The following is a 57,160-nucleotide window of genomic DNA, read 5'->3' as shown; positions in this document are numbered from 1 at the left end:
CTAGGAATGTCGATTGTACTGAGGCCTGTTGTTCAAGGTGTTTCAAGCTTACGTTCAACAGCTGATGTGTCGGCACTCATGGGACCTACCTTATCCAGTTACTGACTATCGTCTGTCGCCTTCTCCCCATGAGAAAGGCTGTACACATACGCCGCCAGCAAATGAACCTTGTCATTGCCCTGCAACTGTTCCTGCGCCGGCATCTGGCCCTGGCGGCCGTAGCGGATGGTCTGTTGCAGCTGGGCGAAGCTTGAGCCGTAGATGAAGGCGCCGGGGTGAGTCAGGTCGGGGGCGCCCATGGCAACGGTGCCTTTGCCCTCCGGCCCATGACAGGCGACGCAGTTGGCGGCGAAGATCTTCTGCCCGGCGGCCGGGTCGGCTTTCGCCTCCGCTGGCAGCTGGCGGCCGTCCAGCTGGGTCAGGACGAAGGCCGACACGTCGCGCACGCCTTGATCGCCAACGACGTCGCCCCAGGCGGGCATTACCGCATGGCGGCCGCCCATGATGGTGGTCTTGATGGTTTCCGGCTCGCCGCCCCAGCGCCAGTCGGCGTCGGTCAGATTGGGGAAGCCGTACGCGCCTTTGGCGTCGGAGCCGTGGCACACCGAGCAGTTGGAGGCAAACAGCCGGCCGCCCATTTTCAGCGCTTGCGGGTCCCGGGCGACGTCTTCGATGGGCATGGCAGCGAATTTGGCGAAAATCGGGCCGAAGCGGGCGTCCGAACGGGCCATTTCCTTTTCCCATTCATGCACGCCGGTCCAGCCTTGTTCGCCGTTGGAGAACTGCACCTGTTTGTCGTTATCGACGTAATCGTAGCCCGGCAGCAGCCCTTTCCAGTTGCCCAGGCCCGGGTACAACACCAGATAGCCCAGGGCGAAGACGATGGTGCCGACGAACAGCATGAACCACCATTTGGGCAGCGGGTTGTCGTACTCCTCGATGCCGTCGAACGAATGGCCGACCGTTTCATCGGTGGTGTCGGCACGCTGGCCCTTGCGAGTGGCAAACAACAACCAGCTCAGGCAGAAAATCGTGCCCAGGGTGAGGACGGTGACGTACAGGCTCCAGAACGTGCTCATGGCTTGTTGCTCCTGGCCGCCTTTGCCTGCTCCAGTTGTTTGATGGCCTCGGGGTCATCGGCAAACGGCAACAGGGTCGCGTCGTCGAATTCAGCTTTGCGGCGCGGGCTGAAGACCCACAACGCCAGGCCGATGAATGCCACCATTACCACCAATGTGCCGAGCCCTCGAATGGTTCCGATATCCATCGCCATCACCGTTTGCTCCTGATGAGCGTGCCCAGGCCCTGCAGGTAGGCCACCAGCGCATCCATCTCGGTTTTGCCACTGACCGCCGCTGTCGCACCGGCGATGTCTTCATCGCTGTACGGCACGCCCAGGGCCCGCAGGACTTCCATTTTCTTCGGCGTTTCCTTGCCGTCGAGGCGGTTCTCCACCAGGAACGGATACGCCGGCATTTTTGATTCCGGTACCACGTTGCGCGGGTTGTACAGGTGCGCCCGGTGCCAGTCATCGGAGTAGCGGCCGCCGACCCGCGCCAGGTCCGGGCCGGTGCGTTTGGAGCCCCAGAGAAAGGGGTGATCCCAGACGCTTTCGCCCGCCACCGAGTAGTGCCCGTAGCGTTCGGTTTCAGCGCGGAACGGCCGGATCATCTGCGAATGGCAACTCACGCAGCCGTTGGCGATGAACACGTCGCGGCCTTCGAGCTCCAGCGCAGGGCGGGGCTTCATGCCCTCGACCGGCTTATTGGTCACGTCCTGGAAGAACAGCGGCACGATCTGCGTCAACCCGCCCACCGCCACCGCGATGACCATGAAGATCGACAGCAATCCGATGTTCTTCTCAAGGGTTTCGTGTCTGATCATCAGTGCGCCCCCACGACGGCGATCTGCGCGGCGGCTTCGGCTTCTTCAGGGTCGGAGGCGTGCACCGTCCGGAACACGTTGTAGGCCATGAACAGCATGCCGCTGGCAAAGAACGCCCCGCCCAGGGCGCGGACGATGTAACCCGGATGGCTGGCTTGCAGGGCTTCGACGAAGGAATAAGTGAGGGTGCCGTCGTCGTTGATCGCCCGCCACATCAGGCCCTGCGTGATGCCGTTGACCCACATCGAAGCGATGTACAGCACGGTGCCGATGGTCGCCAGCCAGAAGTGGGTGTTGATCAGGCCGATGCTGTGCATCTGCGGCCGGCCGAAGACTTTGGGGATCATGTGATACAGCGCACCGATGGAAATCATCGCCACCCAGCCCAATGCGCCGGCGTGGACGTGTCCGATGGTCCAGTCGGTGTAGTGGGAAAGGGAGTTGACGGTCTTGATCGCCATCATCGGCCCTTCGAACGTCGACATGCCGTAGAACGCCAGGGACACGACAAGGAAGCGCAGGATCGGGTCGGTGCGCAATTTATGCCATGCGCCGGAAAGCGTCATCATGCCGTTGATCATCCCGCCCCAGCTGGGTGCCAGCAGGACGATGGACATGGCCATGCCCAGCGACTGCGCCCAGTCCGGCAGCGCGGTGTAGTGCAGATGGTGCGGGCCGGCCCAGATGTACAGGGTGATCAGCGCCCAGAAATGGACGATGGACAGGCGATAGGAATAGATCGGGCGTTCGGCCTGTTTCGGCACGAAGTAATACATCATCCCGAGAAAGCCGGTGGTCAGGAAAAAACCCACCGCGTTGTGCCCGTACCACCACTGAATCATGGCGTCGGTGGCGCCCGAGTAGGCGGAATAGGATTTGAAGAAGCTGACCGGCAGCGAGATGTGGTTGACGATGTGCAGCATGGCTGTCACGACAATGAAGGCGCCGTAGAACCAGTTACCCACGTAGATGTGCTTGGTCTTGCGCTTGACGATGGTGCCGAAGAACACCGCCCCATAGGTGATCCACACCACTGCCAGCAGGATCGCGATCGGCCATTCCAGCTCGGCGTATTCCTTGGTGGTGGTGTAGCCCAGCGGCAGGGTGACGATGGCGGCGAGGATGACGGCTTGCCAGCCCCAGAAGTGGAAGGCGGCCATGCCGTCGGAAATGAGCCGCGTCTGGCAGGTGCGCTGCACCACGTAATAGGAGGTGGCGAACAGTGCGCAGCCGCCGAACGCGAAGATCACGAGGTTGGTGTGCAGCGGTCGCAACCGTCCGAATGTGGTCCACGGCAGACCGAAATTCAAATCAGGCCATACCAGTTGGCAGGCGATGAAGACGCCGAGCCCCATGCCCAGAATCCCCCAGACCACCGTCATGATGGCGAACTGGCGGACCACTTTATAGTTATAAGCAGTCGGACTGATTGCTGTGCTCATTTCTACGGTTCCACGGTTTGGCTATTTATTATGGGTAAACCACGGGATGCAGTACCCGTAAAGCGTAGACGCTTTGCAACGCAATGAGCGCTGGGCGACGTGTTGCCGACGGTGTGCATGTGCGCCCGGAAACAGTCCTGACGTCGCAATGCGTTCCAGTCAAGCAAGTGAATGGGGGCAAATTAAACCGGATTGTGGATACAAGATTCGCCTGATTCGGCTACATACCGGGTCTGTAAGCATCCAGACAAAGTCCCCAAATCACCAGCTCATCGCATCCGCAGGCACCCGCTGCCCGATCGGTGGCGGGGGCCAGCTTAGCGTTGAATGGCGGGCATGGGAAGTCATCTGCAGCTGACTGCGACACGAGGTCGCGCTGCACATCAACAGCGTTGTGCCCCATTGCGAGGCACAGTGTTCGATGGTTCCAGACGTGGCTGAAACGTTACTCCTCCCAGTTTCGTTGAGCGCTGGGAGGAGGTTTGTATTAGCGTTTGTATACAAAAGACGTTACGCATTGCACTTTATCACTGCCCAAAAAATCTGGCCTGAGCAGGCAAATGATCCTGGCGACCGTAACGAAGAGTCGGCGGCGGCGGAGCAAACGTCTTGAAAATGGAACCGCCCGGTTGCATGCGGGTTGGGGCGCCCATGGCTTCAGTGCTTTATCCGAAGTGCCAGGCCAGCGTACGCCGGTGCAGCTGAACCGAGGCTGTCGAGCCGCGCGCACGATGCGGCATACTCGCGCACAGGCGCATCCAACAGCATCAACAGCGAGGCATATGTGAGCAAAACGTTAGATACCAGCAGCGATACTGACCCATTGGCCGACCTGGCGACGCAACGCGGTTGGCTGTGGAACCCGCCCCGCAACGTCCGCGACGGCGCGCTGGCGACATTGATCCTTGCCCATGGCGCAGGCGCCCCCATGGACAGCGAGTTCATGAACGACATGGCCGGGCGCCTCGCCGAGCAGGGTGTGGGCGTCTTGCGGTTTGAATTCCCCCACATGGCTCAACGCCGGATCGACGGCCGCAAACGCCCGCCGAATCCGCAGCCCAAGCTACTGGAATGCTGGCGCGACGTGGTACACACGGTGCGGCCCACGCTGAAGGGTCGCCTGGCGATCGGCGGCAAATCCATGGGCGGACGGATGGCCAGTCTGGTGGCCGACGAGCTTCAGGCGCACACCTTGGTGTGCCTCGGCTACCCGTTCTACGCCGCGGCCAAGCCGGAGAAGCCCAGGGTGGCGCATCTGGCCGATTTGAAAACCCCGACCCTGATCGTCCAGGGCGAAAAGGACGCCTTGGGTAATCGGCAAGCGGTGGAAGGTTACGCGCTGTCCAGCGCAATCGATGTGTTGTGGCTGCCCACCGCCAATCATGATCTCAAGCCGCTGAAATCATCCGGGGTCACTTACGACAGCTGCCTGCAGGATGTCGCGCAGCAGATCGCCGCGCGTTTGTTGGCGTGACTGGAGAGTTGGCTCATGCGTGCGCCGAGCACGCATGAGCCGGTTGCCTAGCGAATCGCGACACCATTGCTGGCGTTGATGTGCAGCAACTTGAAGTTGCCGCCGGACACCATGTTTTTCACGTAGTACCACTTGGCGCCCAATAGATCCTTGGCCACCGTGGACGACCAATAGGTGCTGTTGCCCATGGGCCAGCGGCTGCCGTAGGCGTTATAGACCTCGACCAATTCGTGGATGCTCGGAACCCGTCCGCCGATCCGCGAAGCGGCATTGGCCATTTGCGTGTAATTGCCCTGGCCGACGCCATGACACTCCACCACGCCGTTGACCGTGACGCTGTAGCTTTTACTGTCACCCCCCGCATCGCTGGCCGTGATGGTCGCCACGCCATTGCTGCGCACCGAGGTCAGACCGTTCGCGTCTACCTGCGCCACTTTCGGGTCGCTGCTGCTGTAGGTATACGGCGGTCGTCCACCGCTGGCGACCCGCGTGACGGTGGTGCCGGTGGGGAAGGCGGGGAGCAAATCCGGGTGGGCGGGCAGGAGGTAGATTTTGCCGGGGAGGACCACTGGCGATGTATCAAACTCCAATGCCGATGTCACCGTCAGCGCCAGCTGCTCCGACTCACGCTCCACGCCGTCACGATTCACGCTGTACAGCACAGATGCCGTGCCGCCTTCGGTGGCGGTGATCAGCGCCTTGGGCAACGTAAACAGCAGCTGTGTTTCGCTCCCTGCCGTCTGCGATGGCAGGTCCTCGGACGACGCGCCGCTCCAGCGCACCACGATCGTGTCCCCGGCCTGCATGCCGCGATACCCGACCCGCACGATGGCGCCCGACTCTGGAATCAGTGATGGCCTCAGCACACCGTCGGCGCCCACCGTATCCATCGTCGGCGCCGGTAATTCCAGGGCTGCGCTTTGAATCTTCAACGCAAAGACCTCCGACTCCTGAACAGTGCCGCTGGCGCGAGTGACGCTGTACGAGACGTCCACGGTCTGCCCATCGTTGATGCTGACCAACGCGGCGGCGAAGACCACCTCCACGGGTTTGCCAGCTTGTTCGGCGCTGATGACGGTTTCGCGGGTATCACTGCCCTTGGGGCCGTTCCAGTGGGCGGTGATTTTTTCGCCTTCGCGCAGATCGGCGTCTGCGGCGATGATCAGCGTTGCGCCGTCAGGGGCCAATGCGGGATCGAGGCTTCCGGCAACGGCTTCTTTGATGGCGGGTGTCGGAAGGGTCGGGTAAACAATGTTGCCGACGGAGAAACTTAGTTGCTCAGACAAAAAACGTTGATTGCTCCTGGCCACCTCGTACCAGACATCCACGGTGCTGTTGGTATTCGCGTCGACGTAACCTTTGCCGACCCTGAAGATCACCTCTTTGCCGACGGTCCCGCCGTTGATAACGGTTGAATCGGTATACGTCCCGCTGGAGCCTTGTCCGTCCCAATGGAGCGTCACGGTGTCACCCAGTTGCAGGGCATCAGGTGCTACCCGGACGATGGCTTCCAGCACGATGAGTTCGGGGTCCAGCACTCCGTCACTCCCAACCCCGTCGACTGTCGGGGCGGGCAGTGCGACGCTGCTGTCGTCCCCGACCGGCAGTTGCAACACCGGAGATTTGAAGAACGCCCGGGCGAACGTCGTCACGGTGTAATAAACCTCGAGTGTGCCGCCCGCCAGCGCGCTGACTTTATTGTCCGGGATCAGGAAGTTGACGGGGTTGCCAATGTCACTGCTGTTGAGGTTTTTCAGTTCCTCATGCATGACATTGGCGCCGGTCGCGGATTTGCCCATCCAGACCATGTTCACGTCGTTACCGTCCGCCATGAAGTAATAAGGCGGCACTTCCACGAGCACGTTCGTGGCGGTGGGATCCAGCACGCCATTATTGTTTTCCGCGGCCCGAATCCGCGGCGCATCCAGCTCCATGGCGTTACCGATGACCTTCAACGGCAGGGTTTTGGAGCGCAGAAGGTCGCCGTTGGGTTTGCTCACGCTGTACTTGAGCCGGGCACGACCTTGGGCAATGGGCTGAAACTGCTCGTTAGGCACGAGAAAATCGACAAAGCTACCGACATTCTCAAGGGTGGTGGACGCGCTGTACGTCTCAAGATCCAGGCCTTCTGCCGTGCTGCGTTCAACCCGCAGCATGACCGTGTCGCCCACCTCGATTTCAGGTTGCGACAGCACCAGCACCTGGACCGCCGCGCCGGACAATGCATCCAGGTCCAGTTCCATGTTCGGGGCCTGGGGAACGACAGGCGCCGACAGCTTCGATTGCCCGGCTTCGACGTTGACGTAAGTGGCCAGCGACCAGCGCGACCAGTTGTTCACCACGTCGCGTACCTCGTAGCGCACCTCGATCATTTCCGAGTCGCCCGCCAGTTCGATGATTTCTTTCGGGACCGGTAGGGTCAGTGCTTGCCCGACTTCTTCAGGGAGTTTGATTTCCCTGCGCAGGAATTGGCCGTTCCAGGACAGCGTGACCGTGTCCCCGAGGCTCATGTTCAAGTAGGGCGCGATCTCGACGCTGACGCCGTCCGGCGAAGAGATGATCCCTTCTGGCGAAACACGAGGCAGAGCCAGTGCTTCGTTCTCCCACGGCGTGGCGGGATTGGTGTCGGTGCCTCCCGGCAGGCTGAGTTTGACCGGAACGACCGCCTGCAATGACGCATTCTGCAATCCGCCAATGGGCTCTGTGACGGTATAGAACAGGGTGATGTTTTCTGGCGTAATGAATGTTTGATCAAGGGGCAAGACGACAAAAGAGGGTGTTTCGGGTGTCAGGTCTTCCTGCCTTACTGTGTATTGGGTAACCAATGTGTCATTGCAATAAAGATCAATGAGGTCGCCCGCTGCAATGGTGACGTAGGGCCCGACTCTTACAAACAGTGGAACGTGAGGGTCCAATGTATCGGCGTATCCGATGCCGCTCGGGTCGTGCAGGTTTTGCATTGCAGGCGCAGGCAATAGCGCTCGATTTGTAGTTTCCATAATGAGATGTCCTTTTTTTGTTGGAAGCGGCGAGTCCTGAGACTCGCCTTGTATCAATCAGCAGCCTTCCCCAGGGATGGCCATGCGGATCAGTACCGGTGCTGTTCTGGAGTTCACCGGACCGTTAGGGCCTTCAACTTTGTAATAAGCCTCTGCACGGCCGGTGCAGATCAGGCGAAGTTGTTTATCCGTGATGCGGAAGTCGTAGCCCGAGACCATTTCGAACTCATCGAATACATGACTGTGCTCAACACTTGCACCCGGAACCGGTGTATTGCCGTTGGCGGCGTTGTAACCGTGGAACACCAGCGTGACGCGCGGATACTTTTCGATGTTCTCGTAAGGCGCGATATGAATCGGCGTACCGTCCGGGCTGAGAATCGGGCTGATGGCGTTGTTCTCGTTGGCGTTGGTGAAGATCGGCGCATCCAGGCCATCGACGCCCCCCGGCAGATCGCCTTTGGCACTCACCGCCACACCCTGTGCGGCAGAGCGGGAGGTGTTCGGGTTGCCGCTGTGGGTGACGGTGTAGAAGACCTTGATCTGGTCCCCCGAGCCTTCATTGATCATCAGTTGATTGGGAATGGTCAGGACCAGGTCGCTGTTCAGATCCGTCGACTTGATCGGAAACACCACCGGGGTTGCCTGCGATCCCCAGTACAGGCGGATGACGTCGCTGGTGACGAACTCATCCCTCCAGCCGATGATGGCTTTGGCCTCGAGGAGGAAGTCGTCTTCATCGATAACGTTGTCGTCGTTGTTGGGGTTACCGCTGGTGCCCTGGATGACCGGCAGCGCGAGGCTTTCGTTGTCCGGCGTCTCCGGGTCAGGATCCTGCGGGCCCGGCAGCTCAAGGTAGACGTCGACGTCCAGCGGCAGGGAGCTGCCGATCAACGTACCGCCGCGGCGCACTTCGTAGCGCAGCGTCACCGGCCCATCACCCGGCAGGGCAATGACCGGGTAACGCACGTTGATCCCGAAAATCGGGTTGTGCGTTTCGTCACCAGGCACCAGCGTGGCTTCCGGCATCGCCGTGTCGCCCCAGTACAGCATGACTTTGTCGCCGGGCTGCGCGTCCGGGTACTTGGGAATCTCCACCAGCACTGCAGCGCGGGCGTCGGCGTCGTCGATGACCGAATCGTCGGCTTGCGCACACAGCGGCGCCGGGAAGTCCCCAGGCACGGCGCGCAGGAACAGGCGGAAGCGTTTGGGCAGCGAGTGAATCGACTCATTGCCCGCGCGGTCCGTCACCACGTAATACACCGGATCGGTGACATCCCCCAGGCTTTCCAGAAAGGTCCGAGAGAACGACAGCATCACCCGGTTCATGCTCACTTCTTCCGGGATCACCGTATGCTCCGGCCCCGGCACCGAACCCCAGAACGAGCGGATCTGATCGCCCCAGGCGATGCCGGTATACCCCGGCACCTCAGCGACCAGGACGTTGCCCAGCGCTGTCAGCTCTTCGGAGGTGAGCATGCCGTCCTGCGTGACGGGTGGGAATACCAGCGCCGCGAGCAGGTCGCCACCGGGGGCGGTGTGGTCGATGATGATGGGGGTGGCTGGAGAGGGGTTTGCTACCCCACCCGAGGTGTCCCTTGCCAGGTACTGCGCATCGTGAGTGCCTTCGATCAACAGGGACGCAGGAACGTCCAGCGTCAACGGATCCCCTGGCAGGTCATCGTTGCCAATGATCTTGATTGGGTCGAGCGCGGTTCCATTCCAACTCAGCTGATAAGTATCGCCTGGCAGCGCTTCGTCCCAGACCGTCAGCGACATCGTGATGGGTTGCAGTAAGTCTTGCAGGGTCAACAGCCCATCAATGGGATCTGCCAGCGGAATAACCGGAATATTTAATGCATGTTTCTGCGAACGAACGCGGCTAATCAGTGAACGGTTTTTGCGTGAATTACACATGGTACTTCTCCATATTTTAAGCAGCCAGGGACGTCGTCCTTAAATGAATGGCCGCTGTATTGAACTTGCATGATGCACGCCAGTGTCGAGCGCAATTGTTGAATATTACGATCACTGACTTTCTTGATGAAAGCCTATTCTGTGATCGAGTTTTCAACTAATCGTACTGTCTGGTTCGTGTCAATGATTTGCGGTAAATAATTATTTTATTCGTGTTAGTTAGTTGGGTGAATCCTACATCAATTAAGAATTTTCCTACATTTGGCTCGTTTCTAACACGCATTGCGGTGCAGTTGGTCGGTAATCGACATAGGCATCTGCTTTTAATGAGTGCGCAACGCCATACGCGTTTTCGATGTTGTATCGGGCTTCGGCACGGCCAACCTGTATAGCGCTCAACAGTGCGGTCGGGATACTAAACATAATGCCCTGAAGTAAATCCGCCTCCGTTACCGTCTGTTGAAGTGCTGTTGCTGCGGCTTCGATGAGTTGTCCCCCTGCAAAGTCGTCGAAACCTGCGAATGAAATCCTGACCTGATCCCCCACCCGCATGTTTCTGTATGGCTTGATAATGAGCGAGGTGATGTCGGACTCAATGCTGGGCGTCAACGTATTGCTGTTATCCACCTCGGCAAATAGTGGAGCTGCAAGCACATCTTCTCCGCCTGGCAACTGCGCACGGCAGATCACTCGTACCGATTGGCTCGGTGAGTAAGCCGTGTTGGGGTTGCCGGGATGGGTCACGGTGTAGCGGACATTAATGGCCTTGCACACACCTTCATCGACGATCATGCGGTTTGGCACGCACATCACCACGTCCCGTGCAGCATCGAGGTCATTTTGATTGAGCACGTGAACGATGGGCACGGGGCAGGTGCCCCAGAACAGGTTGATCTGATCGCACGCTTTGAACGTCTCTTGCCAGGCAATCACCGCGTCGGCGTTGAGCAGGTAGTCGTCTTCATCCAGCAGGTTGTCTTCGCGATTGGGGTGGTCGCTTTTGCCTTTGATCACCGGGGTGGCGAGGGCTTCGTTAATCAACGTCTCGGGTGAAGCATCCTGGGGGCCGGGCAGGCGGATGTGCACCTTGACCTTTAGGTCCGGGGACGAGGCTTGCAACTGGCCGTCGCGGATCACTTGATAGTTGACCGTGAGGTCGCCGTCGCCGGCGCTGATCAGCGTGGCGTAGGGGACCGACACAATCATCATGGGCGTTTGCTGTGCTTGCTCGGCGGTCAGTGTGTACTCGCCCAAAACCTGATTTTCCCAGGACACCCTCACCGCATCGCCGGATTGAGCATGGGTATACGACGGAATCTGGACCTGCACGCCGCGCCGGGCGTCAGTATTGTCGATCAGCCCGTCCTGAGCCTGTGGCACCACGGGTGGCAACAGATCGCCCGGCTGGTTTTTGAGGTTCAGCTTGATCACGGCGGGTTGCGACACCACTGACACGTTCCCGGCGCGGTCGGTGACGGTGTAGGTGACCTTCACCTCACCGTCCGCCAACTGCTCAAGGAAGGTCTGATCGAAGCTCATGCTGATGTGGCCCGCAGGGAGTTCTTCGGCTTGCACCGTGTGCATTGGGCCTGGTTGCTCGTCCCAGTAGGTGCAGATCACATCGCCCCATTTGGCATCTAAATAGATGGGGAGTCTGGCGGTAAGCGTGCCGTCCATGTGGGCGATGGCTTGCTGACTCAGTGCATTGGCATGCTGAGGGAAGATCAAAGATTCCAAAAGAGGGCCGCCTGGGGCGGTGAGGTCGACGATGACAGGGGTGGCTGGCGAAAGGCTTCCTACGCCACCTATACTGTTCCCTGCCAAGTATTGCGCTTGGTGTATACCCTCTATTAATAGCGACGCGGGAATATCCAGAGTCAACGGACCACCCGGTATGCCATCGTTACCAATGATCTTGATGGGCTCGAGCGGGGTTCCGTTCCACATTAGCTGGTAAGTGTCGGGTGACAGTGCTTCGGCCCATGCTACCAAGTGCATTTTTAGCGGTTCGCCCAATCGTGAAACAGGCAACAGGCCGTCAATCGGGTCAGTCCCCGGAACTGTGGGCACCGCTAGTCCGATGCGCGGTTGCGGGCGATTTTCGGAGGTGTTTGAAGTTTTGTCGTCATGAGCCATGATAAGTGTCCTCGTAAAGTAACGGTTAGCAGACGCCCCGTGTTTCATCGGCATATCAAAATCCAATGAACTACGCGGTTTCCACCGTGATTTGGATGGGCGCTTCGCGCCCATCTGTCACCGAACTAATCGGGTAACTGTATCTCTGTCAAGTGTGCGGTAAATATTTATGGCGCATGAGACAGAGGCATTAGGCTTTTGCGGTTTTAATGTAGGAAAATTATTACCTAAAAACAGGAAAGCGCTTATTGCGTATGTCGCTGCTACACGCCCAGGTTAAAAAAAGACACTTCAAACTCTCATTGAATTAACGTGAATGGAGAGTCAAAGGTGAGCAGGCAGTACACACTGAAAAGCATAAGCACGCTAACCGCGCTGGGCATACTGTGCAGTATCACCTCGGTCGAACATGCGGTTGCAGAGGAAAAATCAAAATCTGGCACTCCGGAGCCTGTCATTGTAGAGCCAGGGGTCCCAACGAATGTGGATACATCAACGTGGCTTAAGTATGTACTACATCCCAACTCGGTACTGAACGTTAATGCAGCCTCGGTGAGAGCCATCGACGCCACTTTGGCGACGGTTAACATTAACGGTGGAGTGGTAGATGACGGCTTTATGCCGGTGCCAGTAGGCTCCGCAGCCCTTCTTCTGAACGGAAGCAGGTTGACCGCCAATAATGCTCGCATCATCAGCGCGAGTGGAATCGCTTTACGAGTATTGGGAATCGGCGGTGGCGGGACCGCCCTAGGATCAAATGCGACCATTATCAATAGCTTTATCTCCGGTGTAGGGTTCGGAGTGCAGGTGGGCGAAAGCACATTATCGTTGGCCCGTACTGAAGTCATCGGATCGCGCGGTTCCCAAGGCGATGGAACGGGCATTGACGCCAATGGGTCACGGATCACGATCAATGACAGCAGCTTGATCAAAGGCGATGACATTGGGATGAGGATCAAGGCAGCCTCCAGTTTGCCTGGGGAGGGCATCGTTCCAAACAACCCCAGCTACATTGATGTCGATCACTCCGTCATCCAGGGGCTCGCCGGTCCTGCCATCAAACTCGTCGGCTTGCGTGGCCAAGGCGCTATCGCCGACATCACCCTCAAAAACGACACATCGTTGCTCGCCGGCAACGGCAACCTGGTCGAGGTGTACGACAGCAGCAAGCTGGACCTCAAAGTGGATGACAGCCGCCTCACCGGCAATCTGTTCGCACAGGACGGGAGCACCCTGGATGTCGTGATGAGCAATGGCGCCGAGCTGACCGGCAACGTCTTCAATGTCAACACGATGGGGATCAATGCCGGTGCCCGGTGGCAGCTGATGGGCGACAGTGATGTGAACACCCTGACGCTGGAGCGAGGCCGGGTGAGTTTTGCGGGTGACGGATTTAATACCCTGTCGCTTAACGAACTGGCCGGCAATGGCACCTTCGACATGCGCATCAACCTGGACAACGGCACCGGCGACTTGTTGAACGTCAACGGTCAGGCATTCGGTCACCATCAACTCAACGTCCAGAACACCGGCACCGAAGCCGTCCCCGAGACGTTCGATGCCTTGCGCATCGTCCACACTGAAGGCGGTGACGCGGAGTTCGGGCTCGTGGGGGGCAAGGCTGACTTGGGCGTCTACTCCTACGGCCTGGAGCGTCAGGGTGATGACTGGTTCGTGGTCAGCGCCGGCAAGGTGATCAGCCCGTCCACTCAGTCGGCATTGGCGCTGTTCAACGCTGGCCCGACGATCTGGAACAGTGAGTTGACGACGTTGCGCAGTCGCATGGGCGAGATACGTGGGCAGGAGCAGGGCGGCGGCTGGATACGTGCTTATGGCAACCGCTTCAATGCGTCGCTGGATTCCGGTCTGGATTACCGGCAGAAGCAGCAGGGCATGTCGTTTGGCGCCGATGCGCCGGTGGCGGTGGGCGCGGGTCAGTTGTCGGTAGGTTTGATGGGCGGCTTCAGCAAGTCCGACCTGGACATGAGTCGTGGCACGTCGGGCGAAGTGAACAGCTACTACATCGGCGGCTACGGTACGTGGCTGTCGGATGAGGGTTATTACGTGGACGCCGCGTTGAAGCTCAACAAATTCCACAACGAATCCAAGGTGGCGATGAGTGACGGCGCCAGGGCCAAGGGTAATTACACCAATGGCGCTGTGGGCGGGACGCTGGAAGTCGGCAAGCACATCAAGCTGTCCGATGACTACTTCGTGGAACCTTACGCGCAACTGTCCAGCGTCTGGATTGCGGGTGACCGTTACACGCTGGATAACGGGCTGGAGGCGAAGACGGGTCGGACGCGCTCTGTACTGGGCAAGCTCGGCACCACGGCCGGTCGAAACTTCACCCTTGAAGATGGCAGCGTCCTGCAGCCTTACGTGCGGGTGGCCATGGCTCAGGAGTTCGCGCGCAGCAACGATGTCGAGGTCAACGAGACTCGCTTTGACAACAGTCTGTTCGGTTCGCGCACAGAACTGGGGGCGGGCGTTTCGGTGGCGCTGTCCAAGCGTCTTGAGTTGCACGCCGATTTTGATTACATGAAAGGCAAGCATGTCGAGCAGCCGTGGGGGGCAAACGTGGGGCTGAAAGTCGCGTTCTAACGTCCTCAGCCGTTCCTGAAGAATCCCGGTCATGTCATGTGGCCGGGATTTTTTCTTTCAGAAGCGGTTGCGTCGTACCGAACGGCGGCGCCGTCCAGGCCTTGGCCGGCCACCGGCTTGCAGATGGACGATCAGTCGCTCAGACACCCCCACCAGCCGGGATCGGCGGATGACCTCGTAATGAACCTGGACCTGTCCGTCCTGGTAATTGGCCAGTTGTTCACTGTTCAGGTATTGAACCAGGCGCGGCTCATTTCTTCGCCGGTCGGGCTCCAGCGTGGTGTAGAACGTGTTGTAGCCCCAAATCAACTTAATCCGGTCGCCTTTCCACAGTTTGCGTGAGCGGGGGATGTTGACGTACACGCCGTTGATAAGTTGCTCGGCCGTCACGTTATCAGCGTCGGCGCCTGTCAGGTACGGCGCGAGCAAGTTGGGTGTTTTCATATCAGTACGTTCATCGTGAGCCCACGGGAAGCCGCTGGCATGCCTGGAGGCCTGCTGGTCTTTTTCTGGTGGCTCCGCAGACGTGCATTTTTCTTGTTCGCTATTGTTATTTTCCATACGGGATGCATCGATGTCCGGCCTGATGTCAGGCTGCTGTTCGTCATCATTTCCCATACTGACTCCGTTGATTTTTATTGATGTAAGGCGTGTTCGGATTTCACCACCAGCGCCGTAGGAAGAGCACTTGGGAGGCCATGTTCAATTCGAAAATTGTTGCTGTCAACTTGATGGAAGGCGCAGGTTTATGGATGAATAGCGTGCCTTGGGCAAGATCGATGACCGGGAGCGCAAATGCCGGGGTGCGAGGTTGGGGCAGTGTTTACGGGCTTTCAGGGGGGGGATAGGGGTATATCAGGGAAAATATGTAAGATCGGTATTACAGATGTTTCCTAAGTTCTTGTGGGTTGACTGAGAAGTACGGGTGAGATTTCGTTTTTTAATTTCCCGGCCAGTGCCACACTTTATTTTTTATTGCTGCTGAATGAATATTATTTTATTAGCGTGATCACTCATTCGAATAGTTATTATTTATGGGGGCACGTGCTCGTTCAAGATGCAAAAGAGCGTCTTGATTAGCTCAATAAGTAAGCTCACACGCTCGCCGATAAACCCGAGGCATAAAAAAACCCCGGCAACACGATCTGCCGGGGCGTTTTTCAGGCTTTCAGGATCTACCGATTGAATCGCTCAACCAGCGAGTATTGGGTATTGGCCGTGGTGGTGAGTTCGGCGCTGAGGGTGGCGGAGCGGCGGGCTTCGTCTGAGGTCTGGTCGGCCAGTTGGGCGATGGTGGTGATGTTGCGGCTGACTTCCTCGGCCACCGAGCTTTGCTCCTCGGTGGCTGCGGCGATCTGGGTCGTCATGTCGGTAATGTTGGCCACCGCGTCGCTGATGCCCACCAACGCCTTGTCGGCTTCCAGCACGCGTTCCACACCTTCTTCCGCCTGGCGACGGCCGACGGTCATGGTCTGCACGGCGGCGTTGGCTGTCAGTTGCAGCTTGGCGATCAGGGTGTGGATTTGCGCGGTGGACGCGGTGGTGCGTTGCGCCAGTTGGCGAACCTCATCGGCGACGACCGCGAAGCCGCGGCCCATTTCACCGGCGCGAGCGGCTTCGATGGCGGCGTTTAGGGCCAGCAGGTTGGTCTGGTCGGCGATGCCTTTGATCACATCGACCACGCCACCGATTTCGTCGCTGTCCTTGGCCAGTTGCGTGACGGTTACGCCGGTTTCTCCGACGGATGTCGCCAGGCGTTGAATCGCTTCGCGGGTTTCGCTGGCGATGTCACGCCCCTGGCGGGTCAGCGTGTTGGCTTGCTGCGTGGCCTCGGCCGTGCGCTGCACGTGGCTGGCGACTTCCTGCGTGGTGGCCGCCATCTGGTTGATGGCGGTGGCCACCTGTTCGGTTTCGACGCGCTGACGTTCCAGACCGCTGGAGCTGGCCTGCGCCAGGCGGTCGGACTGCCTGGCCTGATCGGTCAGGTGTTCGGCGGTGTCCTGCAAGCGGGTCAGGCAGGTTTTCAGACGCGCTTCCTGACTGAGGATCGACATTTCGAGCCGTGCCTGCGGGCCTCGGCTGTCGGTGTACATCTGGGCGATCAGCGGGTCGGAGGTGGTTTGTTCGGCCAGCCGCAGCAGGCGTTTCAGCCCACGCTGCTGCCAGCTCAGGCCCAGCAGCCCCAAGGGCACCGACAGCACGGCCGCCACCAGGAAACCCCATGGAGAGTTGAGCCAGACGCCGATCAGGAAACTCAGCTGGCTGACCAGAATGAAGGGCAGCCAGTCCTGCAGGACCGGCAACCATTTGTCGCGGCCGGGTACCGCCGCCTTGCCGGCGTTCAGGCGTTTGTACAGCGCTTCGGCGCGTTTGATCTGCTCGGCCGTGGGCTTGATGCGAACCGATTCGAAACCCACCACCTGCCTGTTTTCAAAAACCGGCGTCACGTAGGCGTTTACCCAGTAGTGATCGCCATTCTTGCAACGGTTCTTGACGATGCCCATCCACGGTTGACCTGCTTTGAGGGTCATCCACATGTGCTCGAACACAGCCGACGGCACATCGGGATGGCGCACGGTATTGTGCGGCGCCTTGAGCAGCTCATCGTAGGCATAGCCGCTGATCTCGACGAACGCATCGTTGCAGTAAGTGATCACGCCGCGTGCGTCAGTGGTGGAGATCAGTCGTTGATCAGCGGGAAACGTGCGGTCGCGTTGAGTGACGGGCTGGTTATTGCGCATGAGCTATCTATCCGGGAAGGCTTTGACCGGGTATCGGCCCCGCGCGTGAAAAATTGAGTTTTTTGTGAACTGCATCACTAAATCCGAGGGCCGCGCTGGGACTTTCACCGGTCGAACATCGGGTAGGTAAACAGGCTGAAGTGCACCAGATTCAGGCCAAAATGAGTCAGCACAGCGGCGCTCAAACCGCCCAGCCGGTAGGCGATGCCGTAACCGATGCCGGCCAGTCCGGCCAGTAGCACCCATTGCCAGCCGGCACCCATATGGGCCAGGCCAAACGCGGCTGAGGCCAGTGCAACGGCCATCACGTCCTGGTACGGCAAGCGCTTGAACAGTCGGGTCAGGCCGCCCTGCATATAACCGCGAAAAAACAGCTCTTCGGTCAAGGTGACCAACAGCAGGTTGTTGAGCATCCAGAGGCCACTCAGCGCGGGCCATTTGGGTGTCCACGCGACCAGACCCAGTTCGACCGCAGTGGTCAGGCACACGGTGGCGGTCAGGATCAACGCGACGGCCGTCACTGTCGCCGAGCGGGCGACGGTCGCCCGATAGACCACCCACGGGCAGGCCAGCACCACCCAGATGCCGATCAGGGGCTTGTCGAGATGAAGAAACATGGAAAACGGTGCGGCTTCGGGGCTCAAGCGCACGGCGGCGATGGCGCGGGCGTTCAGAAAGCCCGGTAACCAGTGGCTGGCGAGCCCCAACGCCAGGGCGATGAACAACAGATGCCCGACGCTGTGTACCGCCCAGTGGTGAAAGTGACTGACGCAGATCCCGGCCATGATCAGCAGGCCGACGGTGACGACGGCCGGCACACTGAGTTGCCCGTAAGTGAATGCGACGGCGTAGCCAAGCGCAAGCAGCGCCAGCGTCGTCCAGCGTAACGCTGACATGGCAGCGTCCTTCAGCAGCTAAATGAGGCGGCGATTTTAGCGTTTAAAAGGGGCGCATGCCTGTCGGACGCTCATGTAGGTCGTCCGTAAATCGAGGTTGATATGTCCAGCTTCGACGTAGGGCATATCTGACACAGCGGGCTTGCCGGTAAAACAGTCCTCGCCCGGGGGACAGGCGAGGACCATGACTCAAGACGCGATCAGTTGGCGCAGCACGTAGTGCAGAATCCCGCCTGCCTTGAAGTATTCCACTTCATTCAGGGTATCGATCCGGCACAGCACATCGACACGTTCCGACGCCCCGTCTTCACGGGTGATGAGCAGGGTCAGGGTCATGCCCGGTTGCAGCGTCGCGCCGGTCAGGCCGGTGATGTCGAGGGTCTCGGTGCCGGTCAGCCCCAGCGTCTTGCGGCTTTGGCCGCCCTTGAACTGCAGGGGCAGAACGCCCATACCGACCAGATTGGAACGGTGAATGCGCTCGAAGCTTTCAGCGATCACCGCCTTGACCCCCAACAGGTTGGTGCCCTTGGCTGCCCAGTCACGGCTCGACCCGGTGCCGTATTCCTGCCCCGCGACCACCACCAGCGGCGTGCCTTCCTGCTGATAACGCATGGCCGCGTCGTAGATCGGCAGTTTTTCATCGGTGGGCACGTGCAGGGTGAAGCCGCCTTCTTCGTTGCCCAGCATTTCGTTGCGGATGCGGATGTTGGCGAAGGTGCCGCGCATCATCACTTCGTGGTTGCCACGCCGCGAGCCATAGGAGTTGAAGTCCTTGGGCTCGACCCCCTTGCTGCGCAGGTAGCGCCCGGCCGGGCTGTCGGCCTTGATGTTGCCGGCGGGGGAGATGTGGTCGGTGGTGACCGAGTCGCCCAGTATTGCCAGCACCCGCGCCTGACTGACATCGGCGATGACCGGCAGCGGGCCAGCGACGTCATCGAAGAACGGCGGATGCTGGATGTAGGTCGAATCCTCCTGCCACACGTACGTCGCGGCCTGTGGCACTTCAATGGCCTGCCATTTGGCGTCACCGGCGAACACTTCGGCGTATTCCTTGTGGAACATCGCGGTGTCGACTTTCTGCACCGCGTCGGCGATTTCCTGGCTGGTGGGCCAGATGTCGCGCAGGTAGACCGGCTGGCCGTCGCTGCCTTCGCCCAGGGGTTCGCTGCTCAAATCCGTGCGCACGGTGCCGGCCAGCGCGTAGGCCACCACCAGCGGCGGCGAGGCCAGCCAGTTGGTTTTCACCAGTGGATGAACCCGGCCTTCGAAGTTGCGGTTGCCGGACAGCACCGACGCCACGGTCAGGTCCGACTGCTGAATGGCTTTTTCGATGGGATCGCGCAGCGGGCCCGAGTTGCCGATGCAGGTCGTGCAGCCGTACCCGACCAGATCAAAGCCCAAAGCGTCGAGGTATTGCGTCAGCCCGGCGGCCTTGTAGTAATCGGTGACCACTTTGGAGCCCGGCGCGAGCGAACTCTTGACCCACGGCTTGCGCTGCAGACCTTTCTCCACCGCCTTCTTGGCCAGCAGACCCGCCGCCATCATCACGCTGGGGTTGGAGGTGTTGGTGCAGGACGTGATCGCGGCGATGACCACGGCACCGTTTTTCAGGCGGTATTTGGCGCCTTCGTACTCGTAGTCCGCTTCGCCGACCTGAGCCGCGTTACCCACCGCGACACCGCCGCCGCCCTCGCTCTCCAGACGACCTTCTTCGTGCTTGCTGGGCTTGAGTTGCAGGCCGAGGAAGTCATCGAACGCCTGGCCGACATCGGGCAGTGCGACGCGGTCCTGCGGGCGTTTCGGCCCGGCAAGGCTGGCGACCACGGTGCTCATGTCCAGCTCCAGGGCATCGGTGAACACCGGTTCCTGACCCGCCAGACGCCACAGGCCCTGCGCCTTGCAATAGGCTTCGACCAGCGCGACGGTTTCAGGTGGACGGCCCGACAGGCGCAGGTAATCCAGGGTCACGTCGTCCACCGGGAAGAAACCGCAGGTCGCGCCATATTCCGGGGCCATGTTGCCGATGGTGGCGCGGTCGGCCAAGGGCAGATCGGCCAGGCCATCGCCATAGAATTCGACGAATTTCCCGACCACGCCTTTCTTGCGCAGCATCTGGGTAACGGTCAGCACCAGGTCAGTGGCGGTGATGCCTTCGTTGAGCTTGCCCAGCAGTTTGAAGCCGATCACTTCGGGGATCAGCATCGACACCGGCTGGCCGAGCATGGCGGCTTCGGCCTCGATGCCGCCGACGCCCCAGCCCAGTACGCCCAGGCCGTTGATCATGGTGGTGTGGGAATCGGTACCGACCAGCGTGTCCGGAAAGGCGTAGGTGCGGCCGTCCTCTTCCCTGGTCCACACGGTGCGGCCCAGGTATTCCAGGTTGACCTGGTGACAGATCCCGGTGCCCGGCGGCACCACGCTGAAGTTGTCGAAGGCGCTCTGGCCCCAACGCAGGAAAGCATAGCGTTCGCCGTTGCGCTGCATTTCGATGTCGACGTTTTCACCAAACGCCTCGGCATCGCCGAACTTGTCGACCATCACCGAGTGGTCGATCACCAGGTCCACCGGCGACAACGGGTTGATACGCTGCGGATCGCCACCGGCCTTGGCCACCGCCGCGCGCATGGCGGCGAGGTCGACCACTGCCGGCACGCCGGTGAAGTCCTGCATCAGGACGCGGGCAGGTCGGTACTGGATTTCGCGATCGGATTTGCGCTCGGTCAGCCACGCGGCGATGGATTTCAGGTCTTCACCGGTGACGGTCTTGTTGTCTTCCCAGCGCAGCAGGTTTTCCAGCAGCACCTTGAGTGACATGGGCAGCTTGTCCAGGTAGCCGAGGGATTTGGCGGCGTCGGGCAAACTGAAGTAGTGGTAGGTCTTGTTGTTGACGTCGAGTGTTTTAAGGCTTTTCAGGCTATTGAGGGAGGGCATGAAGTAACTCCTTGACGAGTCCGCACGGCACGGACCTGGGGGAATCGGACAAACCAAAACAGGGGTGAACGATTGACACGAACGCTCTGGACGGCGGCTTGTGTAGTACTGGACCTGCAAGCCGAGCCAGTGGTTCCTGATTGGGCTATCATGCGCCGCTTTTGTGTCTCTGAGGTTTATCCTCACCTATAAGTCGCGCCAGACAGCGGTTTGGCCCGCGCAGAGGAGCTCCAATGAACACCCTGTTTATGCATTGCCGACCGGGCTTTGAAAGCGAAGTCTGCTCGGAAATCAGCGAGCACGCGGCGCGCCTGGACGTCGCCGGTTACGCCAAGGCCAAGACCAGTGCGGCGTACGCCGAGTTCGTCTGCACCGAAGAAGGCGGCGCCGAACGCCTGATGCACAGCGTGCGTTTCATGGACCTGATTTTCCCTCGGCAATGGGCGCGGGGCGTGTTTCTGGAGCTGCCGGAAACCGACCGCATCAGCGTCATTCTGGCGCACATGGCCGATTTCGCCACCTGCGGCAGTGTGTGGCTGGAAGTGGTGGACACCAATGATGGCAAGGAGCTGTCCACGTTTTGCCGCAAGTTCGAAGCGCCGCTGCGCAAGGCCCTGATGCAGGCGGGCAAGCTGGTGGACAACCCCGGCCTGCCGCGTCTGTTATTGACCTTCAAGAGCGGTCGCGAAGTGTTTCTCGGGCTGGCGGAGGCCGATAATTCGGCCATGTGGCCCATGGGCATTCCCCGCCTGAAGTTCCCCCGTGAAGCGCCGAGCCGCTCGACGCTGAAGCTGGAAGAAGCCTGGCATCATTTCATCCCGCGCGATCAGTGGGATGAACGTCTGTCGGGCGACATGACCGGCGTCGATCTGGGCGCAGCGCCCGGTGGCTGGACCTACCAACTGGTGCGGCGCGGGATGCTGGTGACCGCCATCGACAACGGTCCCATGGCCGAAAGCCTGATGGACACCGGTCTGGTCCAGCACTTGATGGCTGATGGCTTTACCTACAAGCCGCGTCAGCCGGTGGACTGGATGGTCTGCGACATTGTCGAGAAGCCGGCGCGCAACGCCGCCTTGCTGGAAACCTGGCTGGGCGAGGGCCTGTGCCGGGAAGCGGTGGTCAACCTCAAGTTGCCGATGAAGCAGCGTTACGCCGAAGTGCGCCGGCTGCTGGACCGCATCGAAGAAGGCTTCAAGGCGCGGGGCGTCAAGGTCGCCATCGGCTGCAAACAGCTGTACCACGACCGCGAAGAAGTGACCTGCCATTTGCGGCGGCTGGACATGAAGCGCAAGGCGTAGCGCGCAGATCGGGTTGATATGGGCGAACTCACTCGCAGGTTCTGACAGTGCACAAAGACAACCCCCCACGGCCACCGGTGTTGCAACACGTCAGCCTCAACGTTCGGCGTTTGCGTCGTGACGCGGGGCTCAGCCAGACCGCGCTGGCAGAAACGTCCGGGGTCAGCCGACGGATGCTGGTGGCCATTGAAGCGGGCGAGACCAACGTCAGCCTGGCGACCCTCGACCGGGTGGCCGACGCCCTGGCGGTGGCGTTCAGCGACCTGATTCAGGCGCCGGACCAGCGCGACGCCAGCCGAATCAACGAGCTCGCCTGGGCCGGCGCGCTGCCGGGGAGCAGGGCGGTGCTGCTGGCCAAGGCCACGGCGCGGCGCGAAGTCGAGCTGTGGGCATTCAGCCTGGCGCCCGGCGAAACCTACGCCTGCGAAGCCGACCCGGAAGGCTGGAGCGTGCAGCTTTACGTGATCGAAGGTGCCCTGACCGTGACCGTCGCCGATCAGGTTCAGCGGCTGGCGCCCGGGGATTTCCTGATGTTCGCCAGCGACCAGGCCCATGCGTTCAGCAACGAAGGGGATGTGCTCGTGCGGTTTGTCAGGAATGTGGTGATTTAGCCGGCGCCTGCCATGGGTGGGAGGGAGCTTGCTCGCGATGACACGGGTACAGGCGCAGGGCTTTTTGTTGAATGCACAGTTTTTCGCGAGCAAGCTCCCTCCCACAGGCTTCGTACGAACGGTGCGCAACTGTCTCCCCCGCAACACCCATTCAACACTCTGCTGAATTTTCCTGCCGACCCTCCCGCCATATCCCACCCAACACTGCACCAAATCCGGCATGCCCCGTGCACAGTCCTCACGACGAATGTTTGCTGCCTGAGCGGCGAAACGCTGTCTTGTCTGAAACCCGCTCCGCGCTCACCATACGCAACAGCCGCGCCACCTTAAAAAAGACCCCAAGGCGATACCCCATGACCTCTGACACCCCTCGACTGGCCGCTGACATCCTGATTGTGGGGGGTGGGCTGAGCGGTACGATGCTGGCGGTTCAACTGCTGCGCCTGCCGGGCCGGCGGCGGATCGTGATCATCGAGCCCCGCCGCGAAGTCGGCCGCGGCGAAGCCTACAGCGCCACCGAACTGGGCCACACCCTGAACGGCAACGCTGCGCGCATGAGCGTCGATCCGGACAACGCCAGCGACCTCACCCAGTGGCTGACCGGTTTCATTGCCGCGGGCGGTTGGCCGGAGTCCGATGAGCAGCACGTGCCGGTGGCCGAATTGTTCCCGCCCCGGGGCACTTTCGGCCTGTACGTGCAGCAACGTCTGGCCGAAGCGCAAGTGATCGGCGCGGCCCATGGCTCCACCGTCGAGCACGTGCGGGGCGAGGCCGTTGATCTGGTGACAGATGCGGGCGGCGTGGACATCACCCTGGCGGACGGCACACGGTTGCGCGGTGCCTTCGGCGTGCTGGCGACCGGCATGTTTGCCGCCGCCCGCACCCCGCAACGGGACGCCAACGAGCTCAATGCCGCTGCGGTCGACCCCTGGGACGTGAGCGCCATGCGCGGGCTCGATCCCCTGGGCCGTGTGCTGATCATTGGATCGGGCCTGACCATGGTCGACGCCGTGGTGTCCCTGGAACAAGCAGGGCATCGCGGCCCCATCGAGGTGTTCTCCCGCCACGGACTGCTGCCCCATGTGCGCCGGCAACCGCCGGCGTGGCCGGATTTCCTCGGCGCCGACCCTAGCCTGCGCAGTACGCGGCAACTGGTGCGGGCGTTGCGCGAGCAATGCGCGCTGGCCCTGGCTCAAGGCATCGACTGGCAGGCACCGCTGGACACGGTGCGAGTGCATATTCCCAGGCTGTGGAGTCAGGCGACTGACCGGCAACGCCGACAATTCGTACGCCATGTTCGGCCGTGGTGGGAGAGCCATCACCACCGTTCGCCGCCGCCCAGTGCGGCTTTGCTGGCCCGGTTGGTGGAGGAGGGGCGGCTGACGGTTCACGCTGCGTGCCTGCTGGGGCTCGAGCCTTCGGACGGCGCGTCAGTGGCGATTCGGGTGCGCCGCCGGGGCGAGTCGGCACCGACCCTGATTAAAGGCGAAGCGCTAATCAACTCCACGGGCATTCAATACGACTGGCGCCGCGTGGATCGGCCGCTGCCCCGGCAGTTGCTGGCCCGCGGACTGGTTCAGCCGGGCCCGTTGGCGCTGGGCATCGCCGCCGACCCGAGCGGCGCTGTGCGGGATGCTGACGGCAGGGTGTCCAAGCGATTGTTCGCCATGGGCCCGCCGCTGCGCGGCCAGTGGTGGGAAAGCACCGCCGTGACCGATGTGGCGCTGCAGGCCAAGGCGCTGGCGAGCACATTGGCTGGCCAAGGTAACTGCTGATCAGTCAGGACGGCCCTCTCGCGGGCGACCCATAAACCTGTTGGAGCGAGGCTTGCCCGCGAAGAGAGCACCGCAGTGCATCAGACAAACCGAGGTGTCAGCTTCGCGGGCAAGCCTCGCTCCAACCATTCAGCCCGCGTGTGAACGATCAGACCGATAAATGCAGCAGCCGATCACCCTGCTGCTGTTCGCCGGACCGGCGTTTGTTGACCGCCAGCTCCCCGATTTTGATCAGGCGCGCGCGGGTGACGTTGCGGCTCAGGCCCAGCAGCCCGGCGGTGTGCACCTGGTTGCAGTGGCTGAAGCGGTACGCGGCGCGCAGTAATGCGTCCTCAACCTTTTCGTGCAGCGCGCCGGCCTGTTCTTCGAACAATCGTTGAAACGCACGCTCGAGCAGGGCCTGGGTCGAGTCATCCACCGGCGCGGCCTCGTCCTGGCGTTCGATGCGCAGGTTCGACAGGCGCAAATCATCGCGCTCGATCACGCCGTCCCGGCAGATCAGCAGCGTGTGGTGAATGACGTTTTCCAGCTCGCGAATGTTGCCGGGCCAGCTGTAGGTCTTGAGCTTATGCTCGGCTTCGGCGGTTAAACGAATCGGCCCGTAGCCCATGCGCTGGCTGTAGACCTGAATGAAGTGACGCACCAGCGGCATGATGTCGCCGGGTCGTTCGCGCAGGGTGTGCAGTTCCAGATTGACCACGTTGAGCCGGTAATACAGGTCCTCGCGGAAATGCCCGGCGTTGATGGCGCGTTCCAGCTGCACGTTGGTGGCCGCCAGCACTCGCACGTCGATGGGCGTGCTCTTGCGTGAACCCAGGCGCACTACCTCGCGCTCCTGCAGTACGCGCAGCAGTTTGACCTGGATCGCCATGGGCAGATCGCCGATTTCATCGAGAAACAGGGTGCCGCCGTTGGCCTCTTCGAACCAGCCGGCCTTGGCGGTCAGGGCGCCGGTGAACGCGCCTTTTTCGTGACCGAACAGCTCGGCCTCCACCAGTGATTCAGAGAACGCCCCGCAGTTGACGGCCACGAACGGGCGATGGCGACGCGCGCTGAGGTTGTGGATATGCCGCGCGATCAACTCTTTGCCGGTGCCGGTTTCGCCGATGATCAACACGCTGGCTTCGCTGGGTGCCACCTGCTGCACGTGGGCCAGCAGTGCCTGTGATTTCGGGTCCTCGAACACCTGCGCCGTGGCACGGATTGAAGTCGCCAGCGCGGGCGAGGGCGGTAGGGTCAGTAGCTGCATGGGGGGATCACTTTTGAACTGAAGGTTGTGAGCTTCAGTCCCGTGGGAGCGGACCTGTCCGCGAATGCAGTAGTCCAGACGCCAAAACGGCGTCGGATGTACTGGCCTCTTCGCGGACAGGTCCGCTCCCACAGGGCTGGTCGGCTCCCGGCATTACTTGTGCGGCGGCAAGTCGTTGGCGATCATTTCGCCGAACGGGCCGGTCAGGTTGGTCAGGCCACCGCCCGCCAGGCTGCGGTACGGCTCGGGTAGCAGCGGGAACACCAGTTCGGCGAAGCGGTAGGCTTCTTCCAGGTGCGGATAGCCCGAGAAAATGAAGCTGTCGATGCCCAGGTCCGCGTATTCCTTGATCCGCGCGGCCACTTCTTCGGGATTGCCCACCAGCGCCGTGCCAGCCCCGCCACGCACCAGGCCGACGCCGGCCCACAGGTTGGGCGCGATCTCCAGATTGTCGCGGCGGCCGTCGTGCAGCGCGGCCATGCGGCGTTGACCTTCGGAGTCGAAACGGGAGAAGGATTTTTGCGCAGCAGCAATGGTCTCGTCGCTGATGTGCTCGATCAGGGTGCTCGCCGCTTTCCAGGCTTCTTCGCTGGTCTGGCGCACGATCACGTGCAAACGAATGCCGAACTTCACGGTGCGGCCCTTGCGCGCGGCACGTTCACGGATGTCCGCCAGCTTTTCGGCCACTGCGGCAGGCGGCTCGCCCCAGGTCAGGTACACGTCCACCTGGTCGGCCGCCAGCTCGTGGGCCGCTTCCGAGGATCCGCCGAAGTACAGCGGCGGATAGGGTTTCTGGATCGGCGGGTACAGCGCTTTGGCGTTCTGCACGCGCAGGTGTTTGCCCTCGAAATCCACCGCTTCGCCCTGAAGCACGCGACGCCAGATCTGCAGGAATTCATCGGTCACTTCGTAGCGTTCGGCGTGATCGAGAAAGCTGCCATCGCCGCGGTTTTCGTCCGGATCGCCGCCGGTCACGACGTTGATCAGCAAACGGCCGCCCGACAGACGATCCAGCGTGGCCGCCATGCGCGCCGAAACCGTCGGGGAAATGATCCCCGGACGAATCGCCACCAGATAGCGCAAGCGTTCGGTCAGCGGCACCAGGGCCGAGGCGATCACCCAGGAGTCTTCGCACGAGCGACCAGTCGGAATCAACACGCCGTGGTAACCGAGGCTGTCGGCGGCCTGGGCCACTTGCTTCAAGTAGTTCAGGGTCACCGGGCGCGCGCCCTTGGTGGTCCCCAGATAATGGCCGTCGCCGTGAGTCGGTAGAAACCAGAAAACATCCATGAGCGTTCCTTCAAGCGAAATCGATGGCTGTGTCTAAGGGGTGTATTTATAGAGCCTGAGATTTATTCCGCAAAAGAACCGAATTCCATATTTTTAGATCGTTTGGAGATATGGTGCGATATCGGGGGGGCATGCGCTCGGCTGAAGCTCCGGTGTTATTCTGCGGCGGACGCGATCCTGTAGGAGCGCGCTTGCCCGCGAACGCGGTGTGTCATTCACACCATTGGGTTCAGAAATAACGCTTTCGCGGGCAAGCGCGCTCCTACAAAGGGCGTTTTCATTCCCTACCAGACAGAACCCGCATGACCTCAAAGAAAGAAATCGCGCCGCTGCCCGAAGACCTGCGGGTGTTCCTGACCGTGATCCGCAAGGCCGGTTTCGCCGCTGCGGCCGATGAGCTGGGGCTGTCGCCGGCGTACGTCAGCAAACGCATCCAGATCCTCGAAAGCACCCTCGCCACGCGCCTGCTGCACCGCACCAGCCGCCGTGTAGCGCTGACCGAAGACGGCGAGCGGGTGCAGCGTTGGGCGGTGCGCATTCTTGAAGATTTCCAGCGGCTGCACGACGAACTGGCGGACGCCCATTCCGAGCCTCGCGGCCGTCTGCACCTGTGCAGCTCCTTCGGCTTCGGCCGCAATCAGGTGGCGCCGGCCGTCTCGCGGCTGGCCGAGCAGTACCCGGAGCTGGAGATACGCCTGGACCTGTTCGACCGGGTGGTGGACATCGTCAACGAAGGCTTCGATCTGGAGATTCGTGTGGGGGATGACATTCCCGGACAGCACATCGGCCGCCAGTTGGTCAGTAATCGCCGGGTGCTCTGTGCGGCGCCGTCCTACCTTGAGCGGCGCGGTGTCCCGCAGCAGTTGAGTGATCTGGAGCAGCACGATTGCTTGGTGATCAAGGAGCGCGACAACGCGTTCGGCATCTGGCACGTGGAGCGGGACGGCGTTCGGGAGAGCGTGCGGGTCAGCGGGCCGCTGTCGTCCAACAGCGGCGAGATCGTGCTGCAGTGGGGGCTTGATGGGCGTGGGGTGTTTCAGCGTTCGTTGTGGGACGTGAAACCGTTTCTGGACCAGGGCCGGCTGGTGCAAGTGCTGCCGGACTGCACCGAAAGCGCCAACGTCTGGGCGGTGTACCCGACGCGGCTGGCCAACTCAGGAAAATTGCGCGTGTGCGTGGAGTTTCTGCAGGCGCATTTTCGGGGGTTGTCGTTGTAGGGGGCGGCCACCGCCGCTGTTCTGATTCTGGCCGGAGGCCGTGGGAGTCCAGCTTGCTGACGATCTGCCGGGAACCGGCAGCAAATCCCTTCAACCCGTTGTGTCAGTCAAGTCGAGATAAGTGATTTTGCGACCGGTTCCCGGCCGATCGCTGGCAAGCCGAGCTCCCACGCCTTCGGCAGAAGCAGGCGTGCGCTATCAGATCACCCCAACCACGGATTGTCCGCCAGGTGCCGCAGCTCGAACGCGCGGATCTGTTCGCTGCGCTGCAAGGTGCTGCCGATCGCGTCCAGCCCCGACAGCAGGGCGTCCTTGCGCAAGGCATCGATCTGAAACGCCATCACCCGACCGTCCGCCAGGCGAATCTGTTGCTGCGGCAAATCCACCTCGATCTGCGCCGTGTCGGGCTGACTGACCACGCGCCCCAACGCCTGAATCTGCGCGTCGTCCAGGGTGATGATCAGCACCCCGTTGCGCTGGCAGTTGTCGTAGAAAATCCCGGCGAAACGGCTGCCGATCAGCGCGCGGATGCCCATCTGCTTGAGCCCCCACACCGCGTGTTCACGGCTGGAACCACAGCCAAAATTCGGCCCGACCACCAGGAAGACCGCGCCCTGCCAGGCCGGCTGGTTGAGGATGAAGGCCGGGTCAGGCTCGCCATCGGGCAGAAAGCGCAGGTCGAAAAACAGCCCTCGGTCCAGTCCGGCCCGGTCGATGCCTTTGAGAAACTGCTTGGGCATGATCACGTCGGTGTCGACGTTGGCGGCGAGCATCGGTGCGGCCTTGCCGCTGACGTGGGTGAATGGCTGCATGTCAGAGACTCCCTTGCAAAATGCGAACGTCGGTCAGATGCCCGGTGATGGCAGCGGCCGCCACCATCGCCGGGCTCATCAAATGGGTGCGTGCGCCGGCGCCTTGGCGGCCTTCGAAATTTCGGTTGGTGCTGGAGGCGCAGCGGTCGCCGGGGGCCATTACGTCGTCGTTCATCGCCAGGCACATCGAACAGCCGGACTGGCGCCATTCAAAGCCTGCGTCACGGAAGATCGTCGCCAGCCCTTCGGCTTCGGCCTGGTCCCGCACTGCGGTAGAACCCGGCACGATCATCGCCCGCACATGCCCGGCCACCTGCTTGCCGCGCACGACCTGGGCCGCGTCACGCAAATCCTCGATCCGCGCGTTGGTGCACGAGCCGATAAACGCGTGGCTGATGACGATGGCGCTGAGCGCCATGCCGGCCTCCAGGCCCATGTAGGTGAGGGCGCGGCGCATGTCCTGGCGCAGGATCGGATCGGCGATGGCGTCCGGGTCCGGCACGCGGGCGCCAATGGCGGCGGCCTGGTCCGGGCTGGTGCCCCAGGTCACCATCGGTTGCAGGTCCCGGGCATCCAGCCGGACTTCCCGGTCGAACACCGCGCCGGGGTCGCTGTGCAACTGCTGCCAGCTGGCCACGGCCCGGTTCCACAACTCGCCCTTGGGCGTTCGGGGTTTGTCTTTCAGATACGCGAACACTTTCTCGTCCGGGGCCATGAACGCACCGCGCGCGCCGGCTTCGACGGCCATGTTGCAGATGGTCATCCGCGCCTCGACGCTCAGCCCCGCAATGGTCGAACCGGTGAATTCGATGGCGTATCCGGTGGCGCCCGACGCACCGATCTTGCCGATCAGGGCCATGATCACGTCCTTGGAAGTGAGGCCTTTGGACAGGTCGCCGTCCACCGTCACCCGCATGCTTTTCAGGCGTTTGTAGACCAGCGTCTGGGAGGCCAGCAGGTGTTCAATTTCCGAGGTGCCGATGCCAAAACCGAACGCCCCCAGCGCGCCATAGGTGGTCGTATGGCTGTCCCCGGCGGCAATCACCATGCCCGGCAGAATGAAGCCCTGTTCAGGGGCAATGACGTGTTCGATGCCCTGGCGCTTGTCCAGCACGTCGAACAGCTCGATGCCGAATTTTTCGCAGTTCTGCGCCAGGTACGACACCTGCAGTGCGCCGCCGGCATCGGCCATGGCGGCCACGCGTTGCGGCGCGGTGGGGTTGACGTGATCGACCACGGCCAGCGCCGTCTCCGGCCGCCAGACATCCCGCCCGGCTTCGCGCAAACCGCTGAACGCTTGCGGGCTGGTGTATTCGTTGATGACCTGACGGTCGATGTACAACAGGACATGGCCCTGATCATCAAGAGTGCACACGGTGTGTGAGTCGATGTGTTTGTCGTAGAGGGTTCTTATTGGAGTCATGGGGGCGCTCACGGTAAAGACATCATGGCCAGGCAGGTGGCGCTGACATCTTCGAACGCAGGCGTCAGGCCATCAATGGCAGGACAGTGAAGGCTTGGGACATGGATCGTGTTGGATGGCGGTGGGAGCCGCTAGCTCACTCCCGACTCTTCCGAAACGCCCACCGCCCCGCAATAACCGTAAACGTCGCCACCAACGCCACCAGCACCCAGAACCCATGGGGATCGCTGGCCAGGGGGATGCCGCCGACGTTCATCCCGAAAAACCCCGCCACGATGTTGATCGGCAGGGCCAGGACGGTGACCACGGTCAGGGTGAAGAGGGTGCGGCTGCTCTGTTCGTTGAGGTTGGCGGCGATTTCTTCCTGCAGCAGCTTGATGCGTTCCCCCAGCGCTGTGAGGTCGCTGATCACCAGCGCCGACTCCTCGGTGGACTGGCGCAGCTCCTGCAAATCCTCTTCCAGCAACCAGTGTGGCGGCTTGTGCAAGAGGCGCATCAGCGAGCCCGGTTCCAGGGCCAGCAGCCGTTGCAGGCGCACCAGCACCCGACGCATGGCGCCCAGCTCCGAGCGGTTGTTGCTCAGGCGCTGGGACAGCAACTGGTCCTCGATCTTGTCCACGCTGATGCTGGTCTGGCGCATGAACTGCGACAGCACGTCGCTCTGGTCCCGCAGCAGATGGGCGAGCAATTCCAGGGGCGAGCGGAACAGTTCGCCGTGCTTGACCGAGGCGCGCAGCTTGTCCACCGACCGCAGCGGGTGATGGCGCGCGGTGATCAGCATTCCGCTGCGCACGCACACCCACAAGGTGGCGATGTCGGTGGAGACGCGGTTGAAATCGAACACCACATCGTTGACCACTGCCAGCAGCGCCGAATCCACGTGCTCGATGCGCGTTGAACGCGAGCCTTCGTGCAGGGCTTCGAAAAATTCATCGGGCAGATCAAGCCTGGTTTTCAGCCAGCGTTCGCAGCCGGCGTGGGCGAGGTTCAGGTGCAGCCATACGAATTCGTTGGGTTCGCCGGGCGTTTGCAGGCATGCCAGCGCCTCGGTGGACGCCACCTCGTGCCCCGGCTCTTCCGGGCGAAAGCGGAAGGCGTAAAGAAGGCCGAACAGGTCGGAGTCCTGATGGGGGGCGATGCGTGGGTTCATGGAGGCTCGCTGCGGGAGGGTGCCCAGAGAGGCAGGCACAGATCGACATCCGCATCATCGCAAGCGGTTTTGACAGTTTTGTGACGGTTGTTAGAGCGAGTACCACTGCCGACTGTAGGAGCGCGCTTGCCCGCGATGACGGCCTTCCTGAGAAAAACAGGTCCACTGACCCACCGCAATCGCGGGCAAGCGCGCTCCTACAAGGTCTGTGTCGGGCTTACACCATCGACAACCGCTGCTTGCGGTGCGGCGCGGGCCAGGCTTTGTCGATCAGCAGCTCGTCGTCGATGCTCAGTTCGATCCGCGCTGCATCGACATTGAGCGCAATGTGCTCGGGGCTCACGGCCTTGGGAATCGCGATCACGCCGTCCTGCCGCAGCACCCACGCCAGGCTGATCTGCGCCGGGGTGGCGTCGTGGCGTTCGGCGACTTCCAGCAGGGCAGGGTTTTTCAGCAGGTGGCCGGCCTGGCCAATCGGGCAGTACGCCATGAGCGGCATGTCGACGTTCTGCATCCACGGCAACAGGTCGTACTCGATGCCGCGCTCCTCGGGGTTGTACAGCACCTGATTGGTGGCGCAGGCCGAATTATCAAGCTCGAGCATGTCGGACACGTCGAAATTGGACACGCCCCAGCGGCCGATCTTGCCCGCGTCGCGCAGGCGCTCGAAGGCCTCCACGGTTTCTTCCAGCGGGTACTGGCCCGGCCAGTGCAGCAAATACAGGTCGATGTAGTCGGTGTTCATCCGTTTGAGGCTGCGTTCGCACGCTTGGGTAATGCCCAGGCGGCTGGCGTTGTGCGGGTAGACCTTGCTCACCAGCATGACCTTGTCCCGCTGACCGGCGATGGCCTGGCCGACCACCTCTTCCGCGCCGCCTTCGGCGTACATCTCGGCGGTGTCGATCAGCGTCAGGCCAAGCTCCATGCCGAGTTTGAGCGCTGACACTTCGGCCTCGCGTTCCTGCCTTTTTTCGCCCATGTGCCAGGTGCCCTGGCCGATGACGGGAACGGTTTTGCCTGCCAGTTCGAGGGTGCGCATGGTGGCTCCTGCAAATAAGGGGGTGATGAATGTCTGGCAGTGGATGGGCGGCGGGGTTCAATTGCATGAAGGCAGCTACGAGCTACGAGCTGCAAGCTACAAGTGAAAAGCTCGCGCCGGACACCAATCTTGTTGGAGCGAGGCTTGCCCGCGAAGTTGGCACCCCGGTTTGTCTGATGTACCGCGGCGTCCTCTTCGCGGGCAAGCCTCGCTCCAACAAAATCTGTTTCGGCGTTATTTTCTCGCTTGCTCGCCACTCCCTTCCCACCCCCCGCCCAGCGCCAGGAACAAGTCGATCTGCCCCATGGCCACTTGCGTGTTGGCGGCGGCCAGTTGGGCGCGGACGTCGGTGTAGGTGCGGGTCGCTTGCAGGTCGGCGAGGAAGGAGTCGCGTCCGGCCTGAAAGAAGCGGTGCGTCTGGTCCGCCGCCTGTTGCGCGGACTGTTCGGCATCGGCCAGGGCGTCGCGGCGTTCCAGCAGCGCGGTGTATTGCGACAGACCGGTCTGGGCTTCGCGAATGGCGTTCAGCACCACGCCGTCGAAACGGGCCAGTGCGGCCTGACTCGACGCTTCGGCAATATGAATCCGGGCGCGGGCGCCGTTGGACGGGATGGTCCAGTTGATCACCCCGCCAAAGCCCCAGCGGTTGGTGGACGGATCGCCCAGCTCGTCGAGAATCCCGACCGTGGCCACCGTCGCGCCAATGCTGATGTCCGGGTACAACTCACCGGTGGCGACACCGATGCCAGCGGTGGACATGGCCAACCGGCGTTCGGCCTGGCGCACATCGGGACGACGTTTGAGCAGCGCGGCGCCGTCGCCGACGGGCATCACCTGGGCAATGTGCGGCAGTTCAGCACACTCGGCCACGCCGGTGGGCAATTGATTCAGTGGTTTGGCCAGCAGCATCGACAGGCGATACAGCCCTGCCTGGCGCGCCGCCTGGTAGCGCGGCAGGTCAGCGCGCAGGGACCTGAACTGGGTTTGCGAGCGGGTGACCTGAGTCTCGTCGCCACGCCCGGCATCGCGCAGGCGCTGGGTCAGGGACAGGCTCTGCTGTTGCAGGTTGACCGATTCAAGGGCAATGCCGTGCTCTTCATTGGCGGCACACACCTGGGTGTACGCCCGCACCACGTCGGCGACCAAGGTGATGCGCGCGGTATCGGCGGCTGCCTGGGCGGCATCGGTATTGGCTTGGGCCGCTTCGATCCCCCGCTGCAGCACGCCGAATAAGTCAAATTGATACGACGTCGTCAGGCCCACATCGCCGACGTTGCTCACCGGCACTTTCTCCGGCAGCAAGTAGGCCTGCCCGGCTTCCTGAATCCGTTGAACGGCCACCTTGCCGGTGCTGGTGAACCCGCCGGCGGCATCGGCCTCGGCGGACTGGTAGCGCGCCCGCTGCAGGTTCGCGGCGGCCACCCGCAGGTCCGTGCTGGACACAAGCGCCTGGCGCACCAGCTCATTCAATTTCGGGTCCTGATACAGCTTCCACCAGTCTTCGGGGACGGGGGCCGAGACCACGTTCGCCGACTGGCCCGCCAGCTCGCCCTGCAAGTCCGGGCGATTGACCGCCGCGTCCTTGGGCAGCTGGTAATCCGGGCCCACCACCGTACACGCCGACAGCAACAAGCCCAGTCCGACCGTCAGCAGGCGCGCGCTGTGTTTCATTTGACGGCTCCTGTCTCGGTGACGGTCTTGTCGCCGCGGGTGGCCATGGCGGCATCGTCGAGGATCGACACCGTGGCGGTGCGCCCGGCGATCATGCGAAAGTCCGCCGGCACTTCGTCGAACGCGATGCGCACCGGAATCCGCTGCGCCAGCCGCACCCAGCTGAAGGCCGGGTTGACGTTGGGCAACAGGTTGGAGCCGCTGCTGCGGTCGCGGTCTTCGATGCCCGCCACGATGCTCACCACGTGACCGCGCAGCCGCGCGTTGTCACCGATCACGCGGATGTCGACCCCGGAGCCGATGTGGATGCCGTCCAGCTTGGTCTCTTCAAAGTAGCCGTCGATGTGAAACGAATTGCCGTCCACCACCGACAGCACGGCGCGGCCCGCGGTGACGAATTCGTGATCGCGAGGCGCGCGGTCGTTGAGGTAACCGTCCACCGGGCTGCGAATCACCGAGCGGTCCAGGTTCAGCTGCGCTGCATCCACCATCACCTGGGCTTCGTTCAGGGCCGACAACGCGCGAGCTTCCCTGGACTGGCTTTCTTCCAGTTGCTCGCGGGCGACCAGATTGCCCAGGCCACGGTTGCGCCGGTTCTCGCGCTGGGCCTGTTCCCAGGATTCCTTGCGTTCGGCAGCGGTGGCCTGGGCCTGACGCAACGCCAGACGGAAGCGGTCCTGGTCGATGGTGAACAGCACATCGCCCTTGCGCACCACCTGGTTGTCGGTGACCGAGACTTTCTGGATCAGCCCGGACACGTCGGGGGCGACCTGAATCACGTCGGCGCGGATATGCCCGTCGCGGGTCCACGGGGCGTACATGTAATACATCACCATCCGCCAGACGACGATGGCGGCGAACAGGATGACCAGCAGGGTCAGGACCACGCGGCCCAATGTGAGTAGGGGTTTTTTCATTTCATCAGGTATCGACTGAGTGTATCCACGGCGCCCAGCAGCAGGGCGTATAGACCGACGTTGAACAATGCCCGGTGCCAGACCAGGCGGTAGAAGTGGGTCCGTGACAACACGGCGTGCACCACCAGGAAAATCAGGTAAGCGATGCCCATCAGGGCCAGAAACGTGGGCAGGAAAATCCCGCCGACGTCCAGATCTCCGATCATAGAGGTGCTCCGTCGATGCCATACGGCGGTTGTTCTTCCTGCTCGGCGACGGCGTCCACGATCTCCACCCCCGGTAGCAACGCCAGGCGCAGGCCGCTCAAGGCGTGCAGCAATTGCAGGCGGGCCTGATCGTCGCCCAGGGCGTCAAAACTCAGGGCGCGGCGCGCGCGGTCCATGGTCATCAGCAGCCCTTTGGGCGCCGGCAGGCGCTCGCCGGCCTTGAGACAGGCGCGGAAGTAGCCGCCGACGTCGGTGGTCACCTGCCGCAGCAATTGACGCGGCGCGGCGTGCACCCGGGGCATGTACGCCAGCAGATCGAGCATGTTCAACGCGACGCGCAGTTCGCGCACCGCGATCCCGGTGTCCTGCGCGGTGATCGTCAGGCGCGGCAAGTGCTGCATCAACCGGTCGAGCATCCTCACGCCCATGCGTCGATGCTCGGCCAGGCTGGCTTGCTCACTGAGGGCGACAATGTCCCGCCAGCTGAAACGGGTCAGGCGCTTGGCCGCCAGTTCCGTGCCGAAGGGCCGCACGATCAGCGTCCAGACGAAGGCAAACGCCAGTCCGGCAGGCCCGGCCAGGTTGGAATTGATGAAGTTCAAGAAGTCCGCATCGTAGGCGCTCTGGATGCTGATGAACGACGAGGTGTTGACGATGGTCAGCAGCGTGCCGAGATAGAACCTGGGCTGGACGGTAAGTGTCCCGACGCAGATGAACGGCACGGCAAAGGCCAGCACCAGCATCGGGAAGTCGTGCAGGTTGGGCAGCACCACGAACAGGTACAGGCTGGCGAACACCACCGACAACAGCGTCCAGAAAAAGAACCGGTAGATCTGCGGCGCCGGGTCGTCCATGGCCGCGAAGAAACTGCAGGACACTGCGGCCAGGGCCACGGCGCTGGCACCATCCTGCCAGCCCAGCAGGATCCACAGCACCGACGCCACGATGATCGCGCTGACCGAGGTCAGGACCGAATACAGCATCATCCCCTTGTCGAGGAACGGTGACAGGCGACCCAGACGCCAGTGGCGGTAGACCGGTTTCCAGGCGGTGTGCTGGTCGGTGGCGATGGCGTGTTGCAGGCTGCGGCAGTCCTGCCACAGGTCGATGAATTCAACCAGTCGAAACAGCGCGTTGGACAGCAGCAACTGTCGCCGGTCATCGAGCTGCGCCGGGGTGGGCTGCAGGCGGTCGAGCTCGCGGTGCAGCACTTTCCAGTACGTGATCGGTGCGCCTTCCGACGTCTGTTCCAGCCAGTCGCGGGTTTCGATCAGCAACGGCGCCAGATCTGCCACCAGTTCCGGCGTACGCCGCTCCAGCGCCCAGAGCGCGTCGTCCAGCGCATCGATCACCGGCAGCAGGTGGATCATCCGCCCGCGCAGTTCCTTGGCGTTGCGCACCCGCTGTTTATGCGCGCCCTCGTGTGGCAGCTGGCCGATCATCAGCTCCAGGCTGTTGAAGGTGCCGACCATGGCGGTGCGCAACGTGCCGACGGCTTCCGGGGTGGAACTGCGCGACAGGAACAGATCGCTGTAGGCGGCGGCGTCGTTGAACCACTTGCCCAGGGAATCCACCAGCACCGGCGCCAGGCGTCGTGGCCAGAACATGCTGCCGACTACGGCGGCGCAGATGATGCCGAGGAAGATTTCTTCGGTACGGGACACCGCGATGTCGAACACCGCCTGCGGGTTGTCCACCACCGGAAACGAGATCAGCGGCATGGTGTAGCCGGCCAGCATCAGGGCATAACTGTTGGCGGTGCGCAGGTGCAGCGACAGAAACAGCAGGGTGCCGGTCCACAGCGCGATCACTACCGCCAGCAAAAACGGCGTCTGCACGAACATCGGCACCAGGATCACCGAAGCCGCGGCGCCCAGGAACGTCCCGGCGGCGCGGTACAGCGCCTTGGAACTGGTGGGCGCGACGAAGGGGCTGGAGACGATATACACCGTGGCCATCGCCCAATAAGGACGCGGCATTTCCATCAGCAGGGCGATGTACAGCGCCAGCATCGAGGCGCCGAAGGTGCGTACGCCGTAGAACCAGTCCCGGGCCGGGGGCACGCCCTTGAAAAAGTCGCTGCTGAAAAAGCCCTGGCCGTCGGCGGCCTTGTTGGCAGTGGTACTCAAGACGGCGTCACCGCCGAGCTGGGCGTGGCGTCGGAAAACGCCTTGATCACGCGCAGGGCGGCTTCCAGGTCGGCGGGGTCCAGATGGCCGAAAACCTCACGGCGCAGACGGATCAATTCGGCTTCGATCGACTGCGCCAGTGCGCTGCCTTGCTCGGTCAGGCTCAGGGATTTGGCGCGGCGGTCGGTGGGGTCTTCGGTGCGGCACACCAGATTGGCCGCGCCCAGTTGATCGAGCAAGCGCACCAGCGACGGGCTTTCCAGGCCGCAGGCCTGGGCAACAGTGACCTGACGCACGCCGGTGCCCAGCCGGGCAATCATCAGCAACGGCCCGGCACACGCCTCGGAAATGCCGTAGCTGCTCAGGGTGGTGTGGCACACCCGGCGCCACTGGCGCGAAGCCGCGACTACACCGCCGGTGATGTGCATCTGCAAGGTATCGATAGTCATAAAAGGTGCCACTGAATGCGTGTGTCGACAGGATTTGATAGGAGGTTAATGGTTAGTCTCAGTATTATTAGGCTGCTAACTATTAATATCCTGTAACAAAGCAGGTTCGTCAAATGAAAAGACGCTGAACGGTGGTGCGGCCGGTCGCCGCAGGAGCCCGGCTCTGTAGGGGCCAACTTGTTGGCGAAGCGGCTAATCCGGTATCTGTAAGGGCCTTTTCGCGAACAAGTTCGCTCCTACAGGGTAAATATCACGAACCGTTCGTCGGGCAGTTAAGTCCGCTGCGGAACTGATTTCAGATTTCCGTGTTGTCGATGTTCAAAAACTTGGCGGCGCCCAGCTGGGCGGACAGCCATACCCGCCGTCCGATCGTTCAAATAGGTACGCGAAGAGAACTGCTGTCGAGTGATATCGCAGTACTGGCACTTGAGCGAAGATGACCGCTTTTAGCCATGTTATTGACGTCAGTTGACCGGCGTTACTGGTCATCAAAAAAACGATTCAGCCGATAGCAAGGGCGACACGAACGGTGCGCAAAGCATTGTTCCAGACACATCCCTTTGCTGGTGCGCATGCCGCACCCACGAGCGCATCATGATCGACCTCGCCACCTGGAACCTGTCCGTGCCGGTCGGCACGCCGGCCACCATCATCAGTACGCCAGCCCTCGTGGCCGGTTATCAGGATGGTTACTTCCGCTCCGGAAGCACGCTGTTTTTCTGGGCGCCTGTCACGGGCTCAAAAACCGACAACGCGATTTACCCACGCACCGAACTGCGGGAAACCCAGGCCAGCGGGGCGGTGTACAACTGGGAGTATTCCCAGGCCGATAACTTTCTGCGCGCGGCGCTGGAAGTGGATCAGGTGCCGTCCACCGGCAAGATCGTGATCGGGCAGATTCACTGTTACGGCAGCACCGAGCCGCTGATCAAGCTGGAATACCAGTACAAGGAGAAACTGGGCAACGGCAACATCGTCGTTAAATTTCGCCGCACGCCGACCTCCGAAGTCGAGGTGATTCAGGTCGCCACCGGGGTGCTGCTCAACACCCGTTTCACCTACACCATCCATCTGACCCAGACCGGCAGCCTGACGGTGAACGCCGCCGAGATGCAGTGGACCGCCAAACTGGACAGCACCTGGAGCGGCAAGCAGTTGTATTTCAAGGCGGGCGTGTACACCCAGGACAACACCGGGTACGCCACCGAAGGCGGGGCGGCGACTTTTTACAAACTGGAGATTGCGCACACCAAGAAGGCGGGGTGACGTAGCTGGCTGTTGCGCACTCCTGTAGGAGCGCGCTTGCCCGCGATTGCGGTGGTACATCCAACGCATTTTTATCGTCTGCTCAACTTTATCGCGGGCAAGCGCGCTCCTACAGTCTGGTTCTTCAGGTCTTCGGAAACACCAACGCAAAACAGATCCGTCCCGGTCTTGGCTGCTTCACACTGACCGTCCCGCCGTGCAACTGCATGATCGCCGCCACGATCGCCAGGCCGAGTCCGTTGGAATCCGAGCTCTGGTGGCGGGAGGCGTCGCCCCGGTAGAAGCGGTCGAACAGCTTGCCCAGCGCCGCATCGGTCAGCACCGGGCCCTGGTTTTCCACTTCGATCCGGCACTCGCCAGGCGTACTGACCACCCGCATCAGGATGTCGCTGCCTGCGTCGGCATAACGAATCGCGTTGGCCACCAGATTGCTCAGCGCGCGGCGTAGCAGCAGCGGGTCGGCGTCGACGGTGGCGTCGCCCGAGGTGTGCAGCGCCAGTTGCCGCTCTTCGGCCAGGCCTTCGAAATACTCGCCAATGCGCTCCAGTTCGTCCCGCAGGCAGAGCGGCTGCCGCTCGGGCACCGCCTGCGCTTCATCGGCCCGGGCCAGAAACAGGATGCTCTCGACCATTCGCGAAATCCGCTCAAGCTCTTCCAGATTGGAGGCCAGCAACGCCTGATACTCATCGGCACTGCGGGCCTGGCGCAGGGCGACCTGGCAGTGCCCCATCAACGAGCCCACCGGGGTGCGGATCTCGTGGGCCAGATCGGCGGAAAACTGCATCAGCCGTTGATACCCGTTGGCCAGCCGATCCAGCATCGCGTTGTAGGCGTCGCTCAACTGCTGCAATTCCACCGGCGTGTCTTCGCTGTTCATCCGGCTGTCCAGGCGCGCCGGGGTGATGTCCGCGGCATGGGCAGCCATTCGCCGCAAAGGGCGCAACCCCCGGCGCAGCAGGGCGTAACCGAGCACTGCGCTGATCAGGAACGCCAGCAGCACGGCCAGATAAATACGCTGACGGAATTCACTGAGCATGGCCATTTCCTTGACCATGATGTGGGCGGCGGTGAGGTGCACGTTGCGTCCGTCGGAGGTGGTCTGCACCGTGGCCGCGCGCAGGGGCACGCCGGATGGCGACAAACCGCTGCGCAAGTCGCTTTCAGCCAGCGGCACACCTTGTTCGATGACCGGCAGCTCGGGCAGTGTCGCGTGCAGCGGGTTGACCATGATCACCGGCGCCTGACCCGGCTCGCCGATGATGAAAATGTCGTCTTCGCTGTCCAGCATGTTTTCGAAAATCTGCGGGCTGCCCTGCAGCTTGTCCAGGGTCACGTCGTAGTGCAGCAGTTTGCGGAAGTGGTCGAGTCGCGCCAGCACCGCATGGTCGCTGCGCTGCAAAACCTGGGCTTTCATCGACGCGTACAGATACAGCCCGGCGCCGGCCACGGCGAGCATCGCCACCAGGGAAAAGGCCAGGGTCGAGCGCAGGGTCAGGGAAGGTTGGCGTCGGGTCCGCATGGCCGCACCTCGCACACATAACCGATGCCGCGCACGGTGTGGATCAGCTTGACGGGGTAGGGCAGGTCGACCTTGCTGCGCAGGCGCTTGACCGCCACGTCCACCACGTTGGTGTCGCTGTCGAAGTTCATGTCCCAGACTTCCGAGGCGATTTGCGCGCGGGATAACACGTCGCCCTCCCGGCGCAGAAACAGATGCAGCAACGCGAACTCCTTGTTGGTCAGCACGATCACTTGTTGCTGGCGGGTGACGCGACGGCGCAGCAGGTCCAGCTCAAGGTCCGCCACGTGAAAGTGATCGGCTTCGCGGACCACGCCCCGGCGCAGGATGGTGCGAATGCGCAGCAGCAGTTCGGTGAAGGAAAACGGCTTGACCAGGTAATCGTCGGCGCCCAGCTCCAGCCCGCGGATCCGGTCCTGCAGCTGATCACGGGCGGTGAGGAATAGCACCGGCACGTCCTGCCGCGCCCGCAGCACTTCGATGATCTGAAAGCCGTCGATACCGGGCAGCATCACGTCCAGCACGATCAGGTCGTAGGTGAACTCCAGCGCCATGTGCAGGCCGTCGGCGCCGTGCTGGGTCCAGTCCACTTTGTAGCCGGATTCGCCGAGGCCCTTCTTCAGGTACTCCCCGGTCTTAGTGTCGTCTTCGATCAGCAGAATGTGCATCGTCTTGGGGGCGCTCGGTTCACGCAAGTGTGTGGCGGGGTCGCTGCACACCGCGTCGGGCTTGGAGTTTAACCAACCGGGCCGGCGGCGTCGGTTACATTTTTGTCATTGATGGGAGCGCTCCGGCGAATGACAAAAATGTAATCCGGCGGTCATTGTGTGGTCCCGGTTGCGGGTAGAGGATGGCTGCACACCAACCACAAGGAATCGTCACATGACTATGAAGACTGCCCTGTCCACCACGTTCGGCGTGCTGCTGCTCAGCGCCTCTGTCCTGGCCGCAGCCGCTGACATGCCGGTGGTCAAGCCACTGCGCGGCACGGTCGACAGCGTTGACAACAACACCCTGTTGTTCACTACCCGCTCCGGCGCGCACCAGACCATCGGCCTGACCGACAAGACCGGCATTCGTCTGGTCTCGAAAACCGACATCGATTCGATCAAGGCTGACAGCTTCATTGGTTCGGCGGCGATCCCGCAGGCTGACGGCTCGCTGAAAGCGCTGGAAGTGACCGTGTTCGAACCGAGCCTCAAGGGCAGCGGCGAAGGGCACTACGGTTGGGAAAACGCTGACGGCAGCACCGGCACCATGACCAACGGCACCGTGGGCAAACTGGCCAAGGCCAATGGCCGCACCCTGACCGTGGGCTACAAGGGCGGCGAGAAGCAGTTGATGGTGCCGACTGACGTGCCGATTGCTTACGTTGAGCCAGGCAAGACCGAGCAACTGGTCAAAGGCGCGAAAGTCGTGGTGTTCCCGGGTGAAGACGGCAAGACCGCACGCGGTGTAGCGGTGGGCAAAGACGGCTTCCAGCCGCCGATGTAATCAGCGTCACGCGACCCTTGTAGGAGCGCGCTTGCCCGCGATGGCGGCAGGTCTGACAACACAGCGTTGAATGACACACTGCCTTCGCGGGCCAGCGCGCTCCTACAGCTGCCCTCTGTCCCGTGGGATTTGAGTAAAAAAATGAAAACAAAACGCATCCATCCCTGGCCCGTCCGCCTCACCCATTGGCTCAACGCCATTGGCATGACCTGCATGTTCATGAGCGGTTGGGCGATTTATAACGCATCGCCCCTGTTTGCCTTTCGTTTCGCCCCGGTGCTGACCGTCGGCGGCTGGCTGGGCGGTGCGCTGGCCTGGCACTTCGCGTTCATGTGGCTGCTGTTTTTCAACGGCCTGCTGTACGTGCTCTACGGCCTGTTCAGCGGCCATTTCAAACGCGACCTGTTGCCCATCACTTCCCAGGCGGTGAAGCGGGATTTGAGCGAGGCGCTGCGGTTCAAACTGGTTCACCAGAAGGGCGTCTACAACGCCGTGCAGCGGCTGATGTACTGGCTGGTGCTGGCGGCGGGCGTGCTGATCGTGGTCTCGGGACTGGCGATCTGGAAGCCCATTCAATTGCAGGAACTGACGGCGCTGCTGGGCGGTTATGACGTCGCGCGCTACGTCCATTTTGCTGCGATGGCCGCGATTGGCGCGTTCGTCGTGGTGCACCTGGCGCTGGTGCTGCTGGTGCCCAAAACCCTGTTGCCGATGATCACAGGCGGCGTGCGGCCACTGCCCACCACCGGTGAAGAGCTGCGGAAGGTCAATCATGATTGAGCCAAAAAAACGCGCCATCCAGCGCATCAAGCTGGAACCCGCGCAAGAGATTCAGCTGGAGAGCATCCAGCGCCGCAACTTCCTGCGTGGCGGCCTGACGGTGGGCGCCATGGCCATGCTGACCGGCTGCAATTTGCAGGACGGCGATCAGGTGGACAAGGTGCTGTGGGCCATGTCGCGCTTCAACGACCGGGTTCAGGCCTGGCTGTTCAGCGGCCAGAAACTGGCGCCGACCTACACCAAGGCGCAGATGACTAATCCGTTTCCGTTCAACGCGTTCTACGCCCAGGACGATATACCGGAAGTGGACCTGTCCGATTACGCGCTGGAGGTGTCCGGCCTGGTGCGGGACAAGGCGCCGTGGACCCTGGACGGCTTGCGCAAACTGCCCCAGCGCACCGACATCACGCGGCTGATCTGCGTCGAGGGCTGGAGCGCCATCGGTCAGTGGGGCGGGGTGCCGCTACGCACCTTCCTGGAACACATCGGCGCTGACACCACGGCCAAATTCGTCGGCTTCAAGTGCGCGGACCGCTACTATTCCAGCCTCGACATGCCCACCGCGCTGCACCCGCAAACCCTGCTGGCGCTGGATTACGGCGAAGTCGCGCTGCCGCCTGAATATGGCTATCCCTTGCGGGTCCGGGTGCCGACCAAACTGGGCTTCAAGAACCCCAAGCACATCGTCGAGATCTTCGTCAGCAACGACTACCCGGGCGGGTATTGGGAAGATCAGGGGTATAACTGGTTCAGTGGCAGTTGAGTTCGAGCGCGAACTGCTTTTGATTCTGGCCGCAGGCCGTGGGAGCCTTGCTTGCAGGCGATCTGCCGGGCACCGGCAGCAGAACCGGGTCACTGGGTATTGCTGATACACCGCGTGAGGTGAATGTACGACCGGTTCCCGGCCGATCGTCAGCAAGCTGGACTCCCACGCCTCCGGCAGAAGCAGCACTGCGTTGCACCCACAAAAAAGCCCGCCTGCCGATCACTCGGCAGGCGGGCTTTTTGTGCAGCCGGGCTTAGTTCAGGCCGAGCTTGCCGCGCATTTGCGACAGGTCTTCAGCCAGGGTGTTGACCGGGCCGACCAGTGCTTTGCGGTCGTTTTCCTTCACTTTGTCGTAGGTCTCGTAGCCGCCATCCTTGGTTTTGTACTTGGCCAGGATCTTGTCCACGGCGGCGAAGTTCTTGTCGACCTTGGCCACGAACGCCTTGTCCGTCTTCTCCAGCTGCGGCTTGAACAGGTCGACGATCTTCTTGGAGCCGTCAACGTTGCCCTGGAAGTCATACAGGTCGGTGTGGCTGTAACGGTCTTCTTCACCGGACAGCTTGGTCGCGGCCACTTCTTCCATCAGCGCGGCAGCACCGCCCACGACTTTCTCCGGCGGGAAGGTCATGTCGGCGATACGGGCTTGCAGGTCTTTCACATCAGACATCAGCTTGTCAGCGAAGACGGCCTGATCCTTGGTGGTGTTCTGGGAGAACAGCGCGTATTCCAGACGGTGGAAGCCGGTAAAATCGTCGGCTTTCACGCCGTTTTCGTGGTCGTCTTCCCGGGAGTCGATGGAGGCATCGAGGTCGCTGAACAGCTCGGCGATCGGCTCGATGGCCTCGTAGGACATGCGGGTGGTCGGGAACAGCTTCTTGGCCGTCGCCACGTCGCCTTTCTTGACCGCGTCGGTGAACTTCTGCGTGTCGGCAGCCAGTTTGTCGACGTTTTCAGTGACGTAGATTTTGTAGTCGGAAACCGGGGTCACCAGGTCCAGCGGGGCGGTGGCGGCAAACGCTGACATCGAGGTCTGCAACACACCAACACTGAGCATCAACGCAATAGACGACTTTTTCATTTAACGCTTCCTTTAGATAAGAGTGGTCAGACAGTCTTTGTTGTTTGGGCAGAAGCATCGAGCAACGATCGACCGATAAAGTCCTGGTCATTGACCACGCCCGGCAAGGTAAAGAAGTAACCGCCGCCCACCGGCTTGAGGTATTCCTCAAGGGGCTCGCCGTTGAGGCGGGTCTGCACGGTGATGAAGCCTTTTTCCAGGTCCGACTGGTAGCAGATGAACAGCAGTCCCATGTCCAGCTGACCGTTCTTGTTCACGCCGTTGGAGTAGTTGAACGGCCGACGCAGGATCAGGTTGCGCTGGCTTTCGGCGGTGCGCGGGTTGGCCAGGCGGATGTGCGCATCGAGCTTGGTGACCTTGCCTTCCGGGTCCTTGTGGTAGTCCGGAACGTCGGTCTCGACCTTGCCATCCATGGGCGCGCCGGTGGCTTTCATGCGGCCGAAAATGTCCTGCTGCTCCTGCAGCGGAGTCCGGTCCCAGCGCTCGACGAAGTTGCGGATTATCCGCACCGCCTGGTAGCTGCCATTGGCGGCCCACGCCGGCTCATCGCTGCCCGGCTGGACCCACACCAGGGTGTCCATGGCCTTCTGGTCATTGGAATCGGGGTTGGCCGAACCGTCGCGAAAGCCCAGGAAGTTACGCGCGCTTTCGGCAGGCTGGCCGGGTTTGAGCGGCGCCTGCGCCGGCACGGTGCCTTCCTGTTTCCAGCGCACGAACAGCAAGTCCGGCAGGTTTTTCACGATGTCGCGCAGGGCGTGAATGTTGCTGTCGGGGGCGTTGGAGCAAAACTGAATGCTCAAGTCGCCGTGGCAGCACTCGGCTTCCAGAGCGTCATTGGGGAAACCGACCATGCGCTGCAGACGCTTGGGCTTGACCGGGGCCAGGCCGAAGCGCTCGTCGAACAGCGAGTCGCCGACCGAGACGGTGATGGTCAGGTTGTCCGGGGTCACCACCGGGCCGAGGATGCCAGAATCCAGCGGCGGCAGTTTCGGGTCGACCTGCGGCACCGCGCCGCCGGTCATCAGGAAGGCGATGCGCTCGTTGAGGGTGCGAAACAGCCGCTCCAGGTCTTCGCGGTCCTGGGCCAGCACGTCGAACGAGACCATCATGCCGGCGACCGGGCGCGGGTTGACGATGCCGCTCTGGTGCAGGCCGTGGTACGAATTGTGGTCTTGGGTCTTGTCGCTTTTCGGTGCTTCAGTCACCTGCGCAGGGGCGGGCGCTGCCAGCACATTGCCGCTCAGGCTGCTGCCGGCAAGGGCCGCACCGGCAGCGCCGAGGCCCATGAGCACACGGCGGCGTTGAACGGAAATCGGGTCGTTGGAGGAATCTGAATCTTTCATGTGATTAAAGTCTTCTCGCGGGTTTCAAAGGGCCAGGCGGGCGCATCGGCACCCGCCAGGGCACGCCTTACAGGCCGGTGAGGCCCAGGGCCGGATCGATTCCTTCGAGTGCGTCGGCCAGAGCCTTGGCCTTGTCTGCAATCTGCTTACGTTGTTCGGCGCTGACCTGGTCATACGGCGTGTAGCCGTTGTCGGTCTTGAGCAGCAGCAATTGGTCGTCCAGCGCCGTGATGGCGGCGTCGATCTTCTTGAGCACCTCGCCGGAGGTCTTGGTCAGCAGCGGCCGCAGCAGGTCGACCACTTTTTTGGTGCCGGTCAGGTTGGCCGCAAAACCGCTGGCATCCAGGTGGCTGTAGCGTTCTTCTTCACCGTTGCTGCGCACATCGGCCAGGCCGCGCATGTTGCGCACTACCATGCTTGCCAGTTGGTCCGGCGCAATGCTGTTGGCCAGCAGCGCTTGTTTGAGGCTGGTGATGTCGGTTTGCAGACGCTCGACCACCGGCGTCAGGCCTTCGACCGAATGCTGCTGGAACAGGCCGAACTCGATGCGGTGGAAACCGGTGAAGCCTGGGTCCTGCTCGCGTTTTTCGTAGTAATCGGCGCGGGCGTTGACGGCGTTGTCCAGTTCAGACAACCGCTGCGCCGCCGGGGCGATGCGCTGGTAGGCTTCGCGCGCCGGGACGTAGGCGTTCTGCGCCGCCGACAGGTCGCCGCTGGCGATGGCCTGCTGCAGATCGCCAACCGCGCGCAGCAAGGCGCTGCTCTGGGTGCTCAGGTACACGCGGTATTCGGACAGCGGACCAATGAACGCCACCATCGAGGGGCGCGCCTTGGCGGCGGCATCGGATTCGGCGGTCGGTGTGACGTGCAGCGTGCCGCGCGGATTGCTCAGCAGGCCGCAGGTGATCTCGTAATCGCCGGGCAGCAGGTTGGCGTTGATGACCTGATTCAGGCCGGGCACGATGTTTTCGCGCTCTTCCACCACCAGCACGCCGTCGAGGATTTCCCACTCCACGGCCCGATCCGACGCGTTGACGATGCGGAACGCGTTCTTGCCGGCCGGCACGGTGATGGTGTTGGGTTCGCAGTTTTTCGCGTGGATCGTGACCACGGTTTCGTCACCGCCGTTGGCGATGCGTTTTTTCTGCGCCGACTGCGAGGCGAAATAAAACAGGGCGCCGGCGGCGATCATCAGCAGCACAGAACCTGCAACGGCCAATTGCAGGCCGCGCGAAGGTCTGGCTTTCTGTGGCGGAAGGCCTTGGGGTGAGGAAGTCATGGTTGCCCTTACTTGTTCGGAACGGAGGAAGACCGGCCGTGTTCATGTGCCGGACGGGTGGGCAGACTCACCACCCGTGCCTGGGGTTTGAAGAACAGGACCAGCGCGAAGATCAGGTAGGCCAGATAGGCCGTCAGCACGCTGACAGTCGGCGCATCCTGATAGCCGAACATGCCCGCCAGCACGGTGCCGGTGGGGCCGTCCATCGGCAGGATCGGGCTGATGTCGAAGACCACATCCTGGAAGTGGTTCCATACGCCGGCTTCATGCAGCGAGCGCACCGAGTTGGCCAGAATGCCGGCGGCGACCACCAGAATGAACAGCCCGGTGTAGCGGAAAAACAGGCTGAGGTTCAGGCGCATGCTGCCTTTATAAATCGCCACGCCGATGCACACGGCGATGATCAGACCCAACAGCGCGCCCAGCGGACCGGACGCGCCGGCACTTTGCTGGAACACCGCCAGCAGGAAGAACACCGTTTCCAGGCTTTCCCGGGCGACGGCGAAAAACACCATGCCGATCAGGGCATAGGTCTGGTTTTTCGAGCCGGCCAGGGCCGCGTCCAGGGATTGATGCAGCTCGTGCTTGATCGAGCGCGACACCTTGCGCATCCAGACCACCATGGAACTGAGGATCACCACGGCCAGCAAGCCGACCAGGCCTTCGAACAGTTCCTGCTGCTTTTGCGGAAATTCAGCGCTGACCATTTCCAGACCGCCACCGACGAACAACGCCAGGGCCACCGCCAGGAACACGCCGATCCAGACAGCGGGCATCCATTCGCCACGGCCGGTCTGTTTCAGGTAGCTGGCAATGATGCCAACGATGAGCGCGGCTTCAATCCCTTCGCGCAGCATGATCAAAAAAGGAACGAGCATGAATCACCGGGTAAAGACTGATAGGGTGTGCAGCGTGAACGCGTGAGGTAGGCATTCGCATTCAGCCGTGCAACATAATGATACTCATTATTGAATGCGTGTACTTGTTTTTTTGCGTTATCGGGGATTTGTGCTTGTGTTCAGGTGGCGTTCAGCCATCGGTGGCGCAGCCGTTGAATCCGCTCCCTCTCATGGATTCAATAGCTCGGTAGCTGATCAGGGTTCATGTCTGCCGCGGCGGTGTCGCTGAGACCACAACCCGTGGGAGCGAACCTGTTCGCGAAGAGGCCGGTTAATTCGACATTTCTTCGTCGCCAGTGACAACCCCTTCGCGGACAGGTCCGCTCCCACGGTGGATTGCGTGATCTGAATCTAAACCATCCGCTTGACCGTATTGTCCTTGCGCACGAAGTGGTGCCAGACCGCCGCGACCACGTGCAGCCCGATCACGTAATAGAAAATCGTCCCCAATAAGACGTGGTAGTGCTCAAGGTCTTCGGCGGTGTCTTTGGCGATGGCGAAGGGTGAGGGGATGGCCCATGTCGTCAGTGGAATCGGCAACGCGCCCCGTTCCAGCAGCACGGTGAACAGACCCATCAAAGGCTGCGCGAACAGAAACGCATACAGCGCGTAATGCGAAACCGTCGCCGCCAGCCGCAAGGCGCCTTCCAGTGGCGGAGTGATGCCGGGCGGCGTGTGGCGGTGGCGTTCGGCAACGCGCACGAACGCCAGGATCAGCACAACAATCCCCACCCAGAAATGACTCTGCACCACCAGCGTGCGCACGTCGGTGCCTCGGCCAAACTGGCTTCGGCTCAGAATCAGGAGGTAAGCCAGCACGATCAGTGCAGCCATGACCCAGTGCAGCCAACGGGCTTTGTAGCTGTAGCGTTCAGCGCTAGAAGGTGTCGTCACGGTTGGATCTCCACTCGTTGATCTAAATTAATATATAAAGTTTATTGTTAGACGGATTGGTGATTAAAAAACCATTCAAGCCGGTTTGACAGGGATTCGCTCTCCTACCATCGTTAATTTTCCAAGACGACTCACAAGAACATGTTCGCTGATCTCCAGGGAGGTAATCATGCACCGAAAAAAACTGCTGATCGTCGGCGGCGGTAAGCTTTGCCTGCAAATTCTGCAGATACTGGGGCCGCGCAACGGCTTTCACTTTCATGTCGCCAGTCGAGACCTGGACACCGCCGTCCGGCTGTGCAATCTGGTACGCATGGGCGCGCTGCAACAGGACGTCGATGTCTCCATTCAGCCGTGGCACATGGATCTGGTCGAGGAAAACATCGGCAAGAATGCCGCGATACTGAATACGATCAAGCCGGACATCATTGTCAACTGCGCGTCGCTGCAGTCCTGGCGGATCATCACCCAACTGCCCGGCGCCCGCTACGAGGCCTTGAATCAGGCGCAATTGGGGCCGTGGCTGCCCATGCACCTGGCGCCGGCCTACGCGTTGATGAGGGCGGTCAAGCAATCGGGGGTGCGCTCGTTGACGGTCAATCTTGCCTACCCGGATGCGGTCAATACCGTATTGGACAAACTCGGCCTGGCGCCGGATGTGGGTGCCGGCAACGTCGCCAATCTGGTGCCGGCCACCCGTAGCGCGATAGCTCGCCTGGCAGGGTGCGGGCCGGAAGCGGTCCGGGTCAAGCTGATCGCCCATCGATATTTCAGCCATTACGTGCCCCGCGCCGGTTTGCCCGATGAGGCCAATTTCCACCTCTGCTACTGGGTCGACGGGGTGGAATGGACCGGCGAATTCCACCCTCGCCGGATCTTCGACCGGGTGGCCACCGACTTCAGGCGCCTGGGCGGCGTTGACGGTCAGTTCCTCGCCGCGACCTCGGCGGTCAGGGTGATCGAAGGCTTGTGCGCACCGGTAGAGACCGAAACCCATGCGCCGGGTCCCCACGGTCTGCCGGGCGGCTATCCGGTGCGCGTCGGCATGGGAAAAGTGCTGCTGTCATTGCCCTACGGCATTGGACGGGCCGAAGCCATCTCGGCCAATCAACTGGGCCAGCGTCAGGACGGCATCGACAAAATCGCTGCCGACGGCTGCGTGTCATTCGGCATGGAGCAGATGGCCGTGATGGAATCGCTGCTGGGGTTTTTCATGCCACAGATGAAGGTTTCCGACGTGTCTGGATGGGCTGCGGAGCTGGCCCGCAAATACAGCGTTTTCGCCAAAACGGGCGGGCAACAGGGAGTTCACGCTCATGCCACACCGTTATCTGCACGTCAGACCAGGACAGCCTCCTGACGCAAATTCCGATTATGCCCGGCAGTATGGCGAAGCCTTTGCAAGCCGCTGGGATGAACTGATCGACTGGGACAAACGCATTGCCGGGGAGGGCGGGTTCTTCACGGACCTGTTGCTGGGCGTGGGGGCCAGTTCAGTGCTGGACGTGGCCACCGGCAGCGGGTTCCACGCCGTGCAGCTGAAGAAGGCCGGTTTTCGGGTCAGCGCCTGCGACGGCAGCCAGGCCATGGTCGACCGGGCGAAGATCAATTTCGCCCGCCATGGCCTGAAGATCCCGCTGGCCCGCTGCGACTGGCTGGACCTTGACCCTGCCCAACTGGGCACCTTCGACGCGGTGTTGTGTCTGGGCAATTCGTTGTGTCACATGTTCGACGACCACGCGCGTCTGGCTGTGCTGCGACGATTCAGGTCCTTGTTGCGGCCGGGCGGTTTGCTGGTGGTGGATCAGCGTAATTTCCAGGCGATTCTGACGGGTGATTTCACGTCGTTCGGGCCCTTTTTCGAGGGCGGCGACACCGTGCGGATGACCCTGGGTGAGGTGAACGAGCGGCTCTGCGAATTCGTCTACACCTTCAGTGATGAGGCGACGTATCGCCTGCGGGTCGCGCCGCTGCGCCCTCAACAGGTGCGCCGAGAGATCCTGCAGAGCAGCTTTGTCAGCGTGCAATCCTTTGGCGATTTCAAATGGATCTATGACGCAATGCGCGTTGACTGCATCCTTCATGTGGCGCATAGGGCGTGAGTGGTAAGCCGTAAGCGGTAAGCGGTAAGCGGCAAGCGGCAAGCTGCAAGTAAAAGCGGGCGCGTGCAGGCTCTTGATCTAGCTTGAAGCTTGAAGCTTACAGCTCGCATTTAACCCAGGAATCAGTAGGCAGAAAGAACCATGACGCTCAGTCAAATCAAGATCAACGCCATCCGTCTGGTGGGTGGCCTGGCGGTGCTGGATTTTCTGAACACGTGCGACGGCCGTCGTCCCGGCACGACGTTGCCGGCGATGGTGGATCAGTTGTCGAGCCTGGAGGACGTCATTCATTGGTACCTGCACGCAGGGCTGATCACGTCGAGCGAGCACGAGCAGTTTTTCGACCTGACCCACAACGTCAGCGGGAAGCCTTTGGTTGTGTTCCAGCAAATCATCGGGTTTCGCGAGGCGCTGTATCGGTTGCTGATGCCGCTGGCGCTGGGGGATCGGCTGGATCCGTCGGCGCTGGCGGTGCTGAACGCGCATGTGGCGCAGACCGCCGCCGAACGGCTGCTGGTCCCGACAGGTTCAGGGGTGGTCTGGCGCTGGCGGACGTGTGAATCGCTGGAATCCATGACCGCCAGCCTCATCGGGCGGGTAGCGGTGCAGGCCGCCGCGCTGCTGTCCGGCCCCGATCTGGCCCGGCTGAAAGTGTGCGGTGCCCCCGACTGCGACCGGCTGTTCATCGATGTGTCCAAAAACGGCCGGCGTCGCTGGTGCCAGATGAACACCTGCGGCAGTCGGGAAAAGGCCCGGCGCTGGGTGGCCAGTGCCGGAACCGATCAGTGGCCTGAAAATACGCTGAACGCCCCCTGCGCGGCGGATTCAAACCTGTAGCGCGCTCCTCTTGCGCTCATACGAGGTGAGTCATGAAAAACAATCTGACCGAGCAACTTATTTCGCAAAACCCACTGTCTCAGAACACCGGCCCCGATTATGCCGATGACGACATGGTCACCCCGGGTTTCGATGATGACGGCGGCCCCGGCATCGGCCCCGATGAAGTCCCCCCAGGCGGACTCGACCCGGCCGACCCGCAAACCCTGCCCACCGATCCGGATCTGAAGGATGACAGCGTCCTTGACCGTCCGATTTAAGGGGCGGCCGGCACTGACGCAACAACACCGCACCACACCCATGGAACCTGCGTGATCGCCAGGCTTCTTATGTCCTGACATTCGTGCTTGAGCAGGCCCGCCGTGGAGCCATCAAGCACTAACGAGCCAATCCTTATTGAGTGACCGGCGTCTCTTTATAGAGGCGCCGGGCTCATGGCACTTGCGATATTGATGCAACAGGACGTATGAGATTTCTTCCATGAGTGATATACGCATCGGCATTTCCGGTTGGCGCTACGTGCCTTGGCGCGGGACTTTTTACCCCGAAGGCCTGACGCAGAAGAACGAGTTGAAGTTCGCCTCGCGCGCGGTCAACAGCATTGAAATCAATGGCTCGTTCTATTCCTTGCAATCCCCGGATCTGTACGCGCGCTGGTACGCCGATGCCCCCGAGCACTTCATGTTCAGCCTCAAGGCGCCGCGGTTCATTACCCACGTCAAACGCCTGAAGGAAGTGGAAGAGCCCATCGCCAACTTCTTTGCGTCCGGGATCTTCCAGCTCAAGGAAAAAATGGGCCCGATCCTCTGGCAGTTTCCGCCGAGCTTCAAGTTCGACGCCGAGCTGTTCGAACACTTCCTGACCCTGTTGCCCCACACCAATAAAGAGGCCAAGGCCTGCGCGAAACAGTCCGCCGAGCGCATGCAAAAGCCGGGGTATCTCGACATTCCCGCCAAGGGCCGTGTGCGCCATGCGGTGGAAATTCGTCACGAGAGTTTCCGCTCCCCGGAATTCATCGCGCTGTTGCGCAAATTCAACGTGGCGCTGGTGGTGGCCGATACGGCCGGCAAGTGGCCGTACCTGGAAGACGTCACCGCCGACTTCCTTTACCTGCGCTTGCACGGCGACAAAAAACTCTACGCCAGCGGCTACACACCGGCGGCGCTGAAGCATTGGGGCGACCGCGTCGAGGCCTGGTCCCACGGCAAGCAACCGGGCGATGCCCATCGGGTGGTGACAAAGGCTCCCCGTGCGCGCAAATCCCGCGACGTATTCTGCTATTTCGACAATGACATCAAGGTCCGCGCCCCCTTTGACGCCCGCACGTTGCTGGAGCGATTCGATCTCGCCAAGGACCTGCAAGTGGCGCCGGGCGACCTGCAAGGAGCCACCTTTTGACCACGCTAGTGACCCCGCCCATGACTGCACGCCCTCGCGAATCAACCACCACCCCCGTGACGCTCAACGTGCTGACGATGAACATGCACATGGGTTTCGGGTTCTTCAACCGGCGCTTCATCCTGCCGGAACTGCGCGATGCCGTGCGCACCGTGTCGGCGGACGTGGTGTTTTTGCAGGAGGTCCACGGCGAGCAGCAGAACCATGCGCAGAAGGTCAAGGACTGGCCGACCACCTCGCAGTACGAGTTCCTGGCCGACACCATGTGGAAGGACTTTGCCTACGGCCGTAATGCGGTGTACCCCCATGGCCACCACGGCAATGCGCTGTTGTCCAAGTACCCCATCACCCGCCATGAGAACCTCGACATCTCGATCCATGGCACCGAAGAGCGTGGGTTGTTGCACTGTGTGCTGGCAGTGCCCGATGTTGGCGAAGTGCACGCGATCTGTGTGCACCTGGGCCTCAAGGAAGCCCACCGGCAACAGCAGCTCAAATTGATGGCCGACCTGCTGGCGCGGTTGCCTCATGAGGCGCCGGTGATCGTCGCCGGGGATTTCAACGACTGGCGGCAGAAGGCCGATGCCGCATTGGCGGGTACAGGTTTGCAGGAGGTGTTCGTCAGTACCTTCGGCGCCCCGGCGAAAAGTTTTCCGGCGCGTTTCCCTGTCCTGCGTCTGGACCGGATTTACGTGCGCAATGCGCGTGTTCGCGCCCCCAGGGTCCTGTCCAATCGACCCTGGTCCCATCTTTCCGATCATGCGCCGTTGGCGGTGGAGGTGACGTTATGAGCGGTAGAAACACGCCAGTCGGGACGTGGCACGAGGGTAACTCGGTGGAGTTGCTCATCAACGGCGAAGACTTTTTCACCCAGGTCTTCGACGCCATCGGCGCTGCGCAGAAAGAAGTGCTGATCGAAACCTTCATCATCTTTGAAGACCGGGTCGGCAAGGCCTTGCAGCGGGTGGTGATCGACGCCGCCAACCGTGGCGTGCGTGTGGTCATGACCGTCGACGATTACGGCACCAGCGACCTGAGTTCCGCGTTCGTGACGGAGATGACCCAGGCCGGGGTGCAGATCCAGCTGTTCGACCCGCGCCCCAAGTTCATGGGCATGCGCACCAATCTGTTTCGCCGCCTGCACCGCAAGGTGGTGGCGATCGACGCCGAGCTGGCATTCATCGGCGGCATTAACTACAGCGTCGATCACATGTGCGACACCGGTATCACCGCCAAGCAGGACTACGCGGTCAAGGTCCGCGGGCCGATTGTCGCCGAGATCTACCGCTCAACGACTGCCATGCTCGGCCCCGTGGTGAGAAAGACCTGGTCGCCGCTCAAGGTCGTCAACCGCAAGGCCGGTAGCGCAAGAATGCTGCTGGCCGAACGGGACAACCGCGAACACACCACCGACATCGAAGAGCAGTACCTCAAGGCGATGCGCACCGCCACCCAGCGCATCACCATCGCCAACGCGTATTTCTTCCCCAGCTACCGCTTCCTGCGGGAACTGCGCAGCGCCGCACGACGCGGGGTCAAGGTGACGTTGATTCTTCAGGGTCAGCCGGACATGCCCTTCGTGCGCATGTGTTCGCGCCTGACCTACACCTGGCTGCTGCGCGAAGGCGTGGTGATCCACGAATACACCCAGCGCGCGCTGCACGGCAAGGTGGCGCTGATCGATCAGGAATGGTCCACCGTGGGTTCCAGCAACCTGGACCCGTTGAGCCTGGCGCTGAACCTGGAGGCCAATCTGTTCATTCGGGACCAGCCGCTGAACCACCAGCTGCACGAGCACCTCAAGGAACTGGCCGCCCTGCACAGCAAGCAGGTCAATCTCAAGGGCCTGGCGAAAGGGCAATGGTGGCGGGCGCCGATGATCTTCCTGAGCTTCCACTTCCTGCGCCACTTTCCGGCCATCGCCGGGCTATTTCCGGTCCATGGGCTGCGGCTCAAACCGGTCCGTACGCCGGACGTGATTCCCGACGCGGCCGAAATCAAACACGTGCAACACGAGAACAAGCTGCCAGATCAGGAGAAGTCGGTATGAGCGCGATGTCTGAAACCTCGGGTTCCGAGCCCCAGGAAAAGCCGGCCGGCAAGCACGCCACATTGCTCAAATGGGCGAAGATCGTCTTCACCCTGTTCTTCTTCATTGCGGTGCCCGTGATGTTGTTCCTGCTGGTGAAGAACCTGGACTGGAACGAGGTCAAACACGCCCTGCAGTCCTACAAGGCCAGCACCCTGGCGCTGGGCTTTGTGATTGCGGCCGGGAGTTACCTCACGTACTGCGGCTTCGATATCCTCGCCCGGCGTTACACCGAGCACAAATTATCGGTCAAGCAGATCATCCCGGTCACCTTCGTCTGCTACGCGTTCAACCTCAACCTGAGTTCGTGGGTCGGCGGGATTGCCCTGCGTTATCGGTTGTATTCGCGGCTGGGCCTGGACGTGCCGACCATCACGCGGATTCTGAGCCTGAGCCTGATCACCAACTGGCTGGGCTACATGCTGCTGGCGGGCGTGGTGTTTTCCGGGCGCTTCATTGACATGCCCGAAGGCTGGAAGATCGGCGACACCAGCCTGCAATTGATCGGTTTCGCGCTGTTGGCGGTGTGCCTGGGCTACTTCCTCGCGTGCCGCTTTTCCAAGCGCCGGTCGTGGAAGATTCGCAAGCAGGAAATCATCCTGCCGTCCCTGAATCAGGCGCTGCGACAGGCCCTGCTCGGTGCATTGAACTGGGGTTTGATGGCGCTGTTGATCTATGTGCTGCTGCCGGAAAAAGCCTTCTACCCGGCCGTGCTCGGGATCCTGCTGATCAGCAGCATTGCCGGCGTCATCGCCCACATCCCCGCCGGGCTGGGCGTGCTGGAAACCGTGTTCATCACGCTGATGCAACATCAGTTCCCCAAGGGCCAACTGCTGGCCGCCCTGATCGGCTATCGGGTGATCTACTTCCTGGTGCCGCTGTTGCTGGCGCTGGTGGTGTACGCCGTGCTGGAGAAGCGGGCCAAGACCATGCGGATGAATAATGAGGCGCAGGCGGAGCGTTAACCGCCCTGTTAGAGCAGGCGCGATCCGCTTCTGCCGAAGGCGTGGGAGCTGGCTTGTCTGCGATCTGCTGCGAAGCGGCAGTAAAACCTGCTAATTCGGTTCCGACAGACACCCCTGGTTGCAGGGTTTCAGGGCCGCTGCGCGCCCCATCGCTGGCAAGCCGAGCTCCCACGGCCTGCGGCCAGAGT

48 protein-coding genes are annotated in these 57,160 nt (G+C 61.7%); 18 read left to right on the top strand and 30 right to left on the bottom strand.

Annotated elements, in window-relative coordinates; genetic code table 11:
* Positions 1 to 98: 98 nt before the first annotated feature.
* From ccoP to ccoN, 4 genes are read right to left on the bottom strand one after another with little or no spacing between them, the layout of a single operon-like run.
* On the bottom strand, positions 99 to 1,079 hold the full coding sequence (gene ccoP / locus ABQX22_RS19775; RefSeq protein ID WP_349801543.1) for a cytochrome-c oxidase, cbb3-type subunit III: 981 nt from the start codon (positions 1,077 to 1,079) through the stop codon (positions 99 to 101).
* Positions 1,076 to 1,267, bottom strand: coding sequence for a cbb3-type cytochrome oxidase subunit 3 (locus tag ABQX22_RS19770; RefSeq protein ID WP_349801542.1), 192 nt, complete (start codon positions 1,265 to 1,267; stop codon positions 1,076 to 1,078). The genes ccoP and ABQX22_RS19770 overlap by 4 nt, the downstream gene beginning before the upstream one ends.
* 5 nt (positions 1,268 to 1,272) lie before the next feature.
* Entirely contained in the window at positions 1,273 to 1,884 is a 612-nt protein-coding gene (ccoO, locus tag ABQX22_RS19765; protein ID WP_441005313.1) for a cytochrome-c oxidase, cbb3-type subunit II, read from the bottom strand.
* On the bottom strand, positions 1,884 to 3,326 hold the full coding sequence (ccoN, locus tag ABQX22_RS19760; RefSeq protein ID WP_349801541.1) for a cytochrome-c oxidase, cbb3-type subunit I: 1,443 nt from the start codon (positions 3,324 to 3,326) through the stop codon (positions 1,884 to 1,886). The genes ccoO and ccoN overlap by 1 nt, the downstream gene beginning before the upstream one ends.
* A 784-nt stretch (positions 3,327 to 4,110) precedes the next feature.
* Between ccoN and ABQX22_RS19755 the strand changes: the two genes are divergently transcribed.
* Positions 4,111 to 4,800 (top strand): alpha/beta family hydrolase, encoded by a 690-nt coding sequence (locus tag ABQX22_RS19755; RefSeq protein ID WP_349801540.1) that lies wholly within the window; start codon positions 4,111 to 4,113, stop codon positions 4,798 to 4,800.
* 47 nt (positions 4,801 to 4,847) lie between these two features.
* Here the strand turns inward: ABQX22_RS19755 and ABQX22_RS19750 are convergent, their stop codons facing one another.
* The 4 genes from ABQX22_RS19750 to ABQX22_RS19735 form a co-directional block, all read right to left on the bottom strand.
* Positions 4,848 to 7,799 carry a hypothetical protein gene (locus ABQX22_RS19750; protein ID WP_349801539.1) on the bottom strand — a complete coding sequence of 984 codons (2,952 nt, stop codon included), beginning with the start codon at positions 7,797 to 7,799 and terminating at the stop codon, positions 4,848 to 4,850.
* Between the two features lie 57 nt (positions 7,800 to 7,856).
* Positions 7,857 to 9,716 (bottom strand): hypothetical protein, encoded by a 1,860-nt coding sequence (locus tag ABQX22_RS19745; protein WP_349801538.1) that lies wholly within the window; start codon positions 9,714 to 9,716, stop codon positions 7,857 to 7,859.
* A gap of 255 nt (positions 9,717 to 9,971) precedes the next feature.
* The gene (locus tag ABQX22_RS19740; protein WP_349801537.1) at positions 9,972 to 11,852 is read right to left on the bottom strand and encodes a hypothetical protein; all 1,881 of its coding nucleotides are present in this window, start codon (positions 11,850 to 11,852) and stop codon (positions 9,972 to 9,974) included.
* A 299-nt stretch (positions 11,853 to 12,151) separates the two neighbouring features.
* Positions 12,152 to 12,811: a hypothetical protein gene (locus ABQX22_RS19735; protein ID WP_349801536.1), complete on the bottom strand. Its 660-nt coding sequence runs from the start codon at positions 12,809 to 12,811 to the stop codon at positions 12,152 to 12,154.
* Here ABQX22_RS19735 and ABQX22_RS19730 point away from each other — a divergent pair.
* Positions 12,801 to 14,456, top strand: coding sequence for an autotransporter outer membrane beta-barrel domain-containing protein (locus ABQX22_RS19730; RefSeq protein ID WP_349801535.1), 1,656 nt, complete (start codon positions 12,801 to 12,803; stop codon positions 14,454 to 14,456). The two genes, ABQX22_RS19735 and ABQX22_RS19730, sit on opposite strands and share 11 nt — an antisense overlap.
* A gap of 57 nt (positions 14,457 to 14,513) precedes the next feature.
* Here ABQX22_RS19730 and ABQX22_RS19725 read toward each other — a convergent pair whose 3' ends face one another.
* The 4 genes from ABQX22_RS19725 to acnA all read right to left on the bottom strand — a co-directional run bounded on the left by ABQX22_RS19725 (position 14,514) and on the right by acnA (position 21,024).
* Entirely contained in the window at positions 14,514 to 15,074 is a 561-nt protein-coding gene (locus tag ABQX22_RS19725) for a hypothetical protein (protein WP_349801534.1), read from the bottom strand.
* Positions 15,075 to 15,631: 557 nt separating this feature from the next.
* The gene (locus tag ABQX22_RS19720) at positions 15,632 to 17,197 is read right to left on the bottom strand and encodes a methyl-accepting chemotaxis protein (protein ID WP_349801533.1); all 1,566 of its coding nucleotides are present in this window, start codon (positions 17,195 to 17,197) and stop codon (positions 15,632 to 15,634) included.
* 104 nt (positions 17,198 to 17,301) lie between these two features.
* Positions 17,302 to 18,093: a CPBP family intramembrane glutamic endopeptidase gene (locus tag ABQX22_RS19715; RefSeq protein WP_349801532.1), complete on the bottom strand. Its 792-nt coding sequence runs from the start codon at positions 18,091 to 18,093 to the stop codon at positions 17,302 to 17,304.
* Positions 18,094 to 18,282: 189 nt separating this feature from the next.
* The gene (acnA, locus tag ABQX22_RS19710; protein WP_349801531.1) at positions 18,283 to 21,024 is read right to left on the bottom strand and encodes an aconitate hydratase AcnA; all 2,742 of its coding nucleotides are present in this window, start codon (positions 21,022 to 21,024) and stop codon (positions 18,283 to 18,285) included.
* A gap of 233 nt (positions 21,025 to 21,257) precedes the next feature.
* On the opposite strand from acnA, the gene rlmM reads away from it, so the two are divergent.
* The 3 genes from rlmM (at position 21,258) to ABQX22_RS19695 (ending at position 24,711) form a co-directional block, all read left to right on the top strand.
* Positions 21,258 to 22,325 carry a 23S rRNA (cytidine(2498)-2'-O)-methyltransferase RlmM gene (rlmM, locus tag ABQX22_RS19705; RefSeq protein ID WP_349801530.1) on the top strand — a complete coding sequence of 356 codons (1,068 nt, stop codon included), beginning with the start codon at positions 21,258 to 21,260 and terminating at the stop codon, positions 22,323 to 22,325.
* 47 nt (positions 22,326 to 22,372) lie between these two features.
* On the top strand, positions 22,373 to 22,936 hold the full coding sequence (locus ABQX22_RS19700; RefSeq protein WP_349801529.1) for a helix-turn-helix domain-containing protein: 564 nt from the start codon (positions 22,373 to 22,375) through the stop codon (positions 22,934 to 22,936).
* Positions 22,937 to 23,289: 353 nt separating this feature from the next.
* Positions 23,290 to 24,711, top strand: coding sequence for an FAD/NAD(P)-binding protein (locus ABQX22_RS19695; RefSeq protein WP_349801528.1), 1,422 nt, complete (start codon positions 23,290 to 23,292; stop codon positions 24,709 to 24,711).
* Positions 24,712 to 24,859: 148 nt separating this feature from the next.
* Here ABQX22_RS19695 and ABQX22_RS19690 read toward each other — a convergent pair whose 3' ends face one another.
* On the bottom strand, positions 24,860 to 25,960 hold the full coding sequence (locus ABQX22_RS19690; RefSeq protein WP_349801527.1) for a sigma-54 interaction domain-containing protein: 1,101 nt from the start codon (positions 25,958 to 25,960) through the stop codon (positions 24,860 to 24,862).
* A 153-nt stretch (positions 25,961 to 26,113) separates the two neighbouring features.
* Positions 26,114 to 27,250, bottom strand: a complete 1,137-nt coding sequence (gene ssuD, locus ABQX22_RS19685; RefSeq protein WP_349801526.1) for an FMNH2-dependent alkanesulfonate monooxygenase — start codon at positions 27,248 to 27,250, stop codon at positions 26,114 to 26,116.
* A gap of 302 nt (positions 27,251 to 27,552) precedes the next feature.
* On the opposite strand from ssuD, the gene ABQX22_RS19680 reads away from it, so the two are divergent.
* Positions 27,553 to 28,467 carry a LysR substrate-binding domain-containing protein gene (locus ABQX22_RS19680; RefSeq protein ID WP_349801525.1) on the top strand — a complete coding sequence of 305 codons (915 nt, stop codon included), beginning with the start codon at positions 27,553 to 27,555 and terminating at the stop codon, positions 28,465 to 28,467.
* A 203-nt stretch (positions 28,468 to 28,670) separates the two neighbouring features.
* Here ABQX22_RS19680 and leuD read toward each other — a convergent pair whose 3' ends face one another.
* From leuD to ABQX22_RS19635, 9 genes are all read right to left on the bottom strand, one after another.
* Positions 28,671 to 29,279 carry a 3-isopropylmalate dehydratase small subunit gene (gene leuD, locus ABQX22_RS19675; RefSeq protein ID WP_349801524.1) on the bottom strand — a complete coding sequence of 203 codons (609 nt, stop codon included), beginning with the start codon at positions 29,277 to 29,279 and terminating at the stop codon, positions 28,671 to 28,673.
* Position 29,280: 1 nt separating this feature from the next.
* Positions 29,281 to 30,702, bottom strand: coding sequence for a 3-isopropylmalate dehydratase large subunit (gene leuC / locus ABQX22_RS19670; RefSeq protein WP_349801523.1), 1,422 nt, complete (start codon positions 30,700 to 30,702; stop codon positions 29,281 to 29,283).
* Between the two features lie 136 nt (positions 30,703 to 30,838).
* The gene (locus ABQX22_RS19665) at positions 30,839 to 31,852 is read right to left on the bottom strand and encodes a transporter (RefSeq protein WP_349801522.1); all 1,014 of its coding nucleotides are present in this window, start codon (positions 31,850 to 31,852) and stop codon (positions 30,839 to 30,841) included.
* A gap of 217 nt (positions 31,853 to 32,069) precedes the next feature.
* Positions 32,070 to 32,891 carry an aldo/keto reductase gene (locus tag ABQX22_RS19660; RefSeq protein WP_349801521.1) on the bottom strand — a complete coding sequence of 274 codons (822 nt, stop codon included), beginning with the start codon at positions 32,889 to 32,891 and terminating at the stop codon, positions 32,070 to 32,072.
* 234 nt (positions 32,892 to 33,125) lie between these two features.
* Entirely contained in the window at positions 33,126 to 34,562 is a 1,437-nt protein-coding gene (locus ABQX22_RS19655) for an efflux transporter outer membrane subunit (RefSeq protein ID WP_349801520.1), read from the bottom strand.
* Positions 34,559 to 35,479, bottom strand: a complete 921-nt coding sequence (locus ABQX22_RS19650; RefSeq protein WP_349801519.1) for an HlyD family secretion protein — start codon at positions 35,477 to 35,479, stop codon at positions 34,559 to 34,561. The genes ABQX22_RS19655 and ABQX22_RS19650 overlap by 4 nt, the downstream gene beginning before the upstream one ends.
* Entirely contained in the window at positions 35,476 to 35,685 is a 210-nt protein-coding gene (locus tag ABQX22_RS19645) for a DUF1656 domain-containing protein (protein ID WP_349801518.1), read from the bottom strand. The genes ABQX22_RS19650 and ABQX22_RS19645 overlap by 4 nt, the downstream gene beginning before the upstream one ends.
* Complete coding sequence (locus tag ABQX22_RS19640) at positions 35,682 to 37,814, bottom strand: FUSC family protein (protein WP_349801517.1); 2,133 nt, start codon at positions 37,812 to 37,814, stop codon at positions 35,682 to 35,684. Before ABQX22_RS19640 ends, ABQX22_RS19645 begins: the two co-directional genes overlap by 4 nt.
* Positions 37,811 to 38,263 carry a MarR family winged helix-turn-helix transcriptional regulator gene (locus ABQX22_RS19635; RefSeq protein WP_349801516.1) on the bottom strand — a complete coding sequence of 151 codons (453 nt, stop codon included), beginning with the start codon at positions 38,261 to 38,263 and terminating at the stop codon, positions 37,811 to 37,813. Before ABQX22_RS19635 ends, ABQX22_RS19640 begins: the two co-directional genes overlap by 4 nt.
* 594 nt (positions 38,264 to 38,857) lie before the next feature.
* Here ABQX22_RS19635 and ABQX22_RS19630 point away from each other — a divergent pair.
* Positions 38,858 to 39,529, top strand: coding sequence for a polysaccharide lyase family 7 protein (locus tag ABQX22_RS19630; protein ID WP_349801515.1), 672 nt, complete (start codon positions 38,858 to 38,860; stop codon positions 39,527 to 39,529).
* Between the two features lie 124 nt (positions 39,530 to 39,653).
* Here ABQX22_RS19630 and ABQX22_RS19625 read toward each other — a convergent pair whose 3' ends face one another.
* Positions 39,654 to 41,048 carry a heavy metal sensor histidine kinase gene (locus tag ABQX22_RS19625; protein WP_349801514.1) on the bottom strand — a complete coding sequence of 465 codons (1,395 nt, stop codon included), beginning with the start codon at positions 41,046 to 41,048 and terminating at the stop codon, positions 39,654 to 39,656.
* Complete coding sequence (locus tag ABQX22_RS19620) at positions 41,021 to 41,716, bottom strand: heavy metal response regulator transcription factor (protein ID WP_349801513.1); 696 nt, start codon at positions 41,714 to 41,716, stop codon at positions 41,021 to 41,023. Before ABQX22_RS19620 ends, ABQX22_RS19625 begins: the two co-directional genes overlap by 28 nt.
* A gap of 214 nt (positions 41,717 to 41,930) precedes the next feature.
* Here ABQX22_RS19620 and ABQX22_RS19615 point away from each other — a divergent pair, with 214 nt between their 5' ends.
* From ABQX22_RS19615 to ABQX22_RS19605, 3 genes are all read left to right on the top strand, one after another.
* Positions 41,931 to 42,542: a hypothetical protein gene (locus ABQX22_RS19615; protein ID WP_349801512.1), complete on the top strand. Its 612-nt coding sequence runs from the start codon at positions 41,931 to 41,933 to the stop codon at positions 42,540 to 42,542.
* Positions 42,543 to 42,683: 141 nt separating this feature from the next.
* Positions 42,684 to 43,322, top strand: coding sequence for a cytochrome b/b6 domain-containing protein (locus ABQX22_RS19610; RefSeq protein ID WP_349801511.1), 639 nt, complete (start codon positions 42,684 to 42,686; stop codon positions 43,320 to 43,322).
* Complete coding sequence (locus ABQX22_RS19605; protein WP_349801510.1) at positions 43,315 to 44,085, top strand: molybdopterin-dependent oxidoreductase; 771 nt, start codon at positions 43,315 to 43,317, stop codon at positions 44,083 to 44,085. Before ABQX22_RS19610 ends, ABQX22_RS19605 begins: the two co-directional genes overlap by 8 nt.
* Before the next feature lie 256 nt (positions 44,086 to 44,341).
* Here ABQX22_RS19605 and efeO (ABQX22_RS19600) read toward each other — a convergent pair whose 3' ends face one another.
* From efeO (ABQX22_RS19600) to ABQX22_RS19580, 5 genes are all read right to left on the bottom strand, one after another.
* Entirely contained in the window at positions 44,342 to 45,166 is an 825-nt protein-coding gene (gene efeO / locus ABQX22_RS19600) for an iron uptake system protein EfeO (RefSeq protein ID WP_349801509.1), read from the bottom strand.
* A 26-nt stretch (positions 45,167 to 45,192) separates the two neighbouring features.
* Positions 45,193 to 46,509, bottom strand: a complete 1,317-nt coding sequence (gene efeB, locus ABQX22_RS19595) for an iron uptake transporter deferrochelatase/peroxidase subunit (protein ID WP_349801508.1) — start codon at positions 46,507 to 46,509, stop codon at positions 45,193 to 45,195.
* A gap of 67 nt (positions 46,510 to 46,576) precedes the next feature.
* The gene (gene efeO, locus ABQX22_RS19590; protein ID WP_349801507.1) at positions 46,577 to 47,788 is read right to left on the bottom strand and encodes an iron uptake system protein EfeO; all 1,212 of its coding nucleotides are present in this window, start codon (positions 47,786 to 47,788) and stop codon (positions 46,577 to 46,579) included.
* Between the two features lie 8 nt (positions 47,789 to 47,796).
* Positions 47,797 to 48,666 carry an iron uptake transporter permease EfeU gene (gene efeU / locus ABQX22_RS19585; RefSeq protein WP_349801506.1) on the bottom strand — a complete coding sequence of 290 codons (870 nt, stop codon included), beginning with the start codon at positions 48,664 to 48,666 and terminating at the stop codon, positions 47,797 to 47,799.
* 372 nt (positions 48,667 to 49,038) lie between these two features.
* Complete coding sequence (locus ABQX22_RS19580; RefSeq protein WP_349801505.1) at positions 49,039 to 49,581, bottom strand: cytochrome b; 543 nt, start codon at positions 49,579 to 49,581, stop codon at positions 49,039 to 49,041.
* Between the two features lie 169 nt (positions 49,582 to 49,750).
* On the opposite strand from ABQX22_RS19580, the gene ABQX22_RS19575 reads away from it, so the two are divergent.
* From ABQX22_RS19575 to ABQX22_RS19540, 8 genes are all read left to right on the top strand, one after another.
* A complete protein-coding gene (locus ABQX22_RS19575) occupies positions 49,751 to 50,941 on the top strand; it encodes a hypothetical protein (RefSeq protein ID WP_349801504.1) in 1,191 nt (396 codons plus the stop codon).
* Positions 50,898 to 51,683, top strand: coding sequence for a class I SAM-dependent methyltransferase (locus ABQX22_RS19570; RefSeq protein WP_349801503.1), 786 nt, complete (start codon positions 50,898 to 50,900; stop codon positions 51,681 to 51,683). Before ABQX22_RS19575 ends, ABQX22_RS19570 begins: the two co-directional genes overlap by 44 nt.
* A gap of 141 nt (positions 51,684 to 51,824) precedes the next feature.
* Positions 51,825 to 52,520: a CGNR zinc finger domain-containing protein gene (locus ABQX22_RS19565; protein WP_349801502.1), complete on the top strand. Its 696-nt coding sequence runs from the start codon at positions 51,825 to 51,827 to the stop codon at positions 52,518 to 52,520.
* A gap of 32 nt (positions 52,521 to 52,552) precedes the next feature.
* Complete coding sequence (locus tag ABQX22_RS19560) at positions 52,553 to 52,780, top strand: hypothetical protein (RefSeq protein WP_349801501.1); 228 nt, start codon at positions 52,553 to 52,555, stop codon at positions 52,778 to 52,780.
* A gap of 220 nt (positions 52,781 to 53,000) precedes the next feature.
* On the top strand, positions 53,001 to 53,918 hold the full coding sequence (locus ABQX22_RS19555) for a DUF72 domain-containing protein (protein WP_349801500.1): 918 nt from the start codon (positions 53,001 to 53,003) through the stop codon (positions 53,916 to 53,918).
* A 20-nt stretch (positions 53,919 to 53,938) separates the two neighbouring features.
* Complete coding sequence (locus ABQX22_RS19550) at positions 53,939 to 54,709, top strand: endonuclease/exonuclease/phosphatase family protein (protein WP_349801499.1); 771 nt, start codon at positions 53,939 to 53,941, stop codon at positions 54,707 to 54,709.
* A complete protein-coding gene (clsB, locus tag ABQX22_RS19545; protein WP_349801498.1) occupies positions 54,706 to 55,968 on the top strand; it encodes a cardiolipin synthase ClsB in 1,263 nt (420 codons plus the stop codon). Before ABQX22_RS19550 ends, clsB begins: the two co-directional genes overlap by 4 nt.
* Positions 55,965 to 56,972 carry a lysylphosphatidylglycerol synthase domain-containing protein gene (locus ABQX22_RS19540; RefSeq protein ID WP_349801497.1) on the top strand — a complete coding sequence of 336 codons (1,008 nt, stop codon included), beginning with the start codon at positions 55,965 to 55,967 and terminating at the stop codon, positions 56,970 to 56,972. Before clsB ends, ABQX22_RS19540 begins: the two co-directional genes overlap by 4 nt.
* The last annotated feature ends 188 nt before the right edge of the window (positions 56,973 to 57,160 follow it).

The sequence above is a fragment of the Xanthomonas sp. WHRI 1810A genome (assembly GCF_040202885.1).
Classification (GTDB): Bacteria; Pseudomonadota; Gammaproteobacteria; order Pseudomonadales; family Pseudomonadaceae; genus Aquipseudomonas.
The sequence above is the reverse complement of the archived record's forward strand: the minus strand, read 5'-3'. Positions and strand labels throughout refer to the sequence as shown.

Coding starts and splice junctions, on each gene's coding strand:
- ABQX22_RS19620 (WP_349801513.1), bottom strand. CDS start 41,716: ATGCACATTCTGCTGATCGAAGACGACACTAAGACCGGGGAGTACCTG.
- ABQX22_RS19645 (WP_349801518.1), bottom strand. CDS start 35,685: ATGATCGGAGATCTGGACGTCGGCGGGATTTTCCTGCCCACGTTTCTG.
- ABQX22_RS19720 (WP_349801533.1), bottom strand. CDS start 17,197: ATGCGCAATAACCAGCCCGTCACTCAACGCGACCGCACGTTTCCCGCT.
- ABQX22_RS19770 (WP_349801542.1), bottom strand. CDS start 1,267: ATGGATATCGGAACCATTCGAGGGCTCGGCACATTGGTGGTAATGGTG.
- ABQX22_RS19605 (WP_349801510.1), top strand. CDS start 43,315: ATGATTGAGCCAAAAAAACGCGCCATCCAGCGCATCAAGCTGGAACCC.
- ABQX22_RS19630 (WP_349801515.1), top strand. CDS start 38,858: ATGATCGACCTCGCCACCTGGAACCTGTCCGTGCCGGTCGGCACGCCG.
- leuD (WP_349801524.1), bottom strand. CDS start 29,279: ATGCAGCCATTCACCCACGTCAGCGGCAAGGCCGCACCGATGCTCGCC.
- ABQX22_RS19665 (WP_349801522.1), bottom strand. CDS start 31,852: ATGAACCCACGCATCGCCCCCCATCAGGACTCCGACCTGTTCGGCCTT.
- ABQX22_RS19565 (WP_349801502.1), top strand. CDS start 51,825: ATGACGCTCAGTCAAATCAAGATCAACGCCATCCGTCTGGTGGGTGGC.
- efeO (WP_349801507.1), bottom strand. CDS start 47,788: ATGACTTCCTCACCCCAAGGCCTTCCGCCACAGAAAGCCAGACCTTCG.
- ssuD (WP_349801526.1), bottom strand. CDS start 27,250: ATGGATGTTTTCTGGTTTCTACCGACTCACGGCGACGGCCATTATCTG.
- ABQX22_RS19695 (WP_349801528.1), top strand. CDS start 23,290: ATGACCTCTGACACCCCTCGACTGGCCGCTGACATCCTGATTGTGGGG.
- leuC (WP_349801523.1), bottom strand. CDS start 30,702: ATGACTCCAATAAGAACCCTCTACGACAAACACATCGACTCACACACC.
- ABQX22_RS19745 (WP_349801538.1), bottom strand. CDS start 9,716: ATGTGTAATTCACGCAAAAACCGTTCACTGATTAGCCGCGTTCGTTCG.
- ABQX22_RS19750 (WP_349801539.1), bottom strand. CDS start 7,799: ATGGAAACTACAAATCGAGCGCTATTGCCTGCGCCTGCAATGCAAAAC.
- ABQX22_RS19555 (WP_349801500.1), top strand. CDS start 53,001: ATGAGTGATATACGCATCGGCATTTCCGGTTGGCGCTACGTGCCTTGG.
- ABQX22_RS19625 (WP_349801514.1), bottom strand. CDS start 41,048: ATGCGGACCCGACGCCAACCTTCCCTGACCCTGCGCTCGACCCTGGCC.
- ABQX22_RS19680 (WP_349801525.1), top strand. CDS start 27,553: ATGACCTCAAAGAAAGAAATCGCGCCGCTGCCCGAAGACCTGCGGGTG.
- ABQX22_RS19725 (WP_349801534.1), bottom strand. CDS start 15,074: ATGGGAAATGATGACGAACAGCAGCCTGACATCAGGCCGGACATCGAT.
- ABQX22_RS19730 (WP_349801535.1), top strand. CDS start 12,801: ATGAGGATCAAGGCAGCCTCCAGTTTGCCTGGGGAGGGCATCGTTCCA.
- efeO (WP_349801509.1), bottom strand. CDS start 45,166: ATGAAAAAGTCGTCTATTGCGTTGATGCTCAGTGTTGGTGTGTTGCAG.
- efeB (WP_349801508.1), bottom strand. CDS start 46,509: ATGAAAGATTCAGATTCCTCCAACGACCCGATTTCCGTTCAACGCCGC.
- ABQX22_RS19650 (WP_349801519.1), bottom strand. CDS start 35,479: ATGAAAAAACCCCTACTCACATTGGGCCGCGTGGTCCTGACCCTGCTG.
- ABQX22_RS19550 (WP_349801499.1), top strand. CDS start 53,939: ATGACTGCACGCCCTCGCGAATCAACCACCACCCCCGTGACGCTCAAC.
- ccoN (WP_349801541.1), bottom strand. CDS start 3,326: ATGAGCACAGCAATCAGTCCGACTGCTTATAACTATAAAGTGGTCCGC.
- ABQX22_RS19575 (WP_349801504.1), top strand. CDS start 49,751: ATGCACCGAAAAAAACTGCTGATCGTCGGCGGCGGTAAGCTTTGCCTG.
- acnA (WP_349801531.1), bottom strand. CDS start 21,024: ATGCCCTCCCTCAATAGCCTGAAAAGCCTTAAAACACTCGACGTCAAC.
- ABQX22_RS19560 (WP_349801501.1), top strand. CDS start 52,553: ATGAAAAACAATCTGACCGAGCAACTTATTTCGCAAAACCCACTGTCT.
- rlmM (WP_349801530.1), top strand. CDS start 21,258: ATGAACACCCTGTTTATGCATTGCCGACCGGGCTTTGAAAGCGAAGTC.
- ABQX22_RS19655 (WP_349801520.1), bottom strand. CDS start 34,562: ATGAAACACAGCGCGCGCCTGCTGACGGTCGGACTGGGCTTGTTGCTG.
- ABQX22_RS19610 (WP_349801511.1), top strand. CDS start 42,684: ATGAAAACAAAACGCATCCATCCCTGGCCCGTCCGCCTCACCCATTGG.
- ABQX22_RS19635 (WP_349801516.1), bottom strand. CDS start 38,263: ATGACTATCGATACCTTGCAGATGCACATCACCGGCGGTGTAGTCGCG.
- ABQX22_RS19615 (WP_349801512.1), top strand. CDS start 41,931: ATGACTATGAAGACTGCCCTGTCCACCACGTTCGGCGTGCTGCTGCTC.
- ABQX22_RS19660 (WP_349801521.1), bottom strand. CDS start 32,891: ATGCGCACCCTCGAACTGGCAGGCAAAACCGTTCCCGTCATCGGCCAG.
- ccoO (WP_441005313.1), bottom strand. CDS start 1,884: ATGATCAGACACGAAACCCTTGAGAAGAACATCGGATTGCTGTCGATC.
- ccoP (WP_349801543.1), bottom strand. CDS start 1,079: ATGAGCACGTTCTGGAGCCTGTACGTCACCGTCCTCACCCTGGGCACG.
- ABQX22_RS19690 (WP_349801527.1), bottom strand. CDS start 25,960: ATGCAGCTACTGACCCTACCGCCCTCGCCCGCGCTGGCGACTTCAATC.
- ABQX22_RS19570 (WP_349801503.1), top strand. CDS start 50,898: ATGCCACACCGTTATCTGCACGTCAGACCAGGACAGCCTCCTGACGCA.
- ABQX22_RS19740 (WP_349801537.1), bottom strand. CDS start 11,852: ATGGCTCATGACGACAAAACTTCAAACACCTCCGAAAATCGCCCGCAA.
- efeU (WP_349801506.1), bottom strand. CDS start 48,666: ATGCTCGTTCCTTTTTTGATCATGCTGCGCGAAGGGATTGAAGCCGCG.
- ABQX22_RS19715 (WP_349801532.1), bottom strand. CDS start 18,093: ATGTCAGCGTTACGCTGGACGACGCTGGCGCTGCTTGCGCTTGGCTAC.
- clsB (WP_349801498.1), top strand. CDS start 54,706: ATGAGCGGTAGAAACACGCCAGTCGGGACGTGGCACGAGGGTAACTCG.
- ABQX22_RS19540 (WP_349801497.1), top strand. CDS start 55,965: ATGAGCGCGATGTCTGAAACCTCGGGTTCCGAGCCCCAGGAAAAGCCG.